The sequence below is a fragment of the Bdellovibrio sp. GT3 genome, assembly GCF_037996765.1.
In the GTDB taxonomy this organism is placed as follows: domain Bacteria; phylum Bdellovibrionota; class Bdellovibrionia; order Bdellovibrionales; family Bdellovibrionaceae; genus Bdellovibrio.
In genome coordinates, this window is record NZ_JBBNAD010000004.1 from 227,859 (window position 1) to 285,190 (window position 57,332).

Annotated in this window: 55 protein-coding genes and 1 riboswitch (2 of these 56 cut by a window edge); of the genes, 33 read left to right on the forward strand and 22 right to left on the reverse strand. The window is 47.2% G+C overall.

The window, feature by feature from the left end; all coding sequences use genetic code 11:
• Positions 1-262, reverse strand: partial view of a hypothetical protein gene (locus AAAA73_RS02735; protein ID WP_340596626.1) — the 5' portion only. Its footprint begins 251 nt before the window's first position; the window shows 262 of its 513 coding nt (coding positions 1-262); the start codon lies at positions 260-262; the stop codon falls past the left edge of the window.
• A 235-nt stretch (positions 263-497) separates the two neighbouring features.
• Here AAAA73_RS02735 and AAAA73_RS02740 point away from each other — a divergent pair, with 235 nt between their 5' ends.
• Positions 498-2,006, forward strand: a complete 1,509-nt coding sequence (locus AAAA73_RS02740) for a phospholipase D-like domain-containing protein (protein ID WP_340596627.1) — start codon at positions 498-500, stop codon at positions 2,004-2,006.
• A gap of 4 nt (positions 2,007-2,010) precedes the next feature.
• Here the strand turns inward: AAAA73_RS02740 and AAAA73_RS02745 are convergent, their stop codons facing one another.
• The 5 genes from AAAA73_RS02745 to nrdR are packed head-to-tail and all read right to left on the reverse strand — an operon-like array spanning position 2,011 to position 4,843.
• Positions 2,011-2,856, reverse strand: coding sequence for a pyruvate, water dikinase regulatory protein (locus AAAA73_RS02745; RefSeq protein ID WP_340596628.1), 846 nt, complete (start codon positions 2,854-2,856; stop codon positions 2,011-2,013).
• Between the two features lie 4 nt (positions 2,857-2,860).
• Positions 2,861-3,418, reverse strand: coding sequence for a GTP cyclohydrolase (locus tag AAAA73_RS02750; RefSeq protein ID WP_340596629.1), 558 nt, complete (start codon positions 3,416-3,418; stop codon positions 2,861-2,863).
• A 42-nt stretch (positions 3,419-3,460) separates the two neighbouring features.
• Positions 3,461-3,913, reverse strand: coding sequence for a hypothetical protein (locus AAAA73_RS02755; protein ID WP_340596630.1), 453 nt, complete (start codon positions 3,911-3,913; stop codon positions 3,461-3,463).
• Positions 3,913-4,320 (reverse strand): transcription antitermination factor NusB, encoded by a 408-nt coding sequence (gene nusB / locus AAAA73_RS02760; protein ID WP_340596631.1) that lies wholly within the window; start codon positions 4,318-4,320, stop codon positions 3,913-3,915. Before nusB ends, AAAA73_RS02755 begins: the two co-directional genes overlap by 1 nt.
• Entirely contained in the window at positions 4,259-4,843 is a 585-nt protein-coding gene (gene nrdR / locus AAAA73_RS02765) for a transcriptional regulator NrdR (protein ID WP_088616822.1), read from the reverse strand. The genes nusB and nrdR overlap by 62 nt, the downstream gene beginning before the upstream one ends.
• A gap of 170 nt (positions 4,844-5,013) precedes the next feature.
• On the opposite strand from nrdR, the gene AAAA73_RS02770 reads away from it, so the two are divergent.
• From AAAA73_RS02770 to AAAA73_RS02780, 3 genes are all read left to right on the forward strand, one after another.
• Positions 5,014-5,655, forward strand: a complete 642-nt coding sequence (locus tag AAAA73_RS02770; protein ID WP_340596632.1) for a hypothetical protein — start codon at positions 5,014-5,016, stop codon at positions 5,653-5,655.
• Positions 5,652-6,845 carry an RsmB/NOP family class I SAM-dependent RNA methyltransferase gene (locus AAAA73_RS02775; protein ID WP_340596633.1) on the forward strand — a complete coding sequence of 398 codons (1,194 nt, stop codon included), beginning with the start codon at positions 5,652-5,654 and terminating at the stop codon, positions 6,843-6,845. The genes AAAA73_RS02770 and AAAA73_RS02775 overlap by 4 nt, the downstream gene beginning before the upstream one ends.
• 86 nt (positions 6,846-6,931) lie before the next feature.
• Positions 6,932-7,507: a hypothetical protein gene (locus tag AAAA73_RS02780; RefSeq protein ID WP_340596634.1), complete on the forward strand. Its 576-nt coding sequence runs from the start codon at positions 6,932-6,934 to the stop codon at positions 7,505-7,507.
• A gap of 13 nt (positions 7,508-7,520) precedes the next feature.
• Here AAAA73_RS02780 and AAAA73_RS02785 read toward each other — a convergent pair whose 3' ends face one another.
• Positions 7,521-8,288 carry a hypothetical protein gene (locus tag AAAA73_RS02785; RefSeq protein WP_340596635.1) on the reverse strand — a complete coding sequence of 256 codons (768 nt, stop codon included), beginning with the start codon at positions 8,286-8,288 and terminating at the stop codon, positions 7,521-7,523.
• A 109-nt stretch (positions 8,289-8,397) separates the two neighbouring features.
• Between AAAA73_RS02785 and lgt the strand changes: the two genes are divergently transcribed.
• From lgt to AAAA73_RS02800, 3 genes are all read left to right on the forward strand, one after another.
• Positions 8,398-9,456 carry a prolipoprotein diacylglyceryl transferase gene (gene lgt / locus AAAA73_RS02790; protein WP_340596636.1) on the forward strand — a complete coding sequence of 353 codons (1,059 nt, stop codon included), beginning with the start codon at positions 8,398-8,400 and terminating at the stop codon, positions 9,454-9,456.
• Positions 9,457-9,641: 185 nt separating this feature from the next.
• Positions 9,642-9,935, forward strand: a complete 294-nt coding sequence (locus tag AAAA73_RS02795; protein ID WP_340596637.1) for a BrnT family toxin — start codon at positions 9,642-9,644, stop codon at positions 9,933-9,935.
• Positions 9,932-10,171, forward strand: coding sequence for a hypothetical protein (locus AAAA73_RS02800; RefSeq protein ID WP_340596638.1), 240 nt, complete (start codon positions 9,932-9,934; stop codon positions 10,169-10,171). Before AAAA73_RS02795 ends, AAAA73_RS02800 begins: the two co-directional genes overlap by 4 nt.
• Before the next feature lie 46 nt (positions 10,172-10,217).
• Here the strand turns inward: AAAA73_RS02800 and hisS are convergent, their stop codons facing one another.
• Positions 10,218-11,468 (reverse strand): histidine--tRNA ligase, encoded by a 1,251-nt coding sequence (hisS, locus tag AAAA73_RS02805; protein ID WP_340596639.1) that lies wholly within the window; start codon positions 11,466-11,468, stop codon positions 10,218-10,220.
• A gap of 100 nt (positions 11,469-11,568) precedes the next feature.
• On the opposite strand from hisS, the gene AAAA73_RS02810 reads away from it, so the two are divergent.
• From AAAA73_RS02810 to AAAA73_RS02830, 5 genes are all read left to right on the forward strand, one after another.
• Positions 11,569-12,015: a DUF3299 domain-containing protein gene (locus AAAA73_RS02810; protein ID WP_340596640.1), complete on the forward strand. Its 447-nt coding sequence runs from the start codon at positions 11,569-11,571 to the stop codon at positions 12,013-12,015.
• An 8-nt stretch (positions 12,016-12,023) separates the two neighbouring features.
• Positions 12,024-12,503 (forward strand): ZrgA family zinc uptake protein, encoded by a 480-nt coding sequence (locus tag AAAA73_RS02815; RefSeq protein ID WP_340596641.1) that lies wholly within the window; start codon positions 12,024-12,026, stop codon positions 12,501-12,503.
• A complete protein-coding gene (locus AAAA73_RS02820; protein WP_445292019.1) occupies positions 12,436-13,185 on the forward strand; it encodes an ABC transporter ATP-binding protein in 750 nt (249 codons plus the stop codon). The genes AAAA73_RS02815 and AAAA73_RS02820 overlap by 68 nt, the downstream gene beginning before the upstream one ends.
• Complete coding sequence (locus AAAA73_RS02825; RefSeq protein ID WP_340596643.1) at positions 13,182-14,450, forward strand: ABC transporter permease; 1,269 nt, start codon at positions 13,182-13,184, stop codon at positions 14,448-14,450. The genes AAAA73_RS02820 and AAAA73_RS02825 overlap by 4 nt, the downstream gene beginning before the upstream one ends.
• Before the next feature lie 101 nt (positions 14,451-14,551).
• Positions 14,552-15,544, forward strand: coding sequence for a PstS family phosphate ABC transporter substrate-binding protein (locus AAAA73_RS02830; protein WP_340596644.1), 993 nt, complete (start codon positions 14,552-14,554; stop codon positions 15,542-15,544).
• 71 nt (positions 15,545-15,615) lie between these two features.
• Here AAAA73_RS02830 and AAAA73_RS02835 read toward each other — a convergent pair whose 3' ends face one another.
• The 3 genes from AAAA73_RS02835 to AAAA73_RS02845 are packed head-to-tail and all read right to left on the reverse strand — an operon-like array spanning position 15,616 to position 20,917.
• Positions 15,616-17,427 (reverse strand): adenylate/guanylate cyclase domain-containing protein, encoded by a 1,812-nt coding sequence (locus tag AAAA73_RS02835; protein WP_340596645.1) that lies wholly within the window; start codon positions 17,425-17,427, stop codon positions 15,616-15,618.
• Positions 17,427-19,049 (reverse strand): hypothetical protein, encoded by a 1,623-nt coding sequence (locus AAAA73_RS02840; RefSeq protein ID WP_340596646.1) that lies wholly within the window; start codon positions 19,047-19,049, stop codon positions 17,427-17,429. Before AAAA73_RS02840 ends, AAAA73_RS02835 begins: the two co-directional genes overlap by 1 nt.
• Entirely contained in the window at positions 19,049-20,917 is a 1,869-nt protein-coding gene (locus AAAA73_RS02845) for a hypothetical protein (protein WP_340596647.1), read from the reverse strand. Before AAAA73_RS02845 ends, AAAA73_RS02840 begins: the two co-directional genes overlap by 1 nt.
• A 98-nt stretch (positions 20,918-21,015) precedes the next feature.
• Here AAAA73_RS02845 and greB point away from each other — a divergent pair, with 98 nt between their 5' ends.
• Both greB and AAAA73_RS02855 read left to right on the forward strand, forming a co-directional pair.
• Positions 21,016-21,492 (forward strand): transcription elongation factor GreB, encoded by a 477-nt coding sequence (gene greB / locus AAAA73_RS02850; protein WP_340596648.1) that lies wholly within the window; start codon positions 21,016-21,018, stop codon positions 21,490-21,492.
• A 102-nt stretch (positions 21,493-21,594) separates the two neighbouring features.
• On the forward strand, positions 21,595-22,581 hold the full coding sequence (locus tag AAAA73_RS02855) for a YheT family hydrolase (RefSeq protein WP_340596649.1): 987 nt from the start codon (positions 21,595-21,597) through the stop codon (positions 22,579-22,581).
• Here AAAA73_RS02855 and AAAA73_RS02860 read toward each other — a convergent pair.
• Positions 22,565-23,308 (reverse strand): glycosyltransferase family 2 protein, encoded by a 744-nt coding sequence (locus AAAA73_RS02860; protein ID WP_340596650.1) that lies wholly within the window; start codon positions 23,306-23,308, stop codon positions 22,565-22,567. The genes AAAA73_RS02855 and AAAA73_RS02860 overlap by 17 nt on opposite strands.
• A 17-nt stretch (positions 23,309-23,325) precedes the next feature.
• On the opposite strand from AAAA73_RS02860, the gene AAAA73_RS02865 reads away from it, so the two are divergent.
• From AAAA73_RS02865 to AAAA73_RS02875, 3 genes are all read left to right on the forward strand, one after another.
• A complete protein-coding gene (locus tag AAAA73_RS02865) occupies positions 23,326-24,837 on the forward strand; it encodes a TIGR03663 family protein (protein ID WP_340596651.1) in 1,512 nt (503 codons plus the stop codon).
• Positions 24,838-27,072: a lytic transglycosylase domain-containing protein gene (locus AAAA73_RS02870; protein WP_340596652.1), complete on the forward strand. Its 2,235-nt coding sequence runs from the start codon at positions 24,838-24,840 to the stop codon at positions 27,070-27,072.
• A 62-nt stretch (positions 27,073-27,134) separates the two neighbouring features.
• A complete protein-coding gene (locus AAAA73_RS02875) occupies positions 27,135-28,721 on the forward strand; it encodes a LysM peptidoglycan-binding domain-containing protein (RefSeq protein ID WP_340596653.1) in 1,587 nt (528 codons plus the stop codon).
• 289 nt (positions 28,722-29,010) lie between these two features.
• Positions 29,011-29,084: riboswitch (cyclic di-GMP riboswitch) on the reverse strand.
• A gap of 440 nt (positions 29,085-29,524) precedes the next feature.
• Here AAAA73_RS02875 and AAAA73_RS02880 read toward each other — a convergent pair.
• The 4 genes from AAAA73_RS02880 to AAAA73_RS02895 all read right to left on the reverse strand — a co-directional run bounded on the left by AAAA73_RS02880 (position 29,525) and on the right by AAAA73_RS02895 (position 31,441).
• Positions 29,525-29,839, reverse strand: a complete 315-nt coding sequence (locus tag AAAA73_RS02880) for a hypothetical protein (RefSeq protein WP_340596654.1) — start codon at positions 29,837-29,839, stop codon at positions 29,525-29,527.
• A gap of 27 nt (positions 29,840-29,866) precedes the next feature.
• Positions 29,867-30,130, reverse strand: coding sequence for a hypothetical protein (locus AAAA73_RS02885; RefSeq protein ID WP_340596655.1), 264 nt, complete (start codon positions 30,128-30,130; stop codon positions 29,867-29,869).
• A gap of 126 nt (positions 30,131-30,256) precedes the next feature.
• Positions 30,257-30,547, reverse strand: a complete 291-nt coding sequence (locus AAAA73_RS02890) for a hypothetical protein (RefSeq protein ID WP_340596656.1) — start codon at positions 30,545-30,547, stop codon at positions 30,257-30,259.
• A 99-nt stretch (positions 30,548-30,646) separates the two neighbouring features.
• A complete protein-coding gene (locus tag AAAA73_RS02895) occupies positions 30,647-31,441 on the reverse strand; it encodes an Mrp/NBP35 family ATP-binding protein (protein WP_340596657.1) in 795 nt (264 codons plus the stop codon).
• A 52-nt stretch (positions 31,442-31,493) separates the two neighbouring features.
• Here AAAA73_RS02895 and AAAA73_RS02900 point away from each other — a divergent pair, with 52 nt between their 5' ends.
• Positions 31,494-31,910, forward strand: a complete 417-nt coding sequence (locus tag AAAA73_RS02900; RefSeq protein ID WP_340596658.1) for a hypothetical protein — start codon at positions 31,494-31,496, stop codon at positions 31,908-31,910.
• Between the two features lie 14 nt (positions 31,911-31,924).
• Here the strand turns inward: AAAA73_RS02900 and AAAA73_RS02905 are convergent, their stop codons facing one another.
• Together AAAA73_RS02905 and AAAA73_RS02910 are read right to left on the reverse strand one after the other, a co-directional pair.
• Positions 31,925-32,389, reverse strand: coding sequence for a hypothetical protein (locus AAAA73_RS02905; protein ID WP_340596659.1), 465 nt, complete (start codon positions 32,387-32,389; stop codon positions 31,925-31,927).
• A gap of 135 nt (positions 32,390-32,524) precedes the next feature.
• Positions 32,525-32,863, reverse strand: a complete 339-nt coding sequence (locus AAAA73_RS02910; RefSeq protein ID WP_340596660.1) for a hypothetical protein — start codon at positions 32,861-32,863, stop codon at positions 32,525-32,527.
• Positions 32,864-33,038: 175 nt separating this feature from the next.
• On the opposite strand from AAAA73_RS02910, the gene AAAA73_RS02915 reads away from it, so the two are divergent.
• From AAAA73_RS02915 to AAAA73_RS02925, 3 genes are all read left to right on the forward strand, one after another.
• Positions 33,039-34,385, forward strand: a complete 1,347-nt coding sequence (locus tag AAAA73_RS02915) for a glycine--tRNA ligase (protein ID WP_340596661.1) — start codon at positions 33,039-33,041, stop codon at positions 34,383-34,385.
• A gap of 163 nt (positions 34,386-34,548) precedes the next feature.
• Entirely contained in the window at positions 34,549-35,463 is a 915-nt protein-coding gene (locus AAAA73_RS02920; protein ID WP_340596662.1) for a hypothetical protein, read from the forward strand.
• A 54-nt stretch (positions 35,464-35,517) separates the two neighbouring features.
• Positions 35,518-36,054, forward strand: a complete 537-nt coding sequence (locus AAAA73_RS02925) for a hypothetical protein (protein ID WP_340596663.1) — start codon at positions 35,518-35,520, stop codon at positions 36,052-36,054.
• A gap of 56 nt (positions 36,055-36,110) precedes the next feature.
• Here the strand turns inward: AAAA73_RS02925 and AAAA73_RS02930 are convergent, their stop codons facing one another.
• The gene (locus AAAA73_RS02930; RefSeq protein WP_340596664.1) at positions 36,111-36,425 is read right to left on the reverse strand and encodes a hypothetical protein; all 315 of its coding nucleotides are present in this window, start codon (positions 36,423-36,425) and stop codon (positions 36,111-36,113) included.
• A gap of 346 nt (positions 36,426-36,771) precedes the next feature.
• Here AAAA73_RS02930 and ppdK point away from each other — a divergent pair, with 346 nt between their 5' ends.
• The 3 genes from ppdK to AAAA73_RS02945 all read left to right on the forward strand — a co-directional run bounded on the left by ppdK (position 36,772) and on the right by AAAA73_RS02945 (position 41,341).
• On the forward strand, positions 36,772-39,489 hold the full coding sequence (gene ppdK / locus AAAA73_RS02935; RefSeq protein ID WP_340596665.1) for a pyruvate, phosphate dikinase: 2,718 nt from the start codon (positions 36,772-36,774) through the stop codon (positions 39,487-39,489).
• A 99-nt stretch (positions 39,490-39,588) separates the two neighbouring features.
• Positions 39,589-40,392, forward strand: coding sequence for a substrate-binding periplasmic protein (locus AAAA73_RS02940; protein WP_340596666.1), 804 nt, complete (start codon positions 39,589-39,591; stop codon positions 40,390-40,392).
• 49 nt (positions 40,393-40,441) lie between these two features.
• Positions 40,442-41,341 (forward strand): MipA/OmpV family protein, encoded by a 900-nt coding sequence (locus tag AAAA73_RS02945; protein ID WP_340596667.1) that lies wholly within the window; start codon positions 40,442-40,444, stop codon positions 41,339-41,341.
• Here the strand turns inward: AAAA73_RS02945 and AAAA73_RS02950 are convergent, their stop codons facing one another.
• Entirely contained in the window at positions 41,342-43,084 is a 1,743-nt protein-coding gene (locus tag AAAA73_RS02950; protein WP_340596668.1) for a hypothetical protein, read from the reverse strand.
• A gap of 576 nt (positions 43,085-43,660) precedes the next feature.
• On the opposite strand from AAAA73_RS02950, the gene smc reads away from it, so the two are divergent.
• From smc to AAAA73_RS02970, 4 genes are all read left to right on the forward strand, one after another.
• Positions 43,661-47,248, forward strand: a complete 3,588-nt coding sequence (smc, locus tag AAAA73_RS02955) for a chromosome segregation protein SMC (RefSeq protein WP_340596669.1) — start codon at positions 43,661-43,663, stop codon at positions 47,246-47,248.
• A 186-nt stretch (positions 47,249-47,434) separates the two neighbouring features.
• Positions 47,435-47,755, forward strand: coding sequence for a hypothetical protein (locus AAAA73_RS02960; RefSeq protein WP_340596670.1), 321 nt, complete (start codon positions 47,435-47,437; stop codon positions 47,753-47,755).
• 328 nt (positions 47,756-48,083) lie between these two features.
• Positions 48,084-48,986: a LysR family transcriptional regulator gene (locus tag AAAA73_RS02965; protein ID WP_340596671.1), complete on the forward strand. Its 903-nt coding sequence runs from the start codon at positions 48,084-48,086 to the stop codon at positions 48,984-48,986.
• An 83-nt stretch (positions 48,987-49,069) separates the two neighbouring features.
• Positions 49,070-49,990: a hypothetical protein gene (locus AAAA73_RS02970; RefSeq protein ID WP_340596672.1), complete on the forward strand. Its 921-nt coding sequence runs from the start codon at positions 49,070-49,072 to the stop codon at positions 49,988-49,990.
• Here the strand turns inward: AAAA73_RS02970 and AAAA73_RS02975 are convergent, their stop codons facing one another.
• Positions 49,991-50,830: a hypothetical protein gene (locus AAAA73_RS02975; RefSeq protein WP_340596673.1), complete on the reverse strand. Its 840-nt coding sequence runs from the start codon at positions 50,828-50,830 to the stop codon at positions 49,991-49,993.
• 132 nt (positions 50,831-50,962) lie between these two features.
• Entirely contained in the window at positions 50,963-51,604 is a 642-nt protein-coding gene (locus AAAA73_RS02980; protein WP_340596674.1) for an NAD(P)H-dependent oxidoreductase, read from the reverse strand.
• Between the two features lie 178 nt (positions 51,605-51,782).
• On the opposite strand from AAAA73_RS02980, the gene AAAA73_RS02985 reads away from it, so the two are divergent.
• The 5 genes from AAAA73_RS02985 to AAAA73_RS03000 all read left to right on the forward strand — a co-directional run.
• Complete coding sequence (locus AAAA73_RS02985; RefSeq protein WP_340596675.1) at positions 51,783-52,190, forward strand: Rrf2 family transcriptional regulator; 408 nt, start codon at positions 51,783-51,785, stop codon at positions 52,188-52,190.
• Between the two features lie 7 nt (positions 52,191-52,197).
• On the forward strand, positions 52,198-52,389 hold the full coding sequence (locus AAAA73_RS17400; protein ID WP_445292021.1) for a DUF5522 domain-containing protein: 192 nt from the start codon (positions 52,198-52,200) through the stop codon (positions 52,387-52,389).
• A 417-nt stretch (positions 52,390-52,806) separates the two neighbouring features.
• The gene (locus AAAA73_RS02990) at positions 52,807-54,462 is read left to right on the forward strand and encodes a microtubule-binding protein (protein ID WP_340596676.1); all 1,656 of its coding nucleotides are present in this window, start codon (positions 52,807-52,809) and stop codon (positions 54,460-54,462) included.
• Between the two features lie 12 nt (positions 54,463-54,474).
• Entirely contained in the window at positions 54,475-55,380 is a 906-nt protein-coding gene (locus AAAA73_RS02995; protein WP_340596677.1) for a hypothetical protein, read from the forward strand.
• A 36-nt stretch (positions 55,381-55,416) separates the two neighbouring features.
• Positions 55,417-57,332, forward strand: the 5' portion of a protein-coding gene (locus tag AAAA73_RS03000; protein WP_340596678.1) for an FHA domain-containing protein. Its footprint extends 295 nt past the window's final position; 1,916 of the gene's 2,211 nt are visible here — the first part of the coding sequence; it begins with the start codon at positions 55,417-55,419; its stop codon lies off the right edge, out of view.

A 57,332-nucleotide genomic window follows, 5' to 3' on the forward strand; every position in this document is an offset into this window, starting at 1 on the left:
GCTGCCAGGCATCCGGCGACCATAGACAGGACTTCATGATTTCTTCGGTGGTGGTTTCATCACCTTTCGTGGTGTCCACTTTGACGGTCCATTTGTGGGATGTTAAATCAAATTTTGTGACTTCTTTGGTGACGGACATGTCGGTTTTTGAACCGTCCAGTTTTTCCTCGGCGCCTTTCCACATTACTTTGTCTCCGACCGTTGGATAAGCCATGGCGAAGCTTGATGTCAGCAGCACGGCTGCCAGTACTTTGGAAAACATAATGACCTCCTGTCATTGGGTTGGTTGAACAAAACGGTCCCAGCATCGCATGAAGGCTTTTTCTTTTCTTTATGTATTCTGAAGGTGAGGTGTTAAGTCATTGTACACCCTTGAAAAAACTACCCAAGACTGCCGTTTCCTCCAGCTCAGAAGCTGTGAATCCGCACTGAAGTGGCCATGAATTTGCAAAAGATAAGTCCTGCAAATATCCCTCATTTACAGAACGGAGGTCGTGATGAAGTTAAAGTTTTATTTAATAGCAGCAATGATGACCTTCGTAAGCACTGCTTTTTCCGCGCGCAACATGAAGGACTCTGAAGGCGTCTATCGTCGCCGTACCGAACCTCAGCAAATCACCATTCTTGATAGTGGCATTGCCTCACTAAAAAAACGCCTGGATATGATCGAAGGCGCAAAGCGTTCGATTGAAATGGAATACTTCATTTACAGCATCGATACAGCCGGTCGTTTGATCACGGATGCTTTGATTCGTAAAGCGCGCCAAGGTGTAAAAATCCGGGTGATTGTGGATACTTCACTTCCGATCTTTGAATTGAACAAATACTACGCGTCTGTTTTGAAAGAGGCGGGGATTGAAGTTCACTACTACAACCCGGCCGTTTTAGTGCGGGTGGTAACCGTTCAGTTTCGCAGCCATCGCAAAACATTGATCGTGGATGGTATCGAAGGAATCACCGGTGGTCGCAATATCGCCGATGAATATTTTGATCTAAGCCGCGAGTACAACTTTTTGGATACCGACATCGTGGTTAAGGGTTCCATCGTTCAGGACATGTTGAAAAGCTTCGAGGAATTCTGGAATGCGGAGCTGACTGAAAATGCCCCGGTGGTCACTGCACCTCGGCCCTCTGACTTTCCGAATTTAAGTGATGATTATCAAAATGACCCGTGGGCCTTGCAGGACAAGGACGCACGTATTAGCTTAAGTCGTTTTAAGGGTGAAGTTTCCAGATATAAAGAAGGCACGGCAAAAGCCAAGGCTTTCACCGTGCTGACTCCTGAAGATTACAAAGTGCGACGTCATGTTGATACATTGGGTGCGCAGCTTTTGGCAAAGGAAACCACGGCGATTTGCAATGACACTCTTTTTGCTGCTGACTTCCCAGGTATGGGCGAGAAAACCCGCGTGCTGCGCAAGCAGCTGGCTTTGGAAGCGAGTCTGGCGACAAAGAATGTCTTTATCGAGTCACCGTACTTTGTCGTTAAGAAAGAAATTTCGACTATTCTTGATGATTTGATTCGTCGTAAAGTTCAAATCAATGTGGTGTCGAACAGTCTTTATTCCACGGATGCTTTTTATACCCAGGCGGTGTTTGATACCCGCATTCGCCGTTGGACTGAATTGGGAGTGAATGTTTGGATGCACAAAGGAAGGATTAATCCTTCTGTGTATCCGGTACTTCCAGAAGTGCGCGGTTCGCGTTGGGGGACTCACTCCAAGCGTGCGGTGATCGATGAAAAGACGATCATGGTAGGCACCTTTAACATGGATCCGCGCTCCACCAACATCAATGCCGAAATGGCTTTGATCTGTCGTGATAATCCGAAGCTCGCAAAAGCCCTGCAGGAAAATATCCAGCAGCACATCGATGGCGCCGCGAAACTCAATCGTTATGGATTGCGTGAAGACGGACGTCCGATGCACGAAAACGTACCGCTATCCAAGAAGGTTCTGTTTTGGATGACGCTGCCTTTGGCGAATGTTTTGGATTTCTTGCTGTAAAAAACTAAAAAATCACGCTATCCGGAAGCCCCAGGCGGGCAGCGATAATACGCACGATTTCACTCGCAGTTTCTTCCAAGGCACGCTCAGTCACGTTGAACACGGGCCAGCGGCGGTTTTGCTTGAAGATCTTTTCCGCGAATTCAATTTCTTTGGCGATGTGGGACATGGAAGCGTATTGGCCGCCGGTGTCCTGACCGAATTTTTCCAAACGGCTTTTGCGGATTCTTTGCAGGGAATCCATATCAATGATCAATCCCACCACTCGGCGCTGATCGACTTTGAATAGTTCTTCCGGAAGAGGGGCGTCCAAGACCAACGGAACGTTGGCGACCTTCCAGCCTTTGTGACTTAGGAAAATCGACAGGGGAGTTTTGCTGGTTCTGGAAATACCCACAAGAACGATGTCAGCTTTATCAAGCTCAGCAAAAGTTTTTCCGTCGTCGTGTTTAACGGTGTACTCAATTGCTTCAATGCGCTTGAAATAACGTTCATCAACCGCACGCAGGGCGCCCACATGGGATTCAGAGTGCTCACCAAAAAAAGTATCCAGTGTGCTCAGCAAAGGTCCGAGCAAGTCGAAATGTGGAATACCCTTGCCGGAAGCGTGTTCGCGGATCTTGTTGCGCAGGCTGGGGCTGGCAACGGTGTAAGCCAGCATTCCGCGGCGTTCGAAACATTCTTCGATCACTGCCTCGGCTTGTGCTTCAGTGCGCACATTTTTACTGCGGATAATGTTGATGTCTTTGGTGGAGTACTGAACCAAAGCAGCACGAATCATCGTGGCTGCTGTTTCACCGGTACTGTCTGAGAGAATATAGATGGTGTAGGTTTTGGCTTCAGGACTCATGGGCTTAGTCCGCAAATCCGTTGATCAAGGAGCGACGAACATTGTCGGTGTGGTTTTGCAACCAGATGTCCGGCAGCTCAGAGAACAAAATAAATGAAAAGTCAGGAGTCACTTTGATCAACAGGCACGTCGTTTTGTTTTCAGGGTCCAGATGTTGCAAATTTGTCTTACGCAAAATCGCAGCGGCATCTGTTTTAAGCCACGTCATCAAGCTGGCGTTGGGCAAAGAGATCGAGGATTTGGAGTTGTTTTTGAAAAGTTCAGAAACGCCTTTGTTAAAAAAAGCCTGTGCTTTCCAGTTGCCATCGTGATTTTCCAAAAGGATGCCGGCTTGAAACAACATCGCCAGGCGAGAGAACACCACGATCGAGCGATCAATGTGATCCTCTGGCAAGCCTTGGGAAAGACCGCGCACCAGTGCTTCGTCACGGGAAGATTCGAATTCAGTTTGAATGCGTTCGCGCTCTTCAGATTGCGGATCGAAATCATTTTCTAAAAATGATTGAAGGCGTTTTTGAAAAGTGGAGATTTTAGAGACCAAAGCTTGTGATAGACGTTCCATGATGCAATCCTCTTCACTTCATTGTGAAGTAAGATGCTTGGATTAATCAAGTACGACAGTTAAATCCTGGAAGGATTGAAGTTTGCTCCAGGCTTGCTGAAAGTTCCCGGTACTTTGTCCAGGTGGCAAAAACACACGCAGAGTGGGCTGTTGCAGGCCACTCCATACTTGGGAGATTGATTCGCACCAGGATCCCAGGTTGTCATCCCAAGGAACGACAACAACCCATCTGTTTGGCAGCAGGGACTCGGTGGCGATCATCATCGGCGCGGAGTTCGCGACCGGACGATAGAATTTCTGCATCTCAGTTTCTTTGATCACTTCGTTCAGAAAGACCGGAACGTTGGCCGAGTTGTGGCGTGAGGATTTGCACAGCTGGAAATTCAAATACCAATCCAGCTTGCCAGTCCATTGTGATTTCCCAAGTTGCGGAACCACCCACAGATCAGATCCGGGGTTTAGAGCACCAGCCTGGGAAAGCACATTCAAAGCCATTAGTGTACCTTGCTCACTTGATCTAGAAGTCCATTTACGAAACTTGCGGAATCAGATGTGCCGTATTTTTTGGCGATTTCAACTGCTTCATTGATAGCGATGTTTTCTTTGATCGGGTCAGCAGCGAATTTCATCTCCCAAACCGCGATACGCAAAATATTGCGATCGATGGTCGCCATGCGCTCCACTTTCCAGTGGGCACTGGACGCCTGGATTTTGGAATCCACAGCGGCTTTGTTATCCTGAACGCCTTTGATCAAAAGCTCGGCATAGGAAGTCGTCTCGGAGTCATAAGACTCTTCGAATACATCCATGAACGTGCGCATGCTAATTTGCGGCGTGAATTCAGTTTGGAACAGGATTTGGAGTGCGAGCTCCCGGGCTTGGCGTCTTGCTGTCAGTTTCATGATTTGGCTTTTTCTCGCTTTCGACAAAATTCATCGCTGTAAGGCTTAATTGTGGATTACTTGCATCGACAAAATCAAGCAGTTCAGCGTCCTCAAGAGTCTCAACAAATTCCTGGACGTCTTTAAAGGTACGATAAACACTCGCGAAACGAACATAAGCCACGTCATCAAGCTGTTTCAGTTCCGCCATCACTTTTTTGCCCAGCAGGCGAGAGCTCACTTCGGATTCGCCACGATTGACAATCCAAGCAGCAATTCGCTCTACCACGGCATCAATTTGCGCGACACTGACAGGACGTTTTTGGGTCGCAGCTGACAAACCCTTCAGGATTTTTTCTTTGCTGAATGGCTCGCGGCGACCGTCTTTTTTAATGATGTATGGGAGGGCGATCATGATGGTTTCAACTGTCGAAAAACGAGCTTTGCACTCAAGGCATTCGCGACGGCGACGGATGCTGCCATCTTTCTGCACTCGCGTATCTAAAACTCTGTCATCGGCATGGCCACAAAATGGGCATTTCATAGTCTTTGGTCCCGTCCCAAAAGGTTAGCCGGAGATTAGGGAGGGACCCTCTGGGAGTCAATGGCTCGGGATGAATGACCTGTTGCATCAATTTATACTGCAATGAGTTCCGTCACAGTCCAAAATTTGGCTATGATATTGGGTAAGTACGTGGACCACGTGAGGTGACAATGAAGAACGTTTTAATGCTTATTTTGCCCCTGTTTTTGGGAGCGTCCTATGCTTCAGCACAACAACCTGTCGTAGGCCGAGACGCAGCGGCGAAATATTTTCAAAAAGACAGTCAGGACGACACCACTTATGTGGGGGGCGGAAGTCAGAGCAACAACGGCCCTTCTGATCATTATCTGGCTCTTCACTATGGGCGCTATATGGCATCGCAATCTTATGACTGGGGAAAAAACGGTCAGGAAGACAACGTCGGTAAGAACAGCTTCGGTGTCACCTACCGTGTCGGGGAGTGGTACAACTCCATGGATCTGGCGTTGCGCATGGAATACAACGACTATGAGGTCGGTGGCGAAAATCCCAGCAAAATTTCATTCTTGCCTGTGATCATGTTCCCGGATGCCAGCTCACGTTTTCCTCTTTATTTCGGAGCGGGTGCGGGTTTGGGTATTTTCATGAAGCAAACCAACTCTAAATCAATGCTCACATTGGACTATCAACTGATTGCCGGTGCACGCTTTTTCAATGTGTTTGAAAGTACTGGATTCTTCATTGAGGCTGGGTTAAGAAATTCCCTGTTTTTGCTCACTTCAGGGCAGCTTAATGGAACCTTTTTAGCCGCTGGCTTGGTATTTACGTTTTGAAAATTCACAGACATCTCGCAGAGGCAGTTGTTAACGGTTTGGAAGAAATCTTCGACCAGAACAAATATGCCGACAAAGTAATTCAGTACAATCTTAAGGGCCACTCCAAGTGGGGTTCCCGTGATCGCAAATTTTTCGCCGAAACTGTTTATGAAGTCGTGCGTTGGTACCGCTTGCTGGAGTTCATGGGCCAAAGCGGCGACATGTGGCGCATCGTGGGTATCCAGTGGTTGCGTATGGGTTTCGATCTTCCACCAGATTGGGAAGAGTTCGAAGGACTGAATTACGATTTCATCAAAGCCCGCGAAAAAGAAGCCCAGGACAGATTCCCGGTCGCACAATCCATTCCAGATTGGATGGATGCTCGCGGTCGTCAGGAATTGGGCGATGTTTGGGAAAAAGTGGTTAAAGCGCTGAATAAGCCCGCGGAAGTTTTCATGCGCGTAAATGCCTTGAAATTCACTCCCGACCAAGTGATCGAGGAACTTAAAAAAGCCGACATCGAAGCTTTGAAAGTGTCCCCGGAATTGCCTTATGCTTTGAAATTAAAAGAACGTCGCAATGTCTTTATCACCGAAGCTTTCCGCAAGGGAATGTTCGAGGTGCAGGACGCGGCTTCACAAATGGTTGTGCCGATGCTTGACGTGCAACCCGGTCAGCGTGTGGTGGATGCCTGCGCAGGTGCCGGTGGCAAATCCTTGCACATCGCTTCGCTTATGAAAAACAAGGGCCGCATTATCTCTATGGATATCCACGAGTGGAAATTGCAAGAGTTGAAAGTGCGTGCGCGCCGTAACAGCGTCGACATCATTGAAACTCGAGTGATTGATTCCAGCAAAGTGATCAAACGTCTGCATGAAGAAGCAGACCGCGTGTTGTTGGATGTGCCTTGTTCAGGAATGGGCGTGCTTCGCCGCAATCCTGATTCCAAATGGAAATTGACGGAAGACGAAATCGCACGTCTGCAAACCCTGCAGTACGAGCTATTAACGTCGTATTCTAAAATGACCAAAAAAGGCGGCAAGATGGTTTACGCCACTTGCAGTTTGTTCCCATCAGAAAACGAAAAGCAAATCGCTCGCTTCATGAGTGAACACGGTAACGAGTGGACATTGGAAAAAGAGATGCACCTTCGTCCAGACCGTGAAGGCTTTGACGGCTTCTATGGCGCTCTTCTGATTCGCAAGTAATTACTTTGGGATAATGAACTGGACTTCCTCTGTCACTGGACCTCGAGGAAGTTCAGTAAGTACTTCGGAATACCGAAGAGTCTCATATGAAAACGTTTGCGGTACTTATTTTGACAATTCTTTTACCAATGTTGGCGAGTGCTAACATCATCGCAGAATTTTCTGGTACCTATTTAACTGAGAATCTTGGCTCCACAGATGTAAAAGAAAACTCCAGCAAATACTTCTACAACGTGGCTGGCTACCTCACAGTGAAAAAGAAACTGTATGCGGGGTGGAGTTACCTGGGGATTTCCATGACTGGAAAATCTGACGCCTCCGGGAGTGATCAAAACAGTTCCTACGTCACTGCAGACACCGGTCCGGTGATTAAGTATTACCTCGATAAAAGGCAGATCTACTCAGTGACAGCCGCTTACAACATTCTGTCGCGTGCGACCTTTAAGAATGTTGTCTCCGATGATTCAGAATCCTGGACAGGGACAAGTTTTTGGGTGGCTTTTGGCTTGATGCCTGAAATAAAAAATGGATTGCATATTGGTGTGTCCATTAATTACTACAGCGCCAGTTATACAAAGAAAACCGTCGATGGTACCGAGACCTCAGAGTCGAATACCAAGTCGTGGTTGTTTCCGTCGCTGACGATTTCCAAAGAGTGGTAGTTCTGAATTTTCCTTAGAAGAAAATTTTAATTCCGGATCTGATTCCTGTGCGATCGGTGATGGACTCGATCGTCGAAGCAGGTGCCGTGAGCTTCTGGCTTTCCTGATACCAGGCGCCGAAGATCCGCAAGGCTTTGAAGTCTATGAATACTCCCGCCTCTGTGTAAGCCTCTTTCACGTCACCCATTTGGTCATTCGTGGCCGGCATGAAGTAGCGATACTTCAAATCCATTCCGAAATACTTTGTCAGGTACAGTTGCAAAGCTGCCTGTCCAAATTGTTGTGATAGCTTTGTGGCTGCCGCTCCCTTGATATCCCGCGTGCGCATTCCGTAGCTAAGAGTGAGCCCGGTGTTTTGCAAAGAGTTACCCAGAATTCGCAGATTGAACATGCCGGAAAGATCTGAATAATCTTCGGCGGCATTGTTAATGTATTCGCCTCCAAGACCCACGAACTGCGCATAGGCCGCAAGCTCCCCGGAAAAAGTCGTGTGGCTGGAGTCAGCAAGGCTGCCATCTTGGGCGTGTTTGTCGTAGGACATATAACTTCCGCCCAGCATGAACTCGTAGGGAGAGGGGCTGTTCATGGACAGCCACTGATCCATCATCTTGTTTTTCTCTTTAATGGCGAGCCAGTCGGAAAGGGACCAACGGCCCTTTTCGCGGTCGGCGGCGCGTTTGGTCCAATCGAAGCCGCTGCTCCATTTGGAAGCCGTTTGGGCCTGGGAATGAAGGCCAAAGGATATAATGCATAACAGAAGTAAAAATGAAAATCTGGACATGCATACATTTTCTCGCTTTATTAGGGCGTAGTCTAAAATTTTCCCTGTTGAGACACAGGATGAGACAACAATATGAGACGTAAAAAACCGTCTCAAAGAAGGATGAACAGTGGTTCACGATTTAGATCCCTTTGCTTTAAGAATTTCTGGTGACTTTGGTGTGCGTTGGTATGGCCTGTCTTACATGATGGGTTTCATTTGTGCCTATTTGTTAATCAAATGGTTGGCACAACGTCAGCGCTCGGGGCTGAATGCCCAAATGGTAGGCGATTTCATCACATATACCGCGATTGGTACATTGGTGGGAGGTCGTCTTGGGTACGTGTTCTTCTACGGTCCTGACCTTCTGTGGAAATTCAAGTCTTCCTTCCCTTTCTGGGGAGTGTTGGCAGTGAATGAGGGCGGCATGGCGAGTCACGGCGGTATCATCGGTATCGTGATTGCCTGCTTGTTGTACGCACGCAAGTATTCTGTGAATGCGACGTACCTGTTTGACCTGGTCGCCGTTGTGGGTCCATTGGGGGTCTTCTTTGGTCGTATCGCAAATTTCATCAATGGTGAATTGGTGGGGCGTCCTTGTGATCCTTCATACCCGTTGGCGGTGAAGTTTCCTCAAGACATCGAGATGTGGCCTTCCCAGGATTTCTCTCGCCTTAATGACCTGACCACAGTGGTGGATAAAATTGGCGTCAGTCGTGAAACTTGGTTGGAGCTTTTGGGTAAATTCCATATGGACCAAGCCGCTCGTGAACAGGTTTATGGCACTCTCCACAATGTTGTGTTGTCCATTCAGGATGGCAATGCGGCGGCGAAAGCTGCGATTGAACCATTTTTGACTCCGCGCTATCCGTCACAGTTGTTTGCGGCAGTGGGCGAGGGTTTGTTCCTGTTTATCGTGCTTTTCTTCTTGTGGAGAAAACCGCGCAAACCAGGCTTTATCGCTTCCACATTCATCGTGCTTTATGCATTGGTAAGAATTGCTGATGAACACTTCCGTATGCCAGATGCACAAATCGGCTTCCAATGGTTGGGTCTGACTCGTGGTCAATGGCTGAGCGTTGTGATGCTGGCTGTGGGCTTCTTGTTGATGTTCGTATGGAGTCGTTCGGGTTCGTTGAAGATCCCGGGTTGGGGCCGCGGTCATTCGATTCGTTTGAACAGAAAATAGTTCCAGACGAATCAATAATTGAAATGAATTTCCAGGGCGAGTTTTCGAACTCGCCCTTTTTTTTGCCCGAATTTCGGCTGGTTTTTTAGCACTGGATTCTTAAATCAAAGTTTAAATTTCCCCTGTTTTTGCACAGATACCATTGGGAATTGTATATATTTACAATGTAACAACAATGTGGTATTATGGATTATGTAGAATTTGAGTGGGACGATGCCAAGGCTGCGTCCAACTATCGGAAACATGGCGTTCGATTTTCTGAAGCAGTGACGATATGGAAAGACGAGTCGGCCATTGAAGTGGCTGATTTGGATCATTCCACCCATGAAGAGCGTTGGGTTCGTATTGGCCTTTCTGTCGACATCAGAGTGATTGTCGTAGTTTATACGGAAAGATTTTTGGGATTTAAAGTAAGAGTGATTTCAGCTCGAAAAGCCACTGCTGTTGAAGTTGAGCAATATATGGTGAGAAAGATATGAAGAAAGAATACGATTTTACTAAGGCAAAGCGGGTTAAAAAAAGTAAAGATCTGAAAGTCTTGAAGACTTTCCGGTTGGATCCTGAGGTACTACTTTGGCTTGAGTCCGAGGGTGAAAAGCAAGGCATGGGATATCAGACTTTTTTAAATTGGTACTTGTTGAAAGTGATCAATCAGCAGGAAAGCATTGAAGACAGATTGCGTAAGCTTGAGCAGGCATTGTTTAAAAAAATTTGATGGTTTTACAGGAACCCCTCAGGGGATTCCTGTTTGAAGCTTTCAGTTATATTTTGAAATCGAAAGTGGCGATGTCTGATCTTGAGATTGTTTGTTGCTCGCCGGTTACAAAGTTTTTCACAGTGACCGTGCCGCTGGAAACCTCGTTTCCTCCCAAAATCAAAGCGTAATGCGCTCCCTTGTTATTGGCCTTTTGCATTTTCTTGCCCATTTTACCTGACAAAAAGTTTTCGACCTTGATTCCACGGGAACGGATTTCGTGGGCAAGCTTTACGCTTTCATCTTCACCAGCATCGTCGGCGCCAATCACTGCAACCAGGACTTCTTTGGCAATTGCCAATTCCTTAGGAGTTAGATCGGCCAAACGATCAATACCTGCGGCCCAGCCAACTCCTGGAGTTTTGGGGCCACCCATCATTTCGATCAGGCCATCATAACGGCCTCCAGCGAGTACGGTTCCTTGCGCGCCTAGTTTCGAAGTCGTGAATTCAAAAACAGTGTGACAGTAGTAGTCCAAGCCGCGCACAAGGTGATTGTTCACTTTGAATGGAATTCCCAATTTTTCGATTCCTGCCAAAACCTTTTTGAAGAAAGATCGCGAACTTTCATTGAGGTATTGTTCTAGTTTTGGAGCATCAGCATTAAGCTTCTTGTCGCCTTCGTCCTTGGAATCCAAAATGCGCAGAGGATTCTTCTCCAGACGATTTTTGGAGTCAGTTGACAGTTGTGATTCGTTGGATTTGAAGTAAGCCACCAAGGCGTCGCGATAAGCAGCGCGGCTTTCTGCGTCACCCAAGGTATTGATCTCAAGGGTGCAATCCGCGGAAATTCCGATTTGCTGCAATAAGTCCCAAGCCATGGCAATGCACTCCACATCTGCGTGAGGAGTGTCATAACCTAGACACTCTGCGCCCAATTGGAAGAATTGGCGGTAACGGCCTTTTTGCGGTCTCTCATAACGAAACATGGGGCCAGAATAATAAAACTTCAGGGGAAGATTTTGGCTCATGCCTTCTGAAATAAAAGCCCTCGCCACGCCGGCAGTTCCTTCGGGACGCAGGGTAAGGCTCTCTCCACCGCGATCTGTAAAGTCATAAGTCTCTTTACTGACAACGTCCGAGGTTTCGCCCAAAGTGCGATGAAAGACTTCAGAAAATTCGAAAATAGGCGTTTCTATTTCGCCAAAACCGTAAAGTTTTGCTTTTTGATAGGCTGATTCTTCGACAAAACGGAAGACATTGCTGTCTTCAGGAAGCAGATCGCGCGTGCCCCGCACTCTTTGGATTTTTTCGCTCATATTTTAGGCCCTCATAGTATCGCGGTTTTTTGTTATATCAGCCCATTTTCAGTCACGCAAAGCTATTGCAATTAAGGGGTTCGAGGGCTTTAATTAAGTAATGAAGAAATGGCTTATCCCGGGAATCCTTATCTTAGCCGTCATCGTCGCTGTCGCAGGTTATCAAATACTGGGTGGTGGACCGAGTATTTCTGGCGAAACTGTAAATTGGCGCCAATTGGGCGAGCTGGATTATATCACCGGAAATGCGCCACCAGAGCTTAAAGCCCTGGATAATCAACCCGTGAAACTTCCAGGCTTTATGGTGCCCCTTGAGGACGAACAACGTCAGGTTGTGGAGTTTCTTTTGGTGCCCAGTCCGCAGGCGTGCATTCACGTTCCAGCTCCACCGCCGAATCAGATGGTTTATGTCAAAATGAAAAAGGGTGTGCCGGCAATGCAGGGCCCAATTTGGGTGTATGGCACTTTGAAACTCGTAACCAAGCAGTCAATGTATGGTGACGCATCCTTCGAAATAACAGGTGAGGCGATTGAGCCTTACAAATAGGAGGTAACATGTTCAAGGCACTTTTTATTTCTGTATTTTCTTTGGCCGCAGTTGAATCGATGGCACATGCACATGGTGTGGCCACAGTAGACGTTGCGTTCGATGGCAAGAATGGAAGAATCCAGCTCCATGCGCCGGCATCCAGCATCTATGGCTTTGAGTACGAAGCCAAGTCAGTCAAAGATAAAGCCAATAAAGAAGCGGGGCTGAAGAAGTTTAATGATAAAGTGAATGACTTGTTTCAGTTTGCAGCCGACAACAAGTGTGAAGTAAAAATGGACTATAACGAAGTCGTGCAAAAGGAAAAGCATGCGGACGTAAATGCCATTTACAATGTCACTTGTGAAGTGGCGCCGGCAGGAACGTCTGTGACTTTGGGAGTTCAGGATGTGTTCAAACGAGTGAAGGCTGTGAAGGTCAATGTCATCTCCGGCGATACCCAGAAGTCCCAGGAAGTTAAGAAAAGCGGAGAAAAGGTTGAGCTCTAGTGAATCATTGATTGAAATTCAGAATCTGGAATACTCCTATGCCGGGGATAATAAGCCGACATTGGTGATTCCAGAGTTTTCCGTACGAAAAGGCGAGGAGCTGTTTTTGTATGGACCTAGTGGCACCGGGAAAACAACGCTTTTGGAATGCTTGGCAGGGGTTCTGCCTTTATCCAAGGGAAGTGTGAAAATCCTGGGTCGTGACCTGGCTCAAATGAGTTCTGCACAGCGAGATGCATTTCGCGCTGAACACATGGGTTATGTCTTTCAGAGTTTCAATTTGATTCCTTATTTGTCTGTCATTGAAAACATCGAGTTGCCTTTGCATCTAAGTCCCGTACGCAAAGCCCGCTTGGGCAGTGTGGACACCGATATGGTGATCCGTGCTTTGTGCGGAAACTTGGGAATCGGTGATTTGCTGGATAAAAAAGTGACTGAGTTGAGTGTCGGACAGCAGCAGCGTGTGGCTGTCGCGCGGGCCTTGTTGGGGAAGCCTGATTTGTTATTGGCCGATGAGCCAACGTCAGCATTGGATGCTGACCACCGCGAGAAATTTTTGAAGCTGCTTTTTGATTTGTCAGAACTTTATGGCACGACCGTGGTCTTTGTTTCCCATGATCGTGGCATTGAAAACCTATTTACCCGTTCCGTGTCGCTGGAATCAATTAACAGGACAACATGATGATCTTCTTGAACCTGGCTATTAAATCTTTAAAAAATCGCGCTTTTGCGACGACGTTGACAGTGCTTTCAATCGCACTCAGCGTTGCATTGTTTTTGTCGGTGGAGCGTGCACAACGGGCCGCTGAAGAAGGCTTCACGCAAACGATTTCCAAAACAGATTTGATCGTCGGTGCGCGCAGTGGTCCATTGCAGTTGATTCTTTACACTGTGTTCAATATAGGGACGCCGACACAAAATGTGTCCTTTGAGGCTTATCAGGATTTGCAAAAACATCCGGCGGTGGCCTGGACAATTCCTTATTCATTGGGCGACAGTCATCGCGGGTTCCGCGTGGTTGGTACCACTTCTGATTTTTTCAAACATTATCATTTCCGCGGTGACCAAAAGGTGTCCTTGCAATCTGGAACAGAAGTGCAGGGATTGTGGGATGTCGTAGTTGGTTCCGAAGTCGCACATCAGTTGGGCTACCAACTGGGTGACAGCATCGTTATTGCGCACGGAGTGACCAAGGGTGAGGGCATTGTCCATCACGATCACCGACCTTTTAAAATTACGGGCATCATGGCTCCGACGGGGACACCGTTGGATCGTGCAGTGTATATCAGCCTCGAAGGAATGGAAGCCCTGCACATGGACTGGCAAGATGGTGCTATGCCTGTTGCCGGCAAGGAAACACCGACTTCGCAAATCAAAAAAGAAAATATCAAGATCGATAACATCACGTCTTTCTTTATTGGCACAAAATCACGTATCGAAACACTGAAGCTGCAACGTGAAATCAATGAATACACGAAGGAGCCATTGCTGGCGATCATTCCTGGGGCGACCTTGAGTGAGCTATGGCATAGCCTTTCTTATGTGGAAAATGTTCTGCGCATTATCTCCTGGATGGTGTTGGCTGTGGGTTTCATGGGAATGCTGATTGCCTTGACCACCACACTGAACGAGCGTCGTCGTGAAATGGCGATTCTGCGCGCAGTGGGGGCAACACCGGGCCAGATCGTTGGCTTGTTGGTGTTTGAATCGGCAGTTTTGACAGTGGTCGGTGTTATAACCGGTGTGATTCTTTCTTTGCTACTGACGTATTCTTTGAAACCGTGGTTGCAAAACAGTTTTGGTTTGTACCTGGAAGGTTCGGCGATTACGTCGAAGGAATTTGTCTATATATTTGTGGCGATCTTTGTCGGTGTGTTGATTGGGTTGATTCCCGCTCTTCGTGCTCAAAAGCAGGCTTTAAAAGACGGACTGAGCGTTCGCGTCTAAATTCCCTGACACTTCCCTGACATAATCTTAACGGGGAAGTGATTCATCTAAGGCTGGGACTTTGTTAGTTTTCTGATATCCAAGATATCGGAGGATATAAAATGAAGTTCTTTATCGCCAGCGCTTTGGTTCTTAGCGCATTTGCCGCAAAAGCGGAATCCCTAGTGAAAATTGATGGTTCAAGCACTGTGTTTCCAGTGACAGAAGCTGTTTCAGAAGAATTCCAAGCATCAACGAAAGGTGCTATTCGTGTGACGGTGGGTGTTTCCGGCACAGGTGGCGGTTTCAAAAAATTCTGCCGTGGCGAAACGGACATCCAAAATGCGTCACGCCCGATCACTAAAGAAGAAATGAAAGCCTGCCGCGATTCCAAAGTGACTTACTACGAGTTACCAATTGCCTTCGATGCCATCGCGATCGTTGTGAATCCAAAAAATGACTGGGTGAAAGAAATCACAGCAGCAGAACTTAAAAAAATGTGGGAGCCGGAAGCTCAAGGCAAAATCATGACTTGGAAACAAGTGAACTCGAAATGGCCTGACGAAAAGCTATCCCTGTTCGGTGCTTCCACTGACAACGGTACATTTGACTACTTCACTGAAGCTATCGTCGAGAAATCAAAATCCTCTCGCGGTGACTACACAGCGTCTGTTGACCACAACACGCGCGTAACAGGTGTGAATGGTGCAAAAGGTGGTTTGGGTTACCTTCCGTTTGCTTACTACCTGACTAACAAGGACAAATTGAAACTTTTGGGAGTTGTGGGCGGTCCTAAAGCTCCATCTAAAAAAGCAGTTTTGCCGACAGAAAAAACTGTGATGTCAGGGGAGTACAATCCGTTGTCTCGTCCGATCTTCATCTACGTTTCTCAGGAAGCAATGGCTTCCAAGCCGCATGTTAAACAATACGTGGATTTCTATTTGAACAATGCCGCTGAAATGGCAAAACAAGTTCAATACATCCCACTTCCAGCGAACGCTTATAAAATGGCGAAAGAGCATGTGGAGAAAAAGAAAACGGGCTCCGTTTTCAAAGGCGAAGCGCACGTGGGTTTGACGATTGAACAGATTCTAAAAAAAGAAGCGGCTCTATAGGCCGCTTGCATTGTTAATAGTCCCTCTATGAGCGGCAGTCCCCAATGGGCTCCGCTCATTTCTTTTTGGGGCTAAGCTGCTTTGACTTTTACTTTGTCGGCGGATTCCGCCTCGTAGTCAGAGTACGGAGTTTTCACCTCGACATACTTGTCGCCAGCCTTGTAGGCGCGCACCTTGTACATCTTAATGGCTTCAGAACGGCCTTTGACTTCGGCAGCACCGGCCAATTCCACTTTAAAATCGTCGCCGACTTTATCGATCACCGTATCAGTCACCAGCAAGTCTGCACCGAAGGCTTTTGTGGAAGCCTCAATACGTGAAGCTGTATTTACGGTATTACCGATAACTGTGTACTCCATACGCTCGTCCGAACCGATGGTTCCGGAAATCGCGGTACCAGCATGAAGGCCCATACCGATATTAATCGCGGGTTGTCCACGCTCGATACGTTTTTCATTTAGTTTCTCCAGGGATCTGCGCATTTCCAGGCACGCACGAAGTGCATTGTGGGCATCGCGAGGCGTGGTTTTAGGTGCGCCCCAAACGGCCATGATCGCGTCACCGATGAATTTATCCACGACGCCACCATGGGAATTGATAATACCCACCATAACGCCAAAGTATTCATTCAGCATTTCCACGACTTCTTCCGGAGAACGTTTTTCCGAAAACGCGGTGAATCCACGGATGTCCGAGAAGAAAACCACCACCTCTTTGGATTGACCGCCGACACCGATGTCTTTGCCGATCAAGTCCTCGGTTACTGCCGAACCGTGGAACTTGGAGAAAAGGTTTTTTACTTTATCGCGCTCTTTAAGACCCTCGGTCATGTGATCGAAGGCCACCGCCAAATCGCCGACTTCGTCGTGGGATTTGACCTGGTCACGGGCTTTCACATCGAAATTACCCTTGGAAACCAAGTTGATCAGACCCGCCAATTTTTCAATAGGGGAGGTCAGTGTCATAGAGAAAAGGAAGATAAAGAAGATCGCCAAAGAAATGGCGGAACCAGCGACAAATATCGAACGGCGTTTTACTTCGTTTGATACTTCCAGGATCGCGGCTTCAGAAGTTTGCGAAATCACCATCGGACCATAGGAAGTTTTGACGGAGGCGCCAAAATAGTTGGAGCGTGACTCCGGATCCACAAACTTCGTTTGATACTGTGGCGATCTGGTATTCATGGCTTTGGAGACAAACGGATTTGTCACCATGGACATGCGTGACACGGCTCTTTGCTCATCTTTATGGGCAAGAACTTCACCTTGGCGGTCCAGAAGGAACTGTGTGCGCTCTGACAAATCAGTGAAAGGTTTTTGTAAAGGAGCCAACATCACATCTGCCAATACCACGTGGGTGATTTTACCCTGATCATCTTTGACCAAAGGAATACCAATAGTGACCATCGCCGGTGCATTCGGGTAAGAAGCGTTTTTGATTTCAATGGAACCTTCGGCAACGTTGCGCACTGGGAATTTTTGCCAAGCGCGAACGTTCACAAAATAAGCAGGAGTTAACAGGAATGGCTTAAGAACATCCTCTTTTACCTTGCTGACCACTGTTTCGACTGAAGAACCATTTAGTTTCAACACTTCCAGTGCGACAAAGTTTTTGTCTTTGGTGAAATTGAAATCCAGGTCTTCTGCGGCCGCTTCACCTTTCATTAACAATGAACCGTTGGTGCGCGTCTTATCAACCAGGGAGGCGATAATGTTGTCGACCTCTTTGGCTTTCGCCGAAGCAGATTCCAGGTTGGCGATATCGACCTGTTCTGCAGATTTCTTTTCGAAGTAATTCGAAGAGATAAATGTGATGGCTCCTGTTGAAGCCACCAGAATCAGGATCGTTACCGTGATGAGTTTGGTTGAGATGGGTATTCTCATTAGAAACTCCATTCCGCGAAGAAGTTGATATAGTTACCGACAACCACAGATTCATTCACGTCTCCGTCCAATGCGAAATTGGTGGAGGAGGGAACAGCTTTATAGGACATGCGATCTTCGCGGCGGGCATAGCCTACAAGTCCTGTAAATTTACTGTTGAATCTGTAACTGCCTAAAATTCCAAATTGGGTCGAAATACTCGGATCGATATCCTGATTGTTCGGAGTGGATACCTTCATCACCGAGGCATATACATGGGCATTCAGTTGAATGCCGAATTTTGGGGTCAATGAGTACCAGTACTCAATACCACCATGCGGTCCGATGGCGCTGATGATTTGATTTTCAGAGGTACCGGTGAATGGATCACCGATAGTTTCCGGAATCTCTTTATAGAATCCACCCATCTGATAGCGGATTTCACCACGGTCTCCCACCGGCATTTTGTAGACAGCATTGGCTTCGGCAGCTGCGAAAGTGCGGATTTCACCGTTAATTGTAAAGCCACTTAAGTCGACGATGGTTAAAAAGCCCCATGGTGACTTGCGCGCATTCCAGCCCAGGCCCAAACGACCTGTGCCTCCGAAGGCATCATATGCAACCATCGAGTTTTTTTCCGGATTGGAGCCCGAAAATTTCATGTCGGTGATAAGATAACTTGCAATACCATACCAGCCGCTGGTTTTTTCGATCGATTGACGAACCAGTGCCGTGTACTCAGCTGCTGCCGAACGATCCCCTTCGCGCACATCGAAGGCGATCTTGGAGGATTGCGAAGTCGGGCGCAGATTGGATTTGCCTTTTAGGATGACCTGATACTTTCCGCCTTCCCAGGAAGAATCAAAAGGGAGGGAGTCTTCAGTGTAGTTTTCATATGTTTTTACAACTTCCCATTTTTTAGTCGCAGGATTTGCACGAGCCACGATCACTTCATAGCCAGTGATATTTTCGGGACGGGACCATTTCACTTCCCGGACAAATTGGGACTCTGGCTTGGAAATAGTTGGCGGAGCCACGGCTTTGCCCAGAAGGGTAAAGGGAGCCACAGTCGTCGCATCGCTGGAAATGCCTTCAGAACTTCTTGCGGTGACTTTCCATGTATAAGGACTTGCGACAGGCAAAGTCGCTTTGAAGCGCGGTTCTTTCACTGTCTCTGTGATTTTTGTTTTGCCGTCTTCGGAATTTAATTCAAACGTATATTCGTCAGCGCCACCAACAGCATCCCACTTGAATTCGACATCTGTTTTCTCGTCATCATTCGATGCCAATTGGGCCTGCGGAGCAGGGGACTTCAAGTTGACATTATCCAGGCCGACATTGAACTCGCTTGGTGGTGACCAGTCACCAGGAACACCACGATAGTCGCGGGCGCGCAATTTCATCATGTACATGCCAGGAGTCAAACGGCCATTCCAGACAGCATCCGTGGTTTTGAAGCTGAAGGTTTTTGGTTTGCCTTTGTCGTCTTCTTTTTTCACTTGAGTCAGTTCGATGTCATAAGCTTTCGCGCCGTCAATTTGTTCCCATTCGAAGTTGACCAGGCGACGATAGGGCTCGGCCTTGGCGACAACTGCGCTGAAAAGGAAAATTGGTAGTAGAACGGCGGCGAAGTTTATTTTCATCAGTTTACTTTAATCTTCTTCAAAGTCGGTGCTTTTAAGTTTGATTTATCCGGTACGACCAGTTTACGAGCCGTGCCTGTTTCGCTGGTGCGACCGTGAGTGTCCTGTGCGGAGATCATCAATTCATACTCACCTGGTAATAGGTTGCGAATCGTTGTTGAAGTATTTTTGTATTTCGTGCGTTTCAGTTCCTTGCCATCTTTTTTGATCACAAGTTCATAATCAACGGCACCGTCAATATTGTCCCAGGTCAAATTGGAGCGTCCGTCCATTGAAGCTTGCAATGGTCCTTCAGCCGGAATGAAATTTGGCGATTTCAAAATCGGCATTGGCGCCACTGTGACAGCTTGGGAAGTTCCCAATCCAACAACGTCACCATTTTGGTCAACGGCCTCGATGGAAGCAATATAGCGTCCTGGTTTTGGAACCGGAGCTGAAAATTTATTCTCTTTAACCTCAACAACCGGTGCATTTTCTGGTGATTGAGCGGCGTCATGCAGACGCACACGGTACGCGCTGACATTTTTCAGATTTGTAGAGCCCCAGGTGAAATCCACTTTTGGCGAGTTCACGAAGTACTGAGTCAGTTGAGTTTCCGGCATTGTGAAAGCCAACGGCTGAACCTCAGGTTTCGGAGGAGGGGCTGCCGCCGCAGCAGTGGCCTCTTTCAGCATGTCTGTGAACTTCACTGTAAACTTCTGCATTTTTCCAAGCACGGGTTTGTCCGAGTCATTGAAATAGGAAGTCATGCGCCAGTAGTAAGTGCCCTCTTTCAAACCCGCCAATGTAAAGCTGTCTTCAGCAGAGAAGGACTTGGTCGTGACCGGCTGAGTAAGGCCCGCATCGGACCATACTTGCAGGGTCATCTGACGAGTGTCATCGCTTTTTTGCCACTTAAAGGTCATATCAAATGGATCTTTATTTGCCGGGATCTCGACGTCGGCTGTCGGGAAGACAACGGTTGGAGCATAGCGGGCTTGGATCTCTGTTCTGTAAATAGGAGACTCACCCATCACTTCACCCGTTGCAGACGTTGCGACGAGTTTCCAAAAGTGTCGGCCAAATGGCAGGGACGCAGTCAAGGAACTGTCGCCTGCAGTGGCGATTGCATAAACTTTCAAATTACGACGGTTTGAACCTGTCCATAAAGAGACTTGCGCGTCTGCCGGAAAGCCAGTCCATTTAAATGGAATCGGTTGCAGATCGTCGGCATTCATTGCCACAGGTTTGTTTAAACTTGGAGCAAGAATTTTCACCAGATTCTTATCGAACTGCAAACCCGTGGCACCCAAGGCACCCACGCTTCCAGTTGAGATCTCTGTGTTCTTGCCATCTTTGGATTTTACAGAAGCCTTACCTTCAAGGACTTGGACATCGACGGAGTTGCCAGCGCCTTTGGAAAGAGAGGCGGAAGCCTGACTCAAATCGACTTTACCATTGGCGGAGTTCAATACCAACCCAGGAGCATTGGCATCACCAGCACCGGCTTTGGCATTGACGAAAAGACTACCTTCCATCAAATCAAGGGCGATTTCACCCTGGGATTTTTTAATAACGATCAGTGATTCGGGTTCCAAATCCAAATAGCGGTCAGAATCAGTAAATTGAATTCGCACTTCGCCTCGGTCAGAGGTACGAATGGCTTCGCCATCATAAAGAGGTTCGCCGGTGTTCACCAATTGCCACAATAGACGTGTGGCTTGTCGACGTTGGATGTCATCGACGACCTTTCCAACATATGCCAGTGGCTTTTCATTGCTATGAGATTTTTGTAGCGTGTCAGTGGTTTGATACCAAACCCAAGTCAGCGCAAAAACAGATGATGAGCTGATTGCAGCTATCGCGAGTCTCTTCCATTGATTTTTCATCTGTTTCCTCCTCATCCTTTTTTCGGAAAATTTCTCGATTTTTTGTAGGGGGCCAAAAGACTTGGATTGTGACTGGAAAATGGTCTAGTATATTGCACATGGATCATAAAAAGAACTACATCACCCCTGAAGGTCTGGCCAAACTCCGCGAAGAGTATCAAACACTGATGCATGGAGAGCGTCCCAAGATTGTTGAAATTGTTCAGTGGGCAGCGAGCAATGGCGATCGCTCGGAAAATGCAGACTATCAGTATGGTAAAAAGCGCCTGCGCGAAATTGACCGTCGCGTGCATTTTCTGACGAAAAGAATTGAGGATGCGGAAGTAGTGGATCCCAAACTTATGAAAGGGGAAACCGTTCTCTTTAGCGCGACTGTTACTTTGATGACGGAAGACGGCGGTGAATTGGTTTACCAAATCGTAGGTGAGGATGAGTTTGATCCTAAAGTCGGCAAGATTTCCTGGAAATCGCCCGTGGCAAAATCATTGCTCGGGAAAAAATTAGGGGATGAAGTGAAACTGATGAAGCCTTCTGGAGACGAATTTGTGACCATTGAAGGTGTGGAGTACAAATAGCCTTCATTTTTGTGTCTCAGCAAATGAACATGAGCCTTTGTTTGTTTGGCGATGAATTTTTTTGTCATCCTTTTTAAACCGAAGACGTGTACAATTTTGACTATGCAGAAGTTAGAGTTACGCGCATGTGAAGCGCCTTTCTGGGCCCAGAGTGGCCACGCACAAACTTTGTGGGCGCATTTTTTAAAATCTCCCATTCTTGAAGATCAAGGTCTCAGCTTTGAGATAAGTCTTCCGGATGGGGATCAACTCTTTTGTTATTATTATCCTGGGCGTACCGACACTGTTATCAGCTTGTATCATGGCCTTTCCGGAGACATGCACGCAGACTACATGCAAAGAACGGCGATTCTTTGCCGGCAAATGGGGCACACCGTAGTATTGGTGAATCATCGCGGAGCGGGCCCTGGGATTTCAGCAGCTCGACATCCCTACCATTCGGGCCGTGCAGAGGATGTGTCTGAAGTTGTTAAAGCTCTTCGTCAGAAATTTCCCAAGAAAAAGCAAATTGCCGTGGGCTATTCCATGAGTGGTTGTATTGTGCTGTGCCTGGGAGGCGGTTTTCGCGGTGAACATAAGCCCGATGGAATCATCACGGTCAATGCTCCGCTAAATTTGGGTCGTGGTGCACGCACTTTGGGAAGTGGCTTTAATAGAATTTACGATGTGCGATTTGTTCATCGTCTGCGACAAAATATTGATTTCAAATACCGTGCGGGTCTCATTGATCAGGCTTATCAAATTCCCTGGTGGGCGACGATTTATGATCTGGATCAAATATACACTGCGCCTGCCGCGGGGTTCAGGGATCGCGAAGATTATTATGACAGCTGTTCAGCGATGCACTATCTGCACAATGTGGATGTGCCCACATATATGCTGACTGCGGCGGATGATCCATTTGTGATTGTTCAGGATTATTTGGACGCGCGAATTCCTGCCAATGTTTCACTTCATATAGAAAGTCATGGCGGGCACTTGGGTTATCTAACCAAAAATAAAACTTCATTGGGCAGTCATCGCTGGCTTGATTACTACCTGGGCGAGGCCATTCAGAAAATGTCCCTGGAGTTTACTGCCGGTTCATAAGGACGGCATCCTTTAGCAGGTGCCAGCGCTCGCCCCACACATGGTAAGATCGTGATGTTTTGCCGGAGTCATAAACGGGGATTTCAATAATACTCAAAGTTTGCAGGCGTACACTGTGGTGCAGTGCCGGGGTCAAATACCAGCCACGCATTTTTTGCAAGGGCAGTTCCCCACGGATTTTCAGCCAGGCCGATTTTTTGATGGCAATCACTTCACACAATGGATCTTGCAGTGAGTGGTTGTACTTGTCGCGCAGGATGTTGTTGAAAAGGAGTTCTGTTTTGGCACGGCGGCTGACAGCTTGTAAGAAGGGATTTTCTTTTTTCCGATAGCGGTCGCCCCAGCACACGTCGATCTTTTCTTCGGCGACCAGGTGTTGCCAAAGTTTGAAGACATCACCGAACGGCGAGGCTAATTCTGAATCCAGAATCATGACGTAAGGCGCTTGAGCCAGGTCCATCCCCTGATAGAGGCTGAGGGCTCGTCCCTTTTTTTTGTCGTTGCGGTGAATCACCAGCAATTCGTTGTCCCCCGAGGAGTCAGCCTGTTCACGCAAAATATCGAATGAACGATCAGCCCCTTGTTCCACCAATGCAATCAATTCGTACCTCATGGGAAATTTTTGAAAGAACGAGCGTAAATCCTGAATAAAGGACGGGATAATTTCCGCGTCTTTGTTCAGATATACCAAGAGAGAGCAGTGAGGGGTTGACACCGAGGATTCCATCTTTACGATTAATACCAATGAAATCTTTGCGCGTCACTCAAATCCAGAAATACGTTATTTGGCTTGTCATTCTTCTTTTGGCGATCCTGACCCGTTTTTATATGTTGACCAATAAACCGTTGCACTTTGATGAAGGCATCAATGGTTGGTTTGTTTTGCAGATGAAGACCATGGGGTTCTATAAGTATGACCCCACGAATTACCACGGGCCTTTGTATTTCTACCTTTTGCGCGGATTCACAGCGCTTTGGGGTCACAGTGTCGAAGTGTTAAGAGCTCTGCCCTCCGTTTTTTCCGTGTTCGCTGTCATGTTGTTCACGTTTCATTTGATCAGCTCAAGAATCATCCGTGGCGCAATGGTGGCTCTATTGATGTTCAGTCCGGCCTTTTTATTTTACGGTCGATCGGGCATTCATGAAATGCCGTTTGTATTTTTTCAGTTGTTGTTTGCCCTGGGAATGCTTCGTTGGGCGGAAAAGTCCGATGGCACGTCGCTGGCGTTGTTGCTGACCGCAACTGTTGGTATGGCCACACTGAAGGAAACCTTTGCGATTACACTTGCTTCCTGGGTGGTGGGGCTTGTCTTTGCCGGTCCCAAAGTGATTCGTGAGTACTTTCACTGGGGTAAGTTGAAAGCGGCATGGTCCCGTCGTCTGACTTACATGGTTGTGGTTCTGTTGATTTCCTTCGTGTTGTTGTTCACCGGTTTTTTGCGAAACCTTCCGGGATTGTTTGATTTCGTGAAAGCCTTCCTACCGTGGATGAAAACAGGTGTCGGGGAGACTGGCCACAACAAGGAGTTCTTGTATTGGATCAAGACTTTGGCTGAAGCAGAGCCGTTGGCCTTGTTCGGGGTAGGTATGGCCTTCGTGGGTCTGATTTCAAAAGATGCACGCCTTCGAATGGTGTCGGCATTTTCCTTGTTTCAATTGCTGATTTACTCTTTGATTCCTTACAAAACCATCTGGTGCATCCTTACACTGGTGTGGGGATTTTATCTGGTGCTGGCAATCTATGCGCAACAGATCCTGTTGCGTCGCGATTGGCAAAGCTATGTGTTTGGCTCGATTTTAATGATCGGAACGGTCGGAAATGCGCGCAGCGATTGGCGTGCCGTTTTTGCTCAGCCGATTGATATGTCTCATCCCTATATCTATGTGAACTCCACATATGAGATGAAGGCGTTGCAGGACGCGACCTTGCAGGTGGTTCGTGAAAATGCGGAGCATCTGAAGGAGCCGGTGCAAATTGGAATGCGTGAACAGTGGCCATTCCCTTGGGTTTATAGAAACTTTAAAACCCATTGGGATTTGTGTGTGAATAAAGTCATTCCAGGTGCCTGGATTTACTATTGTGATACTGCTGGTGAAGCCGCAGTGGAAGAGTCTTTAACTGAACCATTCATGCGCGTCAGAATCATGCTGCGTCAGCAGCGCGAAATTTCGACGGTGTATCTAAAGAAAAGTTTGTTCGAGGATATTTACAAAGGGCAATTTGAGATTGTCGGTCCTGATAAGGAGAATCGCTAAATGACAGGTCTGTCTTTTTTAATGAGTGTATTACTGACTTCGGCAACCGCGGCTCCGGCTCCGGTGAATGTCAGCCGTAAGGTCGATTTGAACCGTGATTTAAAAGTGCCCGGTTTTGTGAATCTATATGAAATGGATGCGAAGTCTGTGGCGAAGCTGCCAGTATTGGCACAGCTCAAGGCCCACGAAATAAATGGCCGCTGGAACGAGTGTCTGAACTTGTCCTCGCGTGTGTTTGCAGTTCAAAAAGAACTTAAAGGTTGGGTGGGGCAGACCTGGCTTCATTGTCTGGACAAGACTCAACAAAAGAAGACCAGCGCAGGACAGGAAGATCGCGTCCTGACAGCGATTGCCCGTCAGTGGCATCTTTTTGAAGAGGGCCCGTGGTCGCAGGATTTGTGGAATATTTGGGTCACGCAGGAGTTAAGTTATTTGAATGCGGAAGCGGGTAAAAAGAACCGCAAAGTGCTTTCCCGTGTGGAGCGCTTGCTGGACAACTCCGGTAAACTGAATCGGGATCAAAGATCCCAGTGTTATCAGATTCTGGGTGATTTTTCCCTGAATGATAATGATTACCCTCAGGCTCAATTTTTCTACGAAGAGGCGCAAAGCCTTAAGGATTCAAAATATCTGACGGAAAAACTGGAGTTTTTGGCAAAGACTCGCAATCAAACTGTCGCAGCAGTGCCGACTGCGCAAATCGAAGCGATCGGTGAGGACGGCAAGCTTGAGGAACGCATTCGCGTTTCGTTAAAGCAGAATGATTTGATACCGGCACTCAAAGACACCGTGACTCTTTTGAATCAGTATCCGGGTGGTCGCGCGGCTCGTCGTCTTAAAGACAAGCCATTGGAAATTTTTAATTCCATCAATGACAACGCCGTGGCGGCTAAGGCTCTGGAGGAAATGGGCGAAGCTGATGCTTCACGACTTTTGGAATGGGCGCAGAATCTGCACCGTCGGGGAGAGTGGGAATCCAGCATGAAGCTGGCGGAAAAATCCTATGAAAAGAATCCGCAGTCCCCAACGGCTACGAGTGCCTTATGGGTTTCTTCCAGATCCGCGCATTTCCTGGGTCTTTATGACAAAGCTCTGGATCTTTATAGCAAACAGATTGTGATCTCCAATGGAACTGATGAAAGTTCCGAGGCTTTGTTTCGTTCCAGTCTGATTTACTATCGCAAACAGGACTTCACGACGGCAGCGGCATTGCTAGAGCGTTTGGTGCAACAGGGGAAAGATCGTTACGATCTGAATGCGCAGTATTGGCTGGTTCGCTCCCTGCAAACCTTCAGCAAGGAACGCGCAGACAAAGCGGCACAGGAGTTGATGGATAAGTATCCATTTTCCTACTATGGCATGCGCTTGCGTGCAGAGTCTCAGGGTGGAAAGCTGACGTGGCCGGATGTCACCGCAAAAGACTTGAAACTTAATTCCTCATTCTGGCTGGTGGGTTCTCAGAAAAAATCCTGGGATCGTTTCGTGGCTCTTTCCGCTGCGGGATGGGTGGGCGAAGCGCAAACGGAGCTGAGTGATCTGCCGCCAATGAAAGATCCAACGCTGCAAGTTCTTTTTGCGGAAAAGTTGGCTCAACGTGGGCAGTATTTTTCAGCGATTCGCATGGTGAACGATGCGATGGAAAATGATCCGCGCTTGCGTCAGCAACAATTCCTGAAAACAGGTTATCCGGAAATTTTCAGCAACTTCTATCAGAAAGAATCAGACCGTTACGGTATTGACGCGATTTTGTTGCGCAGTCTGACTCGTCAGGAAAGTGGCTTTAACATGAAGGCCGTTTCGACTTCGAATGCGTTGGGTTTGATGCAAATGATCCCTCCCACAGCGCAAGACACGGCAAAGCGCTTGGGAATGAAGATTGAAATTCCTGAAGACATGTTCCGACCTGAGATTAATATTCCCATGGGCTCCTTCTATGTTTCCCAGATGTTGGACCAGTTCTCTCAGAACGTGCCATTTGCGCTCGCAGCGTATAACGCAGGACCCTATCGTCTGAAAAAATGGGTGAACGCCCGTCCAGAGGTCTCTTCCGCGATGACGGAGCCAGGCTCTTCTCCCGAGGCTGAGGTGTGGGTTGATGAGTTGCCGTGGAATGAGACGAGCTTTTACGTGAAGGCAATTCTAAGAAATACTCTGCTTTATCGAATGGTAGGTAAGGAGTCCTATGTGGTTCCGCCAATTTTATGGCAAGACCTGCTTACTAAAAAGGCAAAATAAGTTCGTTGTTTTATTGTAAAAGTCCTTCGAGTTTTGTAGCCTGAAAGCTGTTCGGAGGACTCATGAGGAGACTAGTTACATTAAGTATCGTCCTGGGCCTGCTTTCGGGTTGTGTTCATAAGGAAATGGGCAACAACAACGATCAGGCGGCTGGGAATGCAGGCAACGGTTCTGAAATCAAAGATATTGGTTCTTTCCGTTTGTCAGATCCTGAGGGTCCAAAGGTCGTAGACCAAGAGTTGGATGTTATCCCTACAGAAATCAACCCATTGGTGGAAAAATGGGTTACTTACTTCCAAGGCCGCGGCCGCCATCATATGGAAAGATATTTGGCGCGCTCTTCTCGCTACGAAAAACTAATGAAAAAAGTTTTGCGCGACAATGGCTTGCCGGAAGACATCTTTTACATCGCTTTGATTGAATCCGGTTTCAGTTCCAATGCGACTTCTCACGCGGCAGCTGTTGGTTACTGGCAGTTCATCCGTGGGACAGGCAAACGCTACGGTTTGGAAATCAATCCGTTCGTGGACGAGCGTCGTGACCCTGTTTTTGCCACTCAAGCAGCGGCTGAATACTTCAAAGGTCTTTATTCCGTATTCGGTTCCTGGTATCTGGCGATGGCTTCCTACAACGTGGGTGAAAACCGCGTAAAACGTGAAGTGATGAATCACTACACGCGTGACTTCTGGGAGCTGGCTCGTAAAAAACGTCTTCCAGCGGAAACGATCAACTACGTTCCAAAATTTATTGCAGCTAAGATGATCGCAAAAGAACCGGCTAAGTACGGTTTCGAAGACATCGATTATCTTCCACCGATCGAGTTCGATCACATCACTGTGAACCAACCTATCAATATGCGCCAAATGGCTGAAAAGCTGAATCTGAACTACGAGGACTTCAAAGCATTGAATCCCAAGTTCAAAGGTGAAGTGGCGATCTTGAAAGGCTCTGAGCTGATCCTTCGTATCCCACCGGGTTCTCAGGAATTGGCGAAAGTGGCAGCGAATGAATCTGTGGTTACTGATTTGAAGTTCATCGCGGATAGCGGTGATACTCAAACTTACAAAATCCGCAGAGGCGACAATCTTAAGTCCATCGCTCGTAAGTACAGAACTTCTGTGGCTTACCTTCGTGACCTGAATGATTTGCCAAGAAAATCACGCCTGACAGTGGGCCGCACGATCTACGTACCAGATCGTACGCCACTTCGTGATCGTTCAGACCGTAAAAACAACAGCACGATGTCAGCTAAGACCAATGCAAAACCAGCGGTTGAAAAATCCGTTGAAACTGCAGCGGCGGATTTGACGGGTGGTCGTTTTTACGTGGTTCAATCCGGTGATTCTTTGTTCTCGATTGCACAAAGATATTCAACGTCAGTGGCTGAGCTTCAACGTGCAAACAACATCAAACGCAAAAGCAAATTGAAGTTGGGCATGAAGCTTAAAATTCCAGGTGGGGACAGCAGTTCCGCCCGGGAGGTAGCCAAAAGCAAAGTACACGTAGTCCGTAAGGGCGACAACCTGACTGACATCGCTGCCAAATACAACGTGACAGTGGGGCAGCTGAAGCAAAAGAACAAGCTTCGCAACCCAGCCTCCCTGATGGTGGGCTCCCGAATCAGAATCCCAATCGCTGACGCGAACTAGGGAAAACTAAAAAACCCACTCGAGAGAGTGGGTTTTTTTATAGGTAACAGGTTCCTTTTCGTACTGCTGCGCAGAACCGTTCGGTTTTGAAATGCGTTAAAAAGCCCAACTTCAAAGCAAAGCGAATGCATTCAGAATTAAGTTTTAAAGTGATTTAAAGAAGATAAAAAAAGTGCCTAAGAGGAATCGTCTTTGATAACTCTTAGGCGAGGGGAATGAAACCAATCCTTTGTAATAAAAAGACCTTCCATTTTGCACACCTCTAAGTTCCCTTAGGTACTCTGTGACCTTTGGCAGCTGGCTGGCAGTGAAGCCCCTGTAGCTTTGCGCCCTACGGTTTCCCGTAGTTTGCCTTGAGGCAAAGGAAGGATCTAAATCCTAACGAGTATAACCCTAGGAACCTCCTTTGAGTTATTCGATATGATCCTACCGGTTCATCATTCTTTTGCGAGGCCTGAACTAAAACCTCGATTTAGCAATCCTTGTGTACGGTCGTCACTTCGGTGCTTCATCATGATGGTCGTGGATACGATGCTTCATCACTGTCCTCCTTTAGCTGGCCCAATAAGCATTCACCCGAACAAGTCGAGTCTAACGAGCCACTCGGTTTCAACTTTTACAGAATAGCGCGAATTTATTTTTCGAAAAAGTGATCGACATCATTTTCTCAAAACAGTTCGAGAAGTGTCTCACGCAGGGAAACCTAGAGTGAAAGCACGTCGCTATATTCGCCAATAAAACAAAGGCACCGGGATTATTCGGTGCCTTTGTTCATTTGTTAGTGGTGGGAAAACTAGCTTTTTCTAGTAACAAACGCGGCCGTAGTAGTACCAGCCCCAGCTATAGCAGTAACAACTGTAACCCACAGGAGCCCATTGATTCAGATAACACCAGCCATAGTTCGTACAGCATTTGTTGCCGTAATAGTATTTGGCATCGGCATCGTCTTGTTTGGCCATGTCCAATACTTCTTGTTCTTCGGTGGTGCTCATTAATCCGGATGATTGGGTTTCAATAGGGAAGAGCGGACGATCTGCGGGGAGTTGTGATTGCGGAGCTGCATTCGCCGAAAGCGCGAACGCGAGGGCCAGAGCAAAGGTGGTTAGTGCCTTTCTCATAAAATCCTCCTTAATTTTTTGCGATAATTATTTACCGCAAACTGTACCAGGATAAACTTTGTTGCCGTGTTTGCAGTAGCACTCGCTGCCGACAGGGAAATCACCCCATCCACAAGCGGGACCACTTACGGGACAGCAGACACCCATGATTTGCACATCATCTGGTTTTTGAATCGTGGAGATTTGAGCAGGTTTTGTGAAAGACGACCAAATGTCGTTTGTAAGAGGCGAAGCCAAGGTCGCCGAAGAAAAAATCATTCCAGAGAGAAGTGCGAAAATCAGTGTTTTCATACATGCCTCGATTGAACGGCCACAAGTCTATTGTCGCTCAACTTCCATATTCCGCAAGACGGTATCAAGATACTTTGTTGCGGAACATGGGGAGCGGACTCATGGCCGAGCTGGTTTATTACCAAACTAGCGGCAAACGTGACCAGAGATAGTGCCAGCACCACCTGAAGAGCATTTGCATGGAGTTCCTACGTTGTAGTAAGCGTTCAATTCGCAGAAACCACCACCATGACTTTGGTAGCAGCAGTATTTACCTTGAGTTTTCCAAGCAAGTGCTTCAGCAGACTCAGCTTGTTCAGCAGATGTAGCGTAAACTTCAGCAGCTTGAACCACTGGAAGTTGTGGCATAGCGTATTCAGCTTGTGCAGAAACACAGAAGCCCAATGCGATCAAAGTTGCAGCGAAGAATTTTTTCATGAGATCCCCCTCTATATTGGTTTTCAGTCATTCAACAGACAAACACTCGCGTTTGCAAGTTGTAAAACCTCAATGTGCTCGAGGGGGATATGCGGTACGTTACGGAAGCATTTCGCGCAGCTTGTCAGCGATCGCCATGAACGCTTGAGCTTCTGCGCCGTTGCTGTTCGCTTCAACAATTGGAATTCCCGCTTCACACGCCAGTCCGACAGACGGGTTGAATGGAATTTCCCCAAGCTTTGCAATGCCTTTTTGTGCTGCGTAAGAATCCATCTCACCCTTAGGGAAGAGCTGCATTTTTTCGCCATTCACGGGATTGACCATGTAGGCCATGTTTTCAACCATACCTAGCAATGGGACGTTTACGCGCTGGAACATATCGACAGCTTTTTTAACGTCGATCAAGGCCACATTTTGCGGTGTAGACACAAGAACCGCGCCAGCTACGGGTACTTTTTGAGCGAGAGTCAGTTGGATGTCACCAGTTCCTGGAGGCAAATCCACCACCAGGTAATCCAACTCGCCCCAGTTCACATCACGCAGGAATTGATCCATCGCTTTGAACAACATTGGTCCACGCCATACAACTGCGGAACCTTCCTCGATCAAAAAGCCGATAGACATCAGTTTGATGCCGTAACGGTTGATTGGCTCAAGTTGATTCGTGTCGGGGTGAATTTGAGGTTTTTGGGCAAGGGTTCCCAACATGCGAGGAATACTCGGGCCGTAGATGTCGGCATCAAGTAAACCAACTTTTGATTTGCGCCCAAGGGCCATTGCCAAGTTGGTTGCAACGGTGCTTTTGCCAACTCCGCCCTTACCCGAGGATACCGCGATAATATGTTTCACTCCGGGAATTGAGGTTTGTTTTTCAAACGGATTTGGTGCAGCCATTTTTAACGGACTCCTTGCTAATTTTGAACTGACAACGAATAATAGACTTTACATGAATAGCCAAGATTTTTTGACGTTGAACCTTGTGGGAGCAGGGGCTTTCGTTGTCTGGTACCTTTTATCGAGAGGTGGGAACAAAAATCCTACGCGCCTCGACATGAATGCCAAGGACAGCGCGCCGCCGCTGATCAATCCCGAGCCCGCTCAAAGCATCGCCCAAGAGGTGGTGCCTGTGGCAGTTTCGCGTCCAGTGGTTCACCCGGATTTGGCGGGGCGCCGGCAAAAAAATCTAAATGTGATGTTCTCCTACAATTCGCACACCTGGGATGCCTATGAGGTTTTGGGGGTTCCAGCAGGGGCTTCGATCAGCATGGTCACCGAAGCCTATCAGACGCAGATCCGTCGTTGCGATAAGGAATCTGTCGAGTTTTTCGAGACAGCCTACAAGGCGATATTGAATAAAATCTAAATATTGAAGCCCGGTTAGCGGGAATAGAGACAGCTAAAACCCTGGGTGCCGCGCGAGATGTGCTCCCAGTTGAAGCCTTTGCGAGTTTGATCGAAAATCACGATATCTTCGCTTAAAGGCAGGCGGTCCGCTCCGAAAAGCAGCTCCTCTTTGTTGTGCACATATTGGTCTTTGAATTCAGCACGGGCCTGCATTTTACCGAATTCCCCGCGAGTGGGGCGCTGGAATTTTCCAATTGCGCAGATCAGGGTTTTTTCCAGGGCTTGCTCGGAGTTTCTGTGAAGCAGCGCGAACCCTCCGCATTGCTCAGTCCATGTCACGGATGTCGGGCAATTGTCAGCCCCTGCGACCAGGCGATAAAGACCATCACGACCCTGCCAGACAGCGCGCGGGGACGTCGAAGCGAATTCGCTCGTCGTCGGAGTTCCGTAGTTCGCAATGGTCAGTCCCAACATGAGACAGCATAAAAAGAATCGCATCAGGTTTGCTCCCGTATGCCAATAGTAAAAGCAAAGGGCGTGCGCAACTCAGAAGGGTGGTATTTTATCTAGGAGGGGAATTCCCACTTTGGATCGCACAAGGTCGGCAAAGGTGACGAACCAGGGCACACAGTACTAGTGGGCTTTGGCGGAGACGGGCTCTTTGTAATCGGGCTGCACTTTGCCGCGATGACACATGTAACAAGTGGCCGTAGGGCCCTTTTTACCATCGAAGCCGTTTTCTTTCAGCATTTGCGTAAGCTTCATGTGCTCTTTGCTGACTTTGAAGCTTTTCTTGCTGCTGTCGGTGAAATTCTGAACATTGTGGCATTCGGCGCAGGTGACACCCAGCTCCCGGGAGATGGTTACCATCTCTTCACGAATCATTTCTTCGGTTTTCACGAATTTTTGAATGGATTGAGCAAGGGCTGGAGTTCCCGTAAGGAACAAGCCCGTGACAAGAGTGAAAATCATGAAATTGCGCTGCATAAAAATAGCATGTCTTGGACCCGGTCCCAGATCAAGAAAGACCCGGATTTGTTGACTGTATCTGGACCCAAGTGTAACTTTCTTACCTGATAACTCAGACCGTCCTGAGTCCAAAAACAACTAGCAACTCCGAAGCCATCGGAGGGGAAAGTAGAGCTTCATGAGCACTCCTGTAACAGTTAGACCTCTTGCTGACCTAGCAACTCTTGTCAGCCTTAGCAAACGTCGTGGTTTTGTATTTCAATCTTCCGAGATCTATGGTGGTCTGGGCAGCTGCTGGGACTATGGTCCTTTGGGCTCATTGATGAAGTTGAATGTTAAACGCGCATGGTGGAATGCCATGACTCGCAGACCTGACATTGTGGGTCTGGATGCAGCGATCCTGATGCACCCGATGGTGTGGAAAGCTTCCGGTCACGTTGACGGTTTCTCGGATCCCTTGGTGGATTGCAAAGACTGTAAGACACGTTTCCGCGCGGACAACACTGAATCTTACCTGAAAGACAAAAAGTGCCCGAATTGTGGCAGCAAAAATCTTTCCGAAGAGCGCAATTTCAATTTGATGTTTAAAACTCACATGGGTCCTTTGGAGGATTCTGCGAGCGTGGTTTATCTGCGCCCGGAAACTGCGCAAGGTCACTTTGTGAATTTCCTGAATTGCCAACAGTCTTCGCGCTATAAAGTACCATTCGGTATTGCGGCGATTGGTAAGTCTTTCCGTAACGAAATCACTCCAGGGAACTTTATTTTCCGTACGCGTGAATTCGAACAAATGGAAATGCAATATTTCGTAAAACCAGGCACTGACGATAAATTCTTCGAAGAGTGGAAAGAGCGTCGTTTGGCTTTCTATTCCAAATTCGGTATCAAAAAAGAAAACTTGAAAGTTCACGTTCACGAAAAGCTGGCGCACTATGCGCGTGCCGCGGTTGACGTGGAATACAAATTCCCAATGGGTTTCTCGGAGCTGGAAGGTATTCATAACCGTTCTGACTTTGACTTGACTCAACATATGAAGTTCTCTGGTAAGAATCTTGAGTACTTCGATGAAGCGAACAAAGAAAAATTCATCCCCTACGTTATTGAAACGGCTGTGGGTTGTGATCGCTTGTTCCTGGCGTTCATGTGTGATGCTTACCGCGAGGAAGTAACGACAGACGAGGCAGGCAAGGAAGACGTGCGCGTGGTGATGGGTCTTCACCCGGAAATCGCTCCATACAAAGTGGCAATTTTGCCGCTTTCTAAAAAAGAGCCACTAACAGATATCGCGGATAAATTGCGTGATCAGCTGGCTGAAGATTTCGACGTGACATACGACGAAGCGGCTTCCATCGGTAAACGCTACCGTCGTCAGGACGAAATCGGCACGCCATTCTGTGTGACGGTGGATTTTGATACCATCAACGATCAGGCGGTAACGGTTCGTCATCGCGATACGATGGTGCAGGAACGCATCCCAATGTCGCAGCTGAATGCTTACGTGGCTGGGAAAATCAAAAGCTTCTAAATGAAGTCCAAATAAATCAGAAATGGGCTGTCCTGCTACCAGGGCGGCCCTTTTTTTGTGCTTTTTTCAAAGTACACCCCAGGTCTCCGAAGATTGCCGGTTCCGAATGACTTTTTTTCCACTTTTTGATAGGTGAATCCCTGTTTATTGAAGGGATGTTCTTATGAAAAATCTGCTTATCGCGGTGCTTGTCATTTTCAGTCTGTCTCACGCATTTGCTGAGGAGTCCGATCTTCCAATTCCTGGTGGAGATGAATCAGGCACGATCGAACCTATGCCCCTTCCAGAACCGCCACCACCGTCTGACGAGTGGCCTCAAGAACCGCAACCCCTTCCGCCAGAACAAACCCCTGAAGAGCCGCCAGCTCAGCGTCCTCCTGTGCCGCCACCACCGTCTTCCGGTCTTCCAGGTGCAGATACAGACGATAGAGTTTCCGTGGGGGATCGTGCCTTGGTTGTTACCGGTAGCATGTTCCTGACCGGCAATGTGGTTTCTGTTTCCCGTGATGGCAAGCTTGTGACTTTGCGTTCGGACTACAACGGCAATATCAGCACTTACAAATCCAAACAGATTGGCGTATGGCTTCGTTGCTCCAGCAAGGGTTTATGTGCGGATGGAAAAGCGATGTACGAATCAGATCGCGGTCGTCAGTACAATCCGGTGACTGTGTTGGCGACGTACTCCAACGGTTGGTCTTTGGTGAGTGAGGATTTCTCGGGTCGTAAATTTGTTTTGAAAAACAAAGAGCTTTTGAAATCAGAAGGCTGTAATGGTCGCACTGGTATTTGCCGTGGCCAAACAGTGTTGTCCGAGGCGATGGGAGCTGAGCCTTATTTCGAAGGGCAAGTTTTGGAAGTCTACGAGAGCGGAGTTTACTTGATCAGCACTTACAGTGGTGGCAAAGCAATCCGTAAAAATGGCGACCTTGCAAAACAAGTGGGTTGCTACAAAAAACTTTGCACCGGTCAGCAGTTGTATTTTGGCAATATCCTTCGTGTTTATGAGAGCGGATTCTTTGTCATTCAAGATCCATATTCTGGTAACTTGACTCTGCGCCCTTACCGCGAGATTCGCTAAAAAGGCACTCGGACTTTCATGAAATGAGTGCTCTTAAGAAAGGGACTCGTTTCAATGAAAGCATCTTTGGTTTTGTTCTCTTTGTTATTTTTATTGGTGCCGAATCTGCGCGCCGAAATGATCGATCTGCCGCAGCCGGGGGATGAATTCCCTCAGCCGCTGCCGCCAGATCCCCCGGGTTCTGAACCCGCACCTCAACCGCCACAACAACCACCGCAGCAACCAGCACCAGATCCGATACCAGGGCGTATTTCAGTTGGCGACCACGTGCTTTCCGGCCCTTACGTGGGTAAGCAATATTATTCCGGAACTGTCGTTCAGGTTTCAGGGGATCGTCGTATGATCACCGTGCGTGATGACCGTGATAAAAAGACCTATCAACGGGATGCGCGTATGATTTCGAAAAGATTGAAATGCGGTGCCAACTCCATCTGCGAAGGAGATCGGGTGCGTGTGGGACCGATGAGTGATTCACGCTATTACTACGCCACAGTTTATGCGCCTTATGAGCGTGGTCTATTTATTGTTCGCTATGACAATGACGGAAAATACTACGTGCGTGATCAATCCAAGGTTCAGCGCATGCAATAAAAAAAGGGAACCTTTTGGGGAGGTTCCCTTTAGAGGGGATCGACGGTTCGGTCTTCTTAGTAAAGAAGGATCGGACCTTGAGGGCTGGTGCGATAAAGGATGCCATCTACTTGAGAGCCAACAACCGGTCCACACTCAAGCAAAACGCCTTGAGCTTGAACTTCGTATTTATCAAGTGGGCAGCCGTAAGCTGGATTGAACATGTTGTTGCGACCTGCGAAAGAAAGTTGCGCAACACATAGATCGCCATCAGTTTCCTGGATTGCCACCACAGTGCCAACAATTTGAGCATCTTCACGGGTGCAAGTCTCGCCAGCGGCAAAGGCAGACGAACAAGCAAACAATGACAACAGAACAACCAGCTTTTTCATAAAATCTCCTAAACATGAATTTAAATCGACCCCGTGTTTTTAACACGCGAATCAGTGCTGGCGCGGATGAGATTGACGGGTTTGCAAATTCTCAAGGAATGTCAAAAACGCGAACAGATCGCCGGCACAGGGGCTTCGATGTCGGAAGTCAATTTTGGTGTCTTGGAAAAATGGACTTAAGTGGTTGATTTTTAATGGGATTTCCTGAGGTGGTTTTTCGAGCCCCCACTCTAGTATTGCGAGGGGCGAAGTGTCGTAATATTTCATTGATATTAGGGGTTTAGAGTTGTTTGATCTAAAGGTTTTTAGTATTAAGAAATCGATCAGACAAACTGGAAGGAAAACAATGGACCAGAACGTCACTATGGAAAAACCAAAAGCGAAAACCGCTGTTCCACAAAAGTTCGTATACTTCTTTGCGGCAGGCGACTCCGAAGGCAATGCCGGAATGAAGAACATCCTGGGCGGTAAAGGTGCCAACCTTGCCGAGATGACGTCTTTGGGAATTCCGGTTCCTCCAGGTTTTACAATCTCCACTGAGATTTGCACGCACTTCTACGAGGAGGGTGGCAAGCTTCCTGAATGGGTACGTCCAAAAGTGATCGAAGCCATGCAGAAAGTGGAATCCAAAATCGGCAAAAAATTCGGCGATGTGAATAATCCATTGCTGGTTTCAGTTCGCTCCGGTGCTCGTGCTTCCATGCCGGGTATGATGGATACGATTTTGAATTTGGGTCTGAATGATCAAACTGTTGAGGGCTTGGCCAAGTCTTCCAACAACCCACGCTTTGCCTGGGATTCTTACCGTCGCTTCATTCAAATGTACTCTGACGTTGTGATGGGGATGAACTCGTCACTTCTGGAAGTGACTTTGGAAGACCTGAAAGAGGAAAAGCACTATAAACTTGATACAGAGATGACTGTTGATGACCTGAAACTTCTGGTTAAGAAGTTCAAGGAACTGGTTCACCAAATGACAGGTCAGTCGTTCCCGGCGGATCCGTGGGAGCAACTATGGGGCTCTGTCTCTGCAGTTTTCCATTCTTGGAACACGCCTCGCGCGATCACGTACCGCGAGCTTCACAGCATCCCGGCCGCGTGGGGTACTGCAGTTAATATTCAATCAATGGTTTTCGGCAACATGGGTGATGATTCCGCGACAGGTGTGGCGTTCACTCGTAATCCGTCGACTGGTGATAAAGCATTCTATGGCGAGTTCCTGATCAATGCGCAAGGTGAAGACGTTGTTGCGGGTATCAGAACTCCACAGCCAATCACGAAAATCGCAGCGGCAGCAGCCGGTGTTCAGTCTTTGGAAGAGGCTCTTCCAAAAGCTTATCAACAGCTGGTTGATATCTATAAAAAACTGGAAGGTCACTACCGCGATATGCAGGATATCGAATTCACGATCGAGCGCTCCACATTGTGGATGCTGCAAACTCGTAACGGTAAACGTACAGCGGCAGCGGCTTTGAAAATCGCTTGTGACATGATCGATGAAAAGTTGATCACTGAAGAGGAAGCACTTCTTCGTCTGGACCCATCATCTTTGGATCAACTTCTGCATCCAACGTTGGATCCTAAAGCCCAAAAAACTCAACTTGCGAAAGGTTTGCCAGCGTCACCAGGTGGCGTGAATGGTCAAATCGTATTCACTTCCGAAGAAGCAGTAGAATGGAAAGAGCAAGGCAAAAAAGTTATCCTTGTTCGTGTTGAAACTTCTCCAGAAGACATCGCGGGTATGGTGGCTGCACAAGGGATCTTCACAACTCGTGGTGGTATGACATCTCACGCAGCCGTTGTGGCTCGTGGTATGGGTAAATGCTGTGTGGCTGGTTGTGGTGAGGTCGAAGTCGACTACCGCACTGAAACTATGAAAGTGAAAGGCTACGTTCTTAAAAAGGGCGATGTAATCACTTTGGATGGTTCCACAGGTGAAGTGTTCCTGGGCGAAGTTAAAACAATTGAACCTAAATTGGATCAATACTTCGAACGTATCATGAAGGTGGCAGACCGCACTCGTAAGTTGAAAGTACGTACGAATGCAGACACTCCGAAAGATGCACAAACAGCGAAAAACTTTGGTGCAGAAGGTATCGGTCTTTGCCGTACAGAGCACATGTTCTTCGGTGCTGATCGTATCGACGCAGTTCGTGAGATGATCATCGCAGATAACAAAATGGATCGCGAAAAAGCGTTGGCGAAACTGTTGCCAATGCAACGTGATGACTTCTACCAACTATTCAAAATCATGGACGGCTTGCCAGTAACGATCCGTTTGTTGGATCCACCTCTTCATGAGTTTGTTCCGCACTCTGACGAAGAAACCAAAGAGTTGGCAAAACGTATCGGGACGGACTTTGATCGTCTTCGTTCGAAAGTAAAAGCTTTGCACGAATTCAATCCGATGCTGGGTCATCGTGGTTGCCGATTGGCGATCACATATCCAGAAATCTATATCATGCAGGTTCGCGCGATCGCTGAAGCGGCATGCATGATGTTGAAGGAAGGTCTGAAGCTTTCTGCTCCGGAAATCATGATTCCACTTGTTGCAACAGACAAGGAATTGGACATGCTTCGTGGTCAGGCAGAGATGGAAGTTAAAAAAGTTCAAAATGAAAAGAACATGAAGTTCGATTACGCGATCGGTACGATGATCGAGCTTCCTCGTGCAGCTTTGACTGCTGATGCGATTGCAGAGCATGCAGACTTCTTCAGCTTCGGCACGAACGATTTGACTCAGACGACTTTGGGTCTTTCACGTGACGATTCTGGCAGATTCTTGGGCTCTTACGTTTCCAGTGGTATCTTGGCTAAAGATCCATTCCAATCTATCGATCAAGTGGGCGTAGGCTCTTTGGTGAAAATGGGTGTGGAATTGGGACGTCGTATGAAGCCGACTTTGAAAATCGGTGTCTGCGGTGAGCACGGTGGTGATCCTGAATCCATCGAGTTCTTCCATAAGACAGGTTTGGACTACGTATCCTGTTCTCCATTCCGTGTGCCTATCGCAAGATTGGCGGCGGCAAGAGCGGCACTTCTGTCGAAGAAATTACATTCTTAAGAATGAAAAAGGGAGCCATCTGGCTCCCTTTTTTTGTCTGCAAACATTTATTTGGGTAAATAAGTTTGCATGTGGAGCACCGTTGTTTAGACTAAACAAATGGTTCGCATTTGGCCTTTCATATTCATTTGGACTCTGTGTTTGAACATGCCTTACGGCGCCTTTGCGGCAGTAAAGTGCAACCGCATTTTTCGAGTCGCGGTCATTCAGAACGAGCCTCTTTATTTCCTGGATAAAAATAAGAAAGTCACTGGAGTCATGTTGGAGGTGACTCAGGAGCTTCATCGAAGAACGGGATGTTCTTTTGATCTTATCGAGATGGTGCGCCCGAGTATGGTGCATAGACTGAAGGGCGGCTCGGTGGATTTGAGTATTTTGACGATCAAAACGGATGAGCTGGATAAAGCAGGGAAATTCATCAGGGTATTTAAGGCGAATCGGGCTTTGATTTCAACTCCGGCATTAAAGAAGAAAAATTACGTACTAAAAGATGTACTGGAGGATAAGAATGTTCTGGTGGGGGGACTTATTAGTTCGCCGGCATTTCTTAATGAAAATGAAGTTTCCCTTTTAAAAAAGCAGGGCCGCTGGCGCCAGTACCCAGACTATGAATCCATTTTTCAATCCATGAAACGGGACCAGATTCAGGCTTTTGTGGGATCCATCATGGTGTCTGATTTCTATTTTAAAAAATTGGGATTGAGTGATTTTGGATTTCTTATCGATCGCAGCAAACAGAGCGATGCTGGTTTTTACTATGCGAAACAACGTTTAACCACCCATGAGGTGGAGTTATTGAGTTCCACCCTTGCGCAAATGTTGAAGGATGGATTCTTTCAAAAAGTTTTATCCAAGTATTCGTCCCCGTACGCTGTGGAAAACGAGTTCGTCTCTGTAAACTAATTGGCCTCGTCCAGTTGTGGATCTGTCAGAAGGCACCGATACTTACCAGATGCGTACTTTCTTGGTTCTTGTGATGGTGCTACTGGTCCCTTTCTTTGCAAAAGCAGAGGATGATGGACGCCCGTTATGGGACTGGGGCATTGGTCTGGGTTACGTTCGCTACGCCGACTATCCAGCCTCGGATGAATACTCCCAAATAATGTTACCATTCCCAACTTTCCAATATCGGGGCGAATACCTGCGTGCCGATGATCGGGAAGGGGGACGTGCTTACCTTTTTAAGACTGACAGCTGGTCCCTGGAGTTTTCGGGATCAGGTCGCTTTCCTTTGGATTCCAGTAAAAACAAAGCCCGCTTTGGAATGGAAGATTTGCCTTTGGTAGTAAATGGTGGACCACAATTGGTTTATCACAGTGGGGGCACGTGGGAGTTTCAAATAGCGCCGTTCTTCTCTGTGGCTGCCAAAAATGACGATATCCGTGCGAACGGTATGCTCTTAAAGACGCAAGTGACTTATCGGTGGGAGGGGGAAACCCCGGGACCCCTTGATTCCACCATTCTGATCACAGGTACAACTTCTTTTGAAATGAATGCGGCTTCTAGCGATTATATGAAAACTTATTATGAAGTCGACAGCCGGGATGTGCGTGCCGGTCGAGCTGAGTATGATGCGAAAGCGGGATTTTTAAGTACCAATTTGTCTTACTATCAAAGATTTGCGGCCGGTCGATCGGCAGTCTATTTCGGCGCATCGATTTCGGATTACTCGTGGTCGGCAAATCGCCAGAGTCCTTTGCATAAGTCCGATTACAATGTGGGATGGGGTTTGGGTTATATTTACCAGTTTGGCGAGTCTGCCAAGCCGATGGTTTCCCCGGAAGACACGCAAGGTGTGATCAACCGCTACCGTCAACATCGACGTGATCAACGGTTGATTCCCTTGGAGTAATTACTGACAGCTGTGAGTGATGGCGCGATTGTCTCGTTGAGCCAACTGTTCACAGGATGCCGGAATTTTTTCTCCCATTTCCACTTTCAACTGCAAAGCGCGATACAAGTCAGAGGAGTGGATGCTTTCGCCATTCAGGTTGTGCAGGGGTTGCAACAGGTCCATCAAGCCGCAACCATAGTTGCCGGTTTGTATCTGATGTTTGTTTTTAAGTGCGAGCATCACCTTTGCTGCAAACACATCAGCGAAATCCTCACTTAAATATTGGCGGCTGCCTTGCTTGCGTTCAAGGCACTGTTTTGTCGATTCAATGGACTGCGGGTAAGAGTGGGCATAGGCGTTGTGGCCGATTTCATGGGCCAGGATTGAGGCCCCCATCTCCGGATATTTCACAGAGTACCAGCTGATCAGGACATGGCCTGAGTCTGTGTTTGTTTTGTCAGAGATATCGGCATCCGGAATCGTGGGGCATTGATCAGTTTTAGCGCTGTCCGGTGTGTTGAACATCGCGCGAATCAGGAACATCGCATACAAGGAAGTATCTTCGAGTTTATCCAGTTCATTGATCTCGTCCTGAAGTGTCTGGTTTTTCATTTCCAAAGCGCGCAACCAAGCCGTGCTGTTTTCCTGAGCGGTCAGTGGGTAATTGAATTTCAAATCCTGAATGCTTTTGTAGCCGGGCTGATGGGAACCCATTTGTTCAAGGGCTTCCTGGCGGGTGAGTTCGGCCAACTTTTTGAATTTTTCCAATTCCTGAGGCTGTGGATATAAGTTGATGGACTGGAAGTAGCGGGTTTCGCAGTTGTTTGGAGTTGTGGATTTGGACTGCAATGCCAAAGTCGTTTTGATGCCCGATTCTTGATAAATTTTGAAAAGCTCATCTTTGCTGAAGGTGTGCTTTTCCATCTGTTTGGTGATGAGGGCCCGGCCGCCACCAAACAAAAAGTGGTGCATCAATCGCACTGCAAATGCCGTCTGTGTCAAGGCTTTGGCTTCTTCGGTGGTGATCATCTCGCCAGCATTGATTTTGCTGACGATGAGTGGATCTACTTTTTCTGCGCCCTGAATAATATCATTCAATATTTTTAGGGTGGCTTGAACCGCTTTTAATTCCTCTTTGACTGCATCCTGTAATTTAAGGTGCCAATGCATTTCCGCAAAATAGGTAAAATTGCCCATTTGGTTGTACGAGGTATAGGCTTTGAAAAATTTCTGCTGGGGCAGGCTACTGTTCCAGTACTGTTTTAGTTCCGCATTTTTATCGATGTTTTTCATCCAGTACATCGCGTGAAGAATAAAAAGTTTCTGAGAGTAAAGTTCCAGCGTCGGAAAGGCGCTTTCTTTGGCATTCAGGACTTCCAATCCCATGCGGGCTTTTTCCTGAAGTAGTTGGGAGTTCTTGGCAAGAGCCGGAACGATGTAAGTATCATAATACTTCTTCTGTTCCTCCGTCGGTTTTGCCGCCGCTTCGACCAGCTTGGGGATGCTTGGGTATTTTTTAAATTCAGGAGCGCACAAATCCATGGTGCACGCGTACTCCATGGGATATTGCTGTTTCAGGTCTTGCGACGTGCGGGCGTCGGTGACGAAGTCGCGATTGTTTTTGGTTTGCAGGAGTTCCTGTAATTGCTGTTCGGAAGCGGCTTTATTGGTGGCAACACGAACGGCATCCTGATCATTGGTTTTGCGGCAGGCGGTCAGGCCAAAAAGCAAAGCGGTCGCGATGATCGTTACATGTCTCATTTTGAGAACTCCCGAAAATTGTTACTCGGCTGTCTATGGTTTTGTGGTGCCCTTGAGCCTATTGGCTTCCGGACTCCGCTGACAGTCTTGCTTATTTACGGGAGCAGAAATGATGCCGTTTTATCAGCGGGTGAAGTATGTCACCAGAATAGCCAGCGACAGTGTTGTGAACATGATCTTGAATGCCATGTTTTTGGGAAAAGTCGTACGAGGGTAGACTTCTGTTTTTTTGTATTGCATGGGAGCCTCCATGCAAATCATCGTAGTCCTGCGCCTGAAAAGACGGCGTCAAATTCCCGGTCGGGGTCATCAATATTTCATAAAGACATTGAGGAAATATCGAAGTTTTAGCGCAGCGCACGCAACGCGCAATGGTAATGCAGCGGGGTGTCCCATGGAGTTCTGCTTAAGTTTTCAGCGATTGCCTAAGTTTTGAAACCCCACAGTTGACATAGTTCCGCGCTCTCGAGAGAGTTAAATGGCCTTTGGTCTAGCTAGACCTTGGGCTTGTATATTTTGAGGGGAAATGTCGGGATTTAAGATTTCGACACTATTAGCTCAAGAGGGGAATATACCTTGAGAATTAAAAAGATTGAACTCATTGGTTTCAAATCGTTCAAAGACCGCACGGTCATTCATTTCGATGCCGGTATCACTGGTATCGTAGGACCAAATGGTTGCGGTAAATCCAACATCGTGGATGCTCTTATGTGGGTTATGGGTGACCAGTCCGCTAAGGATCTTCGTGCTTCTCAGATGACAGACGTTATCTTTGGTGGTGCCGAAGGTTATGCACCGTTGGGTATGTGTGAAGTTTCCCTGACGCTTGAAAACGACGGCGGAGCTTTCCCGGCAAAATACATTAAGCACTCTGAAATCATGGTGACTCGTCGTCTGCACAGAAACGGCGAGGGTGAGTACTTCATCAATAAAGAACCTTCTCGTCTTAAGGACTTGCAAGAGATCTTTATGGATACGGGTGCGGGTTCAAAAGGTTTCTCGATCATCGCTCAAGGTATGATCGGTAAGATCATCACTTCGAAACCTGAAGACCGTCGTATGCTTATCGAAGAAGCGGCGGGTATCACCAAGTTCAAAGCTCGTAAAAAAGAATCTCAACGTAAATTGGTTCAAACGGACCAGAACTTGCTTCGTTTGCAGGACATCGTGGGTGAGTTAAAGCGCCAAATCGATTCTTTGCAAAGACAAGCACAACGTGCAGAACGCTATCGTAACATCAAAAACCAAATCGAAGATTTGGATTTGTGGATTTCCACAGCTCAATATGTTGAGCTGGCTCGTGCTGCTGAAGAAGCTCAGGCAATCTTCAATGAAGCACAAAGCATGGAAATCGAAGGTGATGCGAACCTTTCGACTCTTCAAGGTCAATTGGAAGTTTTGAAGCTTCAAATTCTTGAAAAAGAGAAAATGGTTGAAGAGCACCAAACAGTATTCTTCGACAAGCAATCCACTGTTCAAAAGAACGAGATGGAAATCCAAGAGCTTCGTTTCGAAATTGAACAGGCTCGCCGTAATGAGCAAATGACGGGTACGATCCTGCAAGAACAGCAGGCGCGCCAGGAATTACTGGCTCGTGACAAAGCGACTTTGGAAGAACAAATCACAGAACTTAAGGAAGAAGCAGAGACTTTGGCTGCGACTTTCACAGAAAAAAACGACATCTTCCAAAACTTCAACTCTCGTATCGGGACTGTTGATGAAGATTTGACTGTAAAACGCCGTGAGCTATTTGCGGTGGGCCAGTCAGAATCCTCTTTGGATGCTCGTGTGAATTCATTGTCAGCACAAATCGCTGATTTGACAGACCGTCAAGACAACGAACAACAAGTGTTGAATGAACTTCGCGAAAAACAAGTTGAGTTCGAAAGCCGTCGTAAGAAGGTGACGAACGAACTTGATAAAGAACGTCAAATGCAATTGGACCTGGCAAGTGACGCCGATTCTTTCGAAGCCAATAAAAAGATCCTTTCGGATTCATTGGCAGAGAAAAAATTGGAAGTGGAATCATTCAAAGACTCTTTGAATGAGACAGCTTCCCGCCTGTACGGTCTTGAAAACTTGCAAAACAACTTCGAGGGTTTCCAAGAAGGTGTGAAACAAGTGATGTTGTGGCAAAAAACTCGTTCTCAAGAGATGATGGCGGATGGTTCCGTTGTTACTCACTTCCAACCGGTTTCTGAGGTTGTTGAAGTTCCAGCTGAGTACGAAGTAGCTATGGAAGCGGCATTGGGTTCACGCCTGCAAATGCTTTTGTCTTCTGATGCTAATATCGCAGTCGATGCGGTATCTCACTTGAAAGAACAAAAATCAGGTCGTTCAAGCTTCATGTCTGCAAGCGACCAAAATGTTGCCTTTAACAGAGCGCAAGCTCCGATCGGTCAAGATGGCGTTCAAGCGATCTTGAAAGACGTGGTTAAAGCAGCCGATAAATTCCAAAATGCTGTCACTTATATGTTGGACGGTGTTGCGATCGTTGATTCTATCCGTACGGCTTTGAATCTTCGTGCGACATACACTGGTTGGACATTCGTTACTCTTGACGGTGACACTTTGACTGCTGACGGTGTTTTGACGGGTGGTTCTTCTGAATCAGCTGACTCTGGTATGCTTAAACGCCGCCGTGAGATCAAAGAATTGTCAGAGAAAAAAGACGAATACGCCGGCAAACTTCAATTGGCTCAAATGGCTTTGAAAAAAGTTGAAGAGCAATTGAACAATGTTGTGAACGATTTCGAAGGCGCTCAAAAACGCAAAATGGATCAAGAGATCAAAGTTGCGGAATTGAGAAAAGACTTTGAACGCGCTGAAAACGAAGTTCAAAACGCACAAGCTGCGGTTGAACGCCAGGAGCGCGAAGTCAAAAAATTGACTGAGCAGTTAGAGGTTCAAGAACAAAAGAACGAAGAGTTGAGCCAAGCCTTGATCGAAGCTCGCGAGAAGAAAGTTCTTCTTGAGGGTGAAGTTGAGACTTTGAATTCTGAATTGAACTCTGTTCGTCTGGGCTTTGACGGTCTGCAGGCGGAAGTCACTGATCTTCAGGTAAGATCCGCTTCCAAGACTCAAGAATATCAAGGTGTTTTGAGACAGCTTGAAATGGTTACCAAGTCATTGAATGACCTTGAAGCACAACTTGCTCGTATGAGCGAAGAAGCTGAAGGCTACAACTCTCAAATGACCGAGAGCCAAGTGACTTTGGAAGAAAAGAAAATCGAATTCGAACGTCTATTGGATGAAGTTGAGCAATTGAAATTGCAAGCGGCTCGTACAAAGGACGAATACGAAGTGATGTCTGAATCCATCCGCGCGATCGAAGAGGAAGCTAGTTCTTCTCAACGTCTGCGCAATGAAAGACAGCACAAAATGAACGACTCTCAATTGAAGCTTGAACAAGCTAAAATGAAAGAGCAGTACTTGGTTGATTCTATCCGTGAACGTTACATGTTGAACCTTCCGGACGTTATCGAGAAGTACATCAATAAAGAAGGCGACTTCCTGGCTGCTGATGCTCAACTTAAAGATCTTCGCGAGAAATTGGCGAAAATCGGAGAAGTTAACTTGTCAGCGATTGAAGAGTACGAAGAGACAGCTCAACGTTATGAGTTCCTGACGAAACAACACGCAGATTTGACTGAAGCGAAAGAGCAACTTCGTAAAGTTATCGATCGTATCAACAGAATCTGTTCTAAACGTTTCAAAGAGACTTTCGACTTGGTTAACGAGCGTTTCACTCGCGTATTCCCAGTGCTATTCGGCGGTGGTGAAGCGTGGTTGGAGCTGGTTGATGAGACCGAAAAGAACGAAGCGGGTATCGAGATCATCGCACGTCCTCCGGGCAAGAAAACACAAAACGTTTCCTTGATGTCGGGTGGGGAGAAGGCGTTGACTGCGGTTGCGCTGGTATTCTCGATCTTCCTGGTGAAACCATCACCATACTGTTTGCTGGATGAGGTTGATGCTCCACTTGATGACGCCAACGTATTCCGTTTCAATGACTTGGTTCGTGAAATGGCGAAGCGCTCACAAATCATCGTTGTTACTCATAACAAACACACGATGGAAGTGGCGAAGAAACTTTACGGCGTAACTATGCAAGAGCGTGGTGTATCGACGATGGTTTCTGTTTCTCTTCAGGATATTAAGTAGTCCGATAAGAATTTTCAAAAATGAAAACCCAGGTGCAAAACACCTGGGTTTTTTATTTTTCGGGGGGCATAGTTTGGCTCCGTAGTTTGGGGGCTGATGTTTAATTCCTGGAAATTAAGTGCACTGACAGTTGCCTGCGGAATTCTTGTGCAGTAGTTATTTAATCAAAAGATACTCGGGGGTTTTATGTTGGCGGCAGCAAGTGTGCTTGCGATGGTATTGTTTTCTTTGACGGCATTCGGAAATATTAAAAAAGCGGCTCACGCTGACATTTCCATGAAGGTGAATGCAACGACGGCACAAATCAATTTGGAAGAGCCAAGTCGTTTTAAGGTGGGTCAAAAAGTGGGCGTATATCGTGAAGAATGTCGCGGTGGTCGTTACTCGGTTTGTACAAGGGACCGTGTTGGCTTTGCTAAAGTATCAAAAATTCATGATCAAAAATTTGCCGAAGTAACAATGGACAATGTTTACTTCGAAGAGGGCTATGTCATTCAAAATGACTAGACCCGGAGGAATTTGAAAGTTCGATCGGGACATATTTGAAAAATAATAAGAAACTATTTAAATGAAATATCTGATAGTCAGTTCAATAGTTATCTTTTGCCTTGGAATCTGGGTCCGTCATCGTGATGTCAGGATTCGAAAGAACACCACTGTGAATCCCAAGAAGCTTTCCCCAGCACAGGTTGTTTACTCTCTTTGTTTTGCCTATCCATTTTGTGTCCTTTATATATGGTTGGAAAACCTCCTTTAGTCCGGCTGTGGTTGTTTTTGTATTTTAGAACGTTAATAATTAAACCATCTGACTTTTCGATAGAAAACCGGGGCGTTGATGGAATTAAATTATTTGCGTGCATTCTTTGAAGTGGCAAAAGCCGGTAAATTTTCTGAGGCTGCTCAGAAACTCAATATCAGTCAAAGTGCGCTCAGTCGCTCCGTTTCTCTTCTGGAAGAATCTGAAGGTGTCATTCTGTTTGACCGCTCAAAAAGCGGTGTGGCTTTAACTGCCAAAGGCCGCGATGTTTTTCAGTTGTGTGAGGACTTGTTTCGAACTGAAAAAGCGATTGAGAACCTGTGCCGAAATGTGCAGGAAACCTGTGAAGGCCCTTTGAAGTTTGCGGCAACGGATAATGTGGTGAATGACTATTTGATTGAGCCCTTGCATACCTTCCGCAGACAGTATCCCAAGGTTATACCCAGTATCACTTCGGGTTCTCCGGATGATATTATTAATTCCCTGATTCACACGGATAATGAGTTTGCTCTACTGTTTGCCAAGGTGGCGCTTCCCAATATTGAATACCAGAAAATCAGCTCCGAAGTGATGACTCTGGTTTGTAAGCCCGAGATCTGGAAGGAATGCAAATCCTCAAGCAATGAGAAAACCATCAAAAAGATTTTGGAAAAGTATGGCTACCTTTGTTCGATTGGCGCTTTGCAAAGCACGCGACCGAAGCGGGTTGTGATGGAGTTATTTGGTGAAATGCCCCAAGTCGGACTCGAGATGAACAGCCAGGAAGCGCAGAAGCGCTTCTGTCTTTCGGGGGAGGGGTTTGCTTATCTGACCCGTTTCATGGTTGAGGATGAAATCAAAAAAGGTATGCTATTTGAGGTGCCGGTTGATAACCCACATGAATTCAATTTGTGGCTGGCTTATCGCAAAGGTCGTCAGCTGAGTCTGACTTCAAGAACCTTTATTGAGCACGTAACCAAGTACGTTGAAGGGCACCTGTAAAAGACGTTAACACCAAGTAGCTCCTTAGCTGGGGGCTGGTTCGATTTCGCGGTGGCTGATTCCTTGCTTGGATAAGCCCTGATATGAAAATGAAAGCTTTCTGGCCGGGTATCCTGGCACTAACACTATTAATGACGGTGGGACCTGCACATGCGGTAAAGCACATGTGCACGCATATATTTGATCCCAAGTTTGATAGTGAGGCGGCTCTGGCTCCTCAATCAGAGGCCTATGCTAAATTCATCAAACAACACGTATCGACGAATAAAGTTCTAAGCGCGATGGAGCGCTATCAAAAACTTATGGGTTTTGAAGTGATCGATCAAAAAGGGGAATCCCTGGATCTGGTCAAAGTTCGTTTTGCCAAGCTTTCACAAAAACAAAAAGAAGAAATGATGACGTTGGTTAAAGACGTCTATGTGGATGTGAAACTGCTTAAATACTCCAAAGACGGCCCGGTGAAATTTTTCAAGCGCCACTTGGATATGATGGTTTCCGAGTATCTGAATGTGCGCAGCTGGTTCAAATATATGATCACAGAGCGCCAGGCTCCGATCGACAAGGCTATGGATCTTTATTTTAAACGTATTCAGGAATTAACGGATGCACCGATTATTTTGGAAGGTTCTGATGTTCTGTATACGGCTTTACGTTTGCAGGATAAGTTCTTGCAGCAACAGAAGTTGCCGGGACCGATCGTGATCTATGGAAGCTTTGCTAATGGCAAAGCCTATGAGAAGACCAGTGATTTGGATTATGGTGTAGTTGATGCCCGCACCGAACAGGTCATTCGTGAAACAGACACCTTGAAGATGCTTGAGGAGTTCCCATTTTCAGATGCACAGGCACATTTGATTCAACCCAAGCAGATTCAGGGCTTGGGGTATATGAACCCTGTGGTTGTGATCGTAAAAGACAAATTCATCGAAGTTCGTGTCTATGGCAGCGGTCCGGAGAAGGCACATCTTAAAGGCAAAGTTCCCTTTGATGTCTATTACTTCTAATTAGAACCGGGCTGTTAAATACGCTTGCGGCCCGAGGTATTCGTAATTGAATTCGCCATTCCATTTCTTTCCGTCCACTTCAACCCCAATGTAAAACCAGTTCAGCGCAGCTCCGACACCCACGTATGTTGAGAACCACCACTCCGTATTGGCTGCGGCGCTGAGGATATTGCCCTGCATGTCCATTCCCGAAGCCGCGATCTTGTAAGCGAAGGCTCCAACATTGGTTCCCACCGACCAATTGGGTGTGATCATATATTTTAAATCGAGACCCAGAAGAGGAAGGGGAGCATTGGCCGCGGCCGTGGCCTCCCGCGAGGTGCTGATCGGACTTAAGGAGACGCTCCCGTTCAGTTTCAAATTAATTTGCGACCATTGCACGCCGGCCCCGGCAGAAACTTCCCAATCTGGGGTTTTAATGAATGCATAAGACCACGCAATCGGAATAATCGTGAAAGTAAACTTGCTCGAGAGATCCGCTCCCACGGGATAGATCTGATCACCAATTTGAATCTGTCGATCGATTGTTTTATTTCCGGTGCGACTAAAGTTGAAAACATCCAGAGTGAGTTTATTACGCTCAGACATGCGCCACATAACGGAGCCTCGGATCGTGGTTTCCTCGACATCGATGCCGAGATCCCTTTCCAGATTCACTTCATCCCCGCGACCCAGTCGTTCGTTATTCACCCGCAGTGTGGTGTCGAAGGATGGTAAAAAGTAGCCCAGCTTAAAAACGAATTCCTCATCTCCTTGAGAGGGCAGTGCATGACTTTGTGAGGAATAAAGAAACAGAAGTGGCAGGAAAAGAACTGGGACATAGTGTTTGAACCGCTTCATGACAATCCTTTGGTTTGTCTGAATATTTCCCCTTAAAGGTAGCGGCAGTTCAATATGTGATTGAGCAGGAAAAACAAGCAAAGCCCCACGCGGCGTCCGACTTCCTGCGGGGCTTTGCCTGTCTTAACAGGTTTATTTCACATATTCGATGAGAGCATCGTCAGAGAAACGGACCTTTTTAAGATTTTGAAAAGAGTCTTCTGCGTGACGATATCCTAATGTAACGGTGGCAATCGACTTCCAACCGCTGCCTTCCAGTTTAAGAATACGGTCGTAATCTGAAGGACTGAAGCCTTCCATGGGTGTTGTGTCAATTTTTAACAAGGCGGCAGTCTCAAGCAAGAAGCCCATGGCGATATAGGCCTGTCGTTGTGACCAGGTTCTGATTTTTTCTTCCGGAGCCTTTACCACATTATTGATCAACATCTCTTTATATCCGTTCAAGGATTCAAGAGGGGCACCCCTAACTTCGGCAACGCGATTTATGTATTTTTGCACAAAGGCTTCATCGATAGTGTCGCGATAGAGCAGAACAATTTGATGGCTTGCATCTGTGATTTGCGATTGATTCCAGGAAACGGGTTTTAACTCTTCGCGAACCTGAGGATTTTCCACCACGAGAAACTTCCACGGTTGAATGCCGTAAGAGGACGGAGCCAGTTTTAAAGACTCAAGCAGGGTGTTTAGGTCTTTGTCTGAGATTTTTTTGTTCGGGTCGAATCTTTTAACTGCATAGCGCCACTCGAGGGCCTCTTGGATCTGTTTATTAGCCATGGATTGGACTCCTTTTAAATGTATCCAACATAGATACAATATGAACCTGACGGAATTTAATTGCAACAATAAAACGCACATTTAAAGCGAATAATCCTCAAAGAGACGATTAAATCTGTTTTAAAGGGTCTTGTTGCTGCCCATTGTTTCTTTTTGCAGCATCAGCTATAATGGACGCATGCTTGATCAAAGATTTTCAGTATCAGTACATATTATGACGGTTCTTAGCTACCACAAAGGTGAGCTGATGACCTCTGAAGTCCTGGCCTCAAGCATTCGCACCAACCCCACAGTGATTCGTCGCCTATTGGCAAAGTTGGTGGAAGCCGGCTTGGTTGAAAGCTTCAAAGGGAAAGCCGGGGGAGTGCGCCTGAACGACAAGTGTAAAGAGATCACGCTTAAAGATATCTACATGGCAGTTTCAGGAAAACCTCTTTTAAATACTCCGGATAAAGAACCTTTAAAACAATGTGCTGTATCGTGCGCGATGAAAAAAATCATGTGCGATATCTCATCGGGCCTTGAGAATCATTCGATGTCTTACCTAAGCAAAATCAAACTTGCTGACCTGACGCAAAAAGTATAACCGCGTGATGACTGAACAAGAGAAGCAGGAAATTGAAAGACTTCACAACGAAGCCTGTAATCAAGGGAAGCTTTTTTATATTGACCCCAAAACGGGCTATCAGGTTTTTACAAAACTCAATCATCTAAAAAGAGGACACTGTTGCAACTCCGGTTGCCGCCATTGCCCTTACAGAGAAAATAAGCAGGCAGAAAATTAGATTTTCTGCCCTTTCGCAATCACAGCATAAGATACAAATCGCTCCACAAACTTTCACTCGTGAGATGAATTTGCCGGGGAAACGTGCATAAACTGTTGAAACGAGTGAACTGTTGGCAGTCTCACGTAACTGGACGAATGTGCATAATCATTAACCGAAAATTCGAACAATAGTGCCCTAGACCACCACTGGTGGAATACAAATAGACATTTTCGACTCAATAAAGGTCGTGATTTCTCGAATTGATACACCCACTCGTATTTACTCCCTGCTAAGCTTTTATCTGCAAGGTGGGGTGTGTTTGTTATGGCGTTCAATTATGAAAAACACAAAAGTAGCCATTCCGAAGACAGCTTCTGGACATCATATTCAGACTTGTTCCTGGGACTCAGTACGATCTTTCTACTATTATATGTAGTGGCGAGTCTGAGAACGGGAACTGATGCGCTCAGAGGCCAAATCGAGAATCAAAAGCTATCGATGCAAGTCGAAGAATTACAACATCAGCTCAAAATGTATGAGTCGGTGAAGAATGACTATTTGGCGAATCAAGCGTCAAAAGACGAGGCTCAGGAATACCAGGAGTTGATGGATAAGCTGACTCTTTTGCAAGAGGATGCGAAATCGGAAAAAGACAAGCTGGTGCAACAGGCTTTGGAAAACGACAAAAAGGCCAAAGCACTTAATAAGTATCAGCAGATGGTGCGCAACGTGATGAATGCCAACAAGATGGCGAAATCCAAGATCATCAATCGTGACGATTTGATCAAGGATCAGGACGTTGAAATTGCTGACCAGGAAGTTGAGATCAAGGATTTGAATCAGGATATTCAGCACAAACAACAGTTGATCGCCCAGGGCGAAAAGCAGATTGCTGACACTGAACAGTCGTTGCAGCGTCGGATGAATGAACTCCGCTACGCTTATAAGCAAAACAAACTGAATAAAACGAAATTTGAACAGCAGATGGCTGCGGCAAAAGCGGATGCGAATTCCAAGATCAATGGACTTAGCAATGCCAATGCTCAGTATCAAGCGCAGTTGCAGGAAGCCAACGATCAGTTGGGACAAACTCAATCTGACCTGAGCAAAACCAAAGGAATGCTGGCACAGAAAGAGGGCGAAGCCCGTGGCTTGCAAGGTCAGTTGGGTGAAGCCAAAGGACAGCTGGGTAAAACGCAAAGCGAATTGGCCAGCACTCGCGGTGCTTTGTCACAGACTTCCGGTCAATTGGCAGCCACCCAAGGCGAACTTGGACAAACGAAAGGTCAACTGGGTCACTTGAAAGGCAAAGTTGGCGAACTTGAAGGGGAGCTGGGAGCTACCAAAGGGGCATTGGGTTCCGCAAAAGGACAATTGGCCGCTGCACAAGGAGAACTTGGGCAGGCAAAGGGTCAGTTGGGTAACCTGAAAGGCCAAGTGGGCAATCTGCAAGGTCAGGTTGGTAACTTGAAAGGCCAACTGAATGCGACGGAGGGACAACTGGCAACAGCTCGTGCCGAAATTGAAGCGCGTAAAGCTGTGGCGAATGAAATCAGCAAGGGTTTTGCAAAAGCCGGTATCAAAGCTGAAATCGACGGTCAGACGGGCGATGTCGTTTTGGATTTCGGTCAGCAATACTTTGATTCTGACTCGGACAGATTGAAACGTGAAATGAAGGGTGTGATCGAAAAAGCCATGCCGATTTACTCGCGCTCGCTATTCGGCAATCCGAAAATCTCTGACAAGGTTTCAGCAGTTGAGATCGTGGGTTTCGCTTCTCCTACGTATCAAGGTCGTTTCATCGACCCGAACAGCAGTAAGCCAGGTGATAAAGAAGCATTGAAATACAACATGGATCTTTCATATCGTCGTGCGAAGTCGATCTTCAACTATATGTTGGACGAAGACAACGTGCGCTTTGAACATCAAAAACAATTGATGGGATTGATGAAAGTCTCAGGACGAAGCTTCCTGGAGGTCATGAAAGTTCAGAATCGAGGCGTGGCGACAGCTGCCGAGTTCTGTAAGCAAAATGACTGTAAAAAAGCTCAGCGGGTAATTATCCGCTTCAGCATGGATCAAAAGAAATAAAAGGGGTGGGACGTGAATAAGGCTGCTTTAGCTCAATATTTTATCCTGGGACTGCCATATGCAATGGGTGTGGTGTTCTTGCTGGGATTGTTTTTCCGCGGAGTTATTTACTTCACGGTTCGTCGTCATGAATGGTTTGCGATCGAGTTTGAAAAACGCGTGAATCGCTACATGCACGCCGAAGTGCCGGGCAAAGTGAAAGACGTGTCTTTCTATGTCCTGTCCAAGCGTATGCTGGAAAGAACATACTACGAAATTTTTGAAGTTCGCGATCGTATGAAGCGCCGTAAGCCGGACTCTGTGATGGCGGGCAGTGATCGTATCTTTTTGATCCGTCAGGGCTGTGCTTGGCTGGTAAAAGATATTCTGAAGCAATTGAAGTTCTTGAAGTGGACGGAAGGCACGCCTAAGTTGATCAATATCACAAAAGCGACGTTCCAGCACAATCCGTGCTTCAACCGTGTGTTTGGTATCTTCCCTATGTCAGGTTTGAATGACCTGATCAGCTTGCTTCCGGGTTTATTCGTTATCGGGGGGATCCTCGGGACCTTCGTCGGTATCGCCGGCGGTCTTCAGGAGCTGGGTACGATGAACATGCAGGACCTTGAAGGCACGAAAAACATCATGGACCGCTTCCTTCATGAGATTTCCTTCGCAATGGGAACATCCATTGCTGGTATCGTGTTCTCGCTTTTATCTCATATTACAAATACGATGTTCAGCCCGGACCGCTCTTATGTGGCTATGGTGGATCGTTTCGAAAGTGCCCTTGATCAATTGTGGTACCGTGCCGATAACAATGATTATCCGGATCACGAAAAACCATTTGATGAACACCGCGATGCTGTTGAGGCTTTGGCCGAAGATGCTCTGAACAAAGAGATCGGCAAAGCTCCGACGGTGCAACGGGGGGCTTAGTCCTCGAGTGAGGGCTCAGTCAGGAGCTAGTTAGATTTGACAAAGTTTACGGTAACCATCCACAGGAAGGATCAATCGATCACCAAAGAGGTGATGAAGGATTCCTTTACCATTGGTCGTTCCTTGGATTGTGACCTGTCTCTAAATGATACGCACGTCAGCCGCGTGCATCTAGTCGTGAACCGCCGTTGGAACCAGATCTGGATCGAAGATAAGAACTCCTCCAACGGCACCTTCTTAAACAGCAACAAAATGGTTCAAGGAACCCCGGTGAATGTGACCAGCAACGATCGCATTCAGCTGGGTCGTTCTGACTTTATCCTGGTGATTGACCTGGAGACCGATGATGTTCACCCGCCGATGCCGGAATTGGAACCAGAAGCTGTTCCTGAAGTTCCCGCTCAGGTGATGACAGCACCTCGGACCTCAGCTGAAGCATCTGGTGAAAAAACCGGACACGAAGACACCGTTGCAATGCCAGCCCCGGCAATGGCGCCATTTCAGGCCGAAAAGATTCTCCATGATGCGAAAAGAGCAGCAGCTCAGATCGTGCTTGAAGGGGAGAAGCAGGCCGAGAAACGCACACAGGCTATTTATCAAAAGGCCCGTGATTCCCAGGCACAGGCGGAAATCTTCTATCAAACTCGCATCGCGGAAGCGCATAAAGAGGCGGATGCAATTCTTGCGGACTATCAACGTCAAGGGCATCAACTGCTTCATGATGCGCGTAATATGGCGCAGGAACTCCGTGAGGAAGTCGATGTCTATGTGCAAAGCCTTCGTCAAAAGGCCAAAGCCGATGTCGAGGAAATTGTCTCAGAAGCGACTTTGAATTCTGAAAAACTGAAAACCGATGCGCTGGAGCACGCCCGTGTGACTGCGCAAAACGAAAACGCGGCTTCCATTCGCGATGCGAAAGAAGAAGCGGTTCGAATTATTGAATTCGCACGCATGCAGGCCCAGCAGACGCATGAGCAGCTGGTCGGTGTGAAAGATGACCTGCTTAAAAACTCAAGTGCACTGGCGGTTATCAAGGAAGATCTGGAAACCGCACGTTCGGCTTTGGCTAAGACCCTGGCTGACACAACAGAGCTTAAAGAGACTTCTGAGAAACAGTACAGTGACCTGCAGGCAAAGTCCCAGGCGGAACTGCGCGCGATCACTGAAAAGGTGGCGGCTCAGAATACAGCTCTTGAGGCCTTGCAAAAGTCCATCGACGAAAGCTCCAAGAAAAGTCAGTCCACAGAGGACAGTCTTAAGAAGCTTCAGGGCAAACAGGCGAACCTGGAATTTGAAGTCAGCGATATCGAAAACAAAAAGAATCATCTGTTCAAAGAATTTGACGCCCAGAAGATTTTCCTGAACGAGAAATTGGAAAAGGAAAAATCCCAGATCGCCCGCAGTGAAGAGGAGCGACTGGAGGAAATGCGTTTGGAGATGGCAAACCGCCTTTCCAAAATGGAGCAGGATCTGGTTGAAGATATCATGACCAAAAAAGCGGGCATGATCAGAGACATCCACATGGCTATCGAAAAAGAAGTCGTGCAAGTGCTGGATGTGAGCGAGTGGAATAAAATCAACGACAAAGTTCAGCAGCAAGTCACAGAGGCTGTCGAAGGCCGCGTGTCTTCGATTTCGCAAAACTCTGTCACTGTGTCAAAACCCGCAGACATCGTAAAGAAACGTAAAAACGAAAAAGTGCGCTGGATCACGACGGGCCTGACTGCAGGCGCCTTGGGGCTGTTTGTCGCGCAGATCGGTTACGACATTGTTCGCAAGGATTCAAATCCTTTGCAGACCCGTGCCCAACAGGAAGCCGTTGCGCGCGCCCAGGATCTGGAGCGCCGTCGCTTTAATCCTCAACAAACGGAAGAGATCAAAGACACCTATACAGATGCTGTGATCTATACGAGCAACTTCAGCCAAATTTATCTGGATAATGATTTTCAGCA

Bases quoted from the DNA above. Each gene is read 5' to 3' on its own strand.
- AAAA73_RS02950 (WP_340596668.1), bottom strand. From the start codon at position 43,084: ATGAGACATGTAACGATCATCGCGACCGCTTTGCTTTTTGGCCTGACC.
- AAAA73_RS02885 (WP_340596655.1), bottom strand. From the start codon at position 30,130: ATGAAAACACTGATTTTCGCACTTCTCTCTGGAATGATTTTTTCTTCG.
- AAAA73_RS02910 (WP_340596660.1), bottom strand. From the start codon at position 32,863: ATGATTTTCACTCTTGTCACGGGCTTGTTCCTTACGGGAACTCCAGCC.
- hisS (WP_340596639.1), bottom strand. From the start codon at position 11,468: ATGAGCGAAAAAATCCAAAGAGTGCGGGGCACGCGCGATCTGCTTCCT.
- AAAA73_RS02840 (WP_340596646.1), bottom strand. From the start codon at position 19,049: ATGAAAATAAACTTCGCCGCCGTTCTACTACCAATTTTCCTTTTCAGC.
- AAAA73_RS02895 (WP_340596657.1), bottom strand. From the start codon at position 31,441: ATGGCTGCACCAAATCCGTTTGAAAAACAAACCTCAATTCCCGGAGTG.
- AAAA73_RS02985 (WP_340596675.1), top strand. From the start codon at position 51,783: ATGCTTGATCAAAGATTTTCAGTATCAGTACATATTATGACGGTTCTT.
- AAAA73_RS02750 (WP_340596629.1), bottom strand. From the start codon at position 3,418: ATGGAACGTCTATCACAAGCTTTGGTCTCTAAAATCTCCACTTTTCAA.
- AAAA73_RS02860 (WP_340596650.1), bottom strand. From the start codon at position 23,308: ATGGAATCCTCGGTGTCAACCCCTCACTGCTCTCTCTTGGTATATCTG.
- AAAA73_RS02755 (WP_340596630.1), bottom strand. From the start codon at position 3,913: ATGGCTTTGAATGTGCTTTCCCAGGCTGGTGCTCTAAACCCCGGATCT.
- AAAA73_RS02825 (WP_340596643.1), top strand. From the start codon at position 13,182: ATGATGATCTTCTTGAACCTGGCTATTAAATCTTTAAAAAATCGCGCT.
- AAAA73_RS02795 (WP_340596637.1), top strand. From the start codon at position 9,642: ATGGATTATGTAGAATTTGAGTGGGACGATGCCAAGGCTGCGTCCAAC.
- AAAA73_RS17400 (WP_445292021.1), top strand. From the start codon at position 52,198: ATGACTGAACAAGAGAAGCAGGAAATTGAAAGACTTCACAACGAAGCC.
- AAAA73_RS02960 (WP_340596670.1), top strand. From the start codon at position 47,435: ATGTTGGCGGCAGCAAGTGTGCTTGCGATGGTATTGTTTTCTTTGACG.
- AAAA73_RS02780 (WP_340596634.1), top strand. From the start codon at position 6,932: ATGAAAACGTTTGCGGTACTTATTTTGACAATTCTTTTACCAATGTTG.
- AAAA73_RS02945 (WP_340596667.1), top strand. From the start codon at position 40,442: ATGCGTACTTTCTTGGTTCTTGTGATGGTGCTACTGGTCCCTTTCTTT.
- AAAA73_RS02920 (WP_340596662.1), top strand. From the start codon at position 34,549: ATGAAAAATCTGCTTATCGCGGTGCTTGTCATTTTCAGTCTGTCTCAC.
- greB (WP_340596648.1), top strand. From the start codon at position 21,016: ATGGATCATAAAAAGAACTACATCACCCCTGAAGGTCTGGCCAAACTC.
- AAAA73_RS02815 (WP_340596641.1), top strand. From the start codon at position 12,024: ATGTTCAAGGCACTTTTTATTTCTGTATTTTCTTTGGCCGCAGTTGAA.
- AAAA73_RS02915 (WP_340596661.1), top strand. From the start codon at position 33,039: ATGAGCACTCCTGTAACAGTTAGACCTCTTGCTGACCTAGCAACTCTT.
- AAAA73_RS02800 (WP_340596638.1), top strand. From the start codon at position 9,932: ATGAAGAAAGAATACGATTTTACTAAGGCAAAGCGGGTTAAAAAAAGT.
- AAAA73_RS02940 (WP_340596666.1), top strand. From the start codon at position 39,589: ATGGTTCGCATTTGGCCTTTCATATTCATTTGGACTCTGTGTTTGAAC.
- AAAA73_RS02810 (WP_340596640.1), top strand. From the start codon at position 11,569: ATGAAGAAATGGCTTATCCCGGGAATCCTTATCTTAGCCGTCATCGTC.
- AAAA73_RS02745 (WP_340596628.1), bottom strand. From the start codon at position 2,856: ATGAGTCCTGAAGCCAAAACCTACACCATCTATATTCTCTCAGACAGT.
- AAAA73_RS02785 (WP_340596635.1), bottom strand. From the start codon at position 8,288: ATGTCCAGATTTTCATTTTTACTTCTGTTATGCATTATATCCTTTGGC.
- AAAA73_RS02875 (WP_340596653.1), top strand. From the start codon at position 27,135: ATGAGGAGACTAGTTACATTAAGTATCGTCCTGGGCCTGCTTTCGGGT.
- AAAA73_RS02880 (WP_340596654.1), bottom strand. From the start codon at position 29,839: ATGAGAAAGGCACTAACCACCTTTGCTCTGGCCCTCGCGTTCGCGCTT.
- AAAA73_RS02870 (WP_340596652.1), top strand. From the start codon at position 24,838: ATGACAGGTCTGTCTTTTTTAATGAGTGTATTACTGACTTCGGCAACC.
- AAAA73_RS02975 (WP_340596673.1), bottom strand. From the start codon at position 50,830: ATGAAGCGGTTCAAACACTATGTCCCAGTTCTTTTCCTGCCACTTCTG.
- AAAA73_RS02830 (WP_340596644.1), top strand. From the start codon at position 14,552: ATGAAGTTCTTTATCGCCAGCGCTTTGGTTCTTAGCGCATTTGCCGCA.
- AAAA73_RS02970 (WP_340596672.1), top strand. From the start codon at position 49,070: ATGAAAATGAAAGCTTTCTGGCCGGGTATCCTGGCACTAACACTATTA.
- ppdK (WP_340596665.1), top strand. From the start codon at position 36,772: ATGGACCAGAACGTCACTATGGAAAAACCAAAAGCGAAAACCGCTGTT.
- AAAA73_RS02835 (WP_340596645.1), bottom strand. From the start codon at position 17,427: ATGAGAATACCCATCTCAACCAAACTCATCACGGTAACGATCCTGATT.
- AAAA73_RS02740 (WP_340596627.1), top strand. From the start codon at position 498: ATGAAGTTAAAGTTTTATTTAATAGCAGCAATGATGACCTTCGTAAGC.
- AAAA73_RS02865 (WP_340596651.1), top strand. From the start codon at position 23,326: ATGAAATCTTTGCGCGTCACTCAAATCCAGAAATACGTTATTTGGCTT.
- AAAA73_RS02930 (WP_340596664.1), bottom strand. From the start codon at position 36,425: ATGAAAAAGCTGGTTGTTCTGTTGTCATTGTTTGCTTGTTCGTCTGCC.
- AAAA73_RS02905 (WP_340596659.1), bottom strand. From the start codon at position 32,389: ATGCGATTCTTTTTATGCTGTCTCATGTTGGGACTGACCATTGCGAAC.
- AAAA73_RS02770 (WP_340596632.1), top strand. From the start codon at position 5,014: ATGAAGAACGTTTTAATGCTTATTTTGCCCCTGTTTTTGGGAGCGTCC.
- AAAA73_RS02925 (WP_340596663.1), top strand. From the start codon at position 35,518: ATGAAAGCATCTTTGGTTTTGTTCTCTTTGTTATTTTTATTGGTGCCG.
- AAAA73_RS02820 (WP_445292019.1), top strand. From the start codon at position 12,436: ATGTCATCTCCGGCGATACCCAGAAGTCCCAGGAAGTTAAGAAAAGCG.
- AAAA73_RS02980 (WP_340596674.1), bottom strand. From the start codon at position 51,604: ATGGCTAATAAACAGATCCAAGAGGCCCTCGAGTGGCGCTATGCAGTT.
- AAAA73_RS02900 (WP_340596658.1), top strand. From the start codon at position 31,494: ATGAATAGCCAAGATTTTTTGACGTTGAACCTTGTGGGAGCAGGGGCT.
- AAAA73_RS02965 (WP_340596671.1), top strand. From the start codon at position 48,084: ATGGAATTAAATTATTTGCGTGCATTCTTTGAAGTGGCAAAAGCCGGT.
- nrdR (WP_088616822.1), bottom strand. From the start codon at position 4,843: ATGAAATGCCCATTTTGTGGCCATGCCGATGACAGAGTTTTAGATACG.
- AAAA73_RS02890 (WP_340596656.1), bottom strand. From the start codon at position 30,547: ATGAAAAAATTCTTCGCTGCAACTTTGATCGCATTGGGCTTCTGTGTT.
- nusB (WP_340596631.1), bottom strand. From the start codon at position 4,320: ATGAAACTGACAGCAAGACGCCAAGCCCGGGAGCTCGCACTCCAAATC.
- AAAA73_RS02845 (WP_340596647.1), bottom strand. From the start codon at position 20,917: ATGAAAAATCAATGGAAGAGACTCGCGATAGCTGCAATCAGCTCATCA.
- AAAA73_RS02855 (WP_340596649.1), top strand. From the start codon at position 21,595: ATGCAGAAGTTAGAGTTACGCGCATGTGAAGCGCCTTTCTGGGCCCAG.